The sequence below is a fragment of the Paraburkholderia sp. Ac-20336 genome (assembly GCF_017105025.1).
In the GTDB taxonomy this organism is placed as follows: Bacteria; Pseudomonadota; Gammaproteobacteria; order Burkholderiales; family Burkholderiaceae; genus Paraburkholderia.
On record NZ_JAAGPS010000027.1, the window covers coordinates 1 to 57,671 of the forward strand.

The following is a 57,671-nucleotide window of genomic DNA, read 5'->3' on the forward strand; positions in this document are numbered from 1 at the left end:
CGCGCCGCACGTGGTCGGCGCGCCGCTGCGGATCACGACGCGCGTGCTCGACGTCGCCGATCGCGCGGCGATGTTCGAGTGGGCCGCCGCCACCGCGCTCGAACACGAGCGCGTCAATCTCGTGTTCAACAACGCCGGCGTCGCGTTGTCGAGCACGATCGACGGCATGGAGTACGCCGATCTCGAATGGATCGTCGGCATCAACTTCTGGGGCGTCGTGCATGGCACGAAAGCGTTCCTGCCGTATCTGAAGAGTTCGGGCGAGGGGCATATCGTCAATACGTCGAGCGTGTTCGGGCTCTTTTCGCAGCCCGGCATGAGCGGCTACAACGCGACCAAGTTCGCGGTGCGCGGCTTCACCGAGTCGTTGCGTCAGGAGCTCGACCTCATGAAATGCGGCGTCTCGGCGACCTGCGTGCATCCGGGCGGCATTCGAACCAACATCGCGCAAGCGAGCCGGATTGCGCAGAACATGGTCGGCTTCATGGTCGAGAACGAACAGCAAGGTAAGGACGACTTCGAGAAATTTTTCATCACGAGCGCCGACGATGCCGCGCGCGTGATTCTCGACGGCGTGCGCAAAAACAGACGGCGCGTGCTGATCGGCCGCGACGCGCGCGCGGCCGACTGGCTCGCGCGCACGCTGCCCGCCGCCTATCAGGCGCTCGTCGTGATGCAGACGCGCCGGCTCAAGCGCGTCGCCGAAAAACGCGCGCGCCGCGCCGCGCAGCTCGACGGCAAGCGCGCGTGAGGTCCGCGATGTCATACGCTCAACGATACCGAGTTAGTCACGCCGCGCTCAATCGGCAAGACCGGGCACGTCATCGTGCCGGCGATCACAAGGGAGACAGGCCATGATGCCAGTTCGCCGCGACCTGCGTTTCAATCTGCCGCCGGAACGCGCGTGCGATTGGCACGCGCAAGGCTCGCACGTCACGCACTTTTTCAACGCGCTTTCGCTGCTGTTTCCGGCCGGCGAGCGCTTCTTCATGGATTCCGTGCGCAACTATCGCGACCGGATCGACGACCCCGAGCTGAAGAAGCAGGTGCTCGGCTTCATCGGCCAGGAAGCGATGCATACGCGCGAGCACATCGAGTACAACGACCTGCTGCAACAGGCGGGACTGCCCGCGCACAAGCTCGACAAGCGGCTGTGGTGGCTGCTCAATCTATTCCGCAAGGTACTGCCCGATTCGTATCAGCTTGCGATCACGGTCTGCCTCGAACACTACACGGCGATGCTGGCCGGTCTGCTGCTCGAAGACTCGACGCGCATCGCCGGCTCGGTCGAAGGCTATACGCAGATGTGGACCTGGCACGCGCTCGAGGAAACCGAGCACAAGTCCGTTTCGTACGACGTCTGGAATACGGTGCTCAAACCCGGCCTCGGGCGCTACCTGCTGCGCACCGGCACGATGCTCGCCACCACGCTGACGTTCTGGCTCATCGTGTTCGACTACAACGTGCGGCTCATCATCGCCGATCGCAAGCGCGGCGGACACCTGCGCGGCATGTGGCGTCTCACGAAGTACCTGTACGGTCCGCGCCATGGCGTGTTTGCACGCATCGCCGGCGAATGGCTGAGCTTTTTCCGGCCCGGCTTCCATCCGTGGGATCACGACAACCGCTCGCAACTCACGCGGATCGACGGGCTCGTCGCCGCCGTCGAAGCCGCCAACGCGCACTCGCCGGTCGCGCGCAATGTACTGCGCCGCGGCGTGCGGGCGGCCGCGTGATGCGCGAGACGCTGTCGGTCGATGCCGGCAACGTGCGGCTCGCGGTCTACGTCAGCGGACCGCGCGACGCCACGCCGATCGTGCTCGTGCACGGCTATCCCGATTCGGCCGCGGTGTGGGAACCGGTGCGCGCGCAACTCGAGGCGCGCTATCGGGTGATCGCCTACGACGTGCGCGGCGCGGGCGCGTCCGGCGCACCGGCCACGCGCGCCGCGTACCGGCTCGAACGTCTTGCCGCCGATCTCGCCGCGGTTGCCGATGCAACCTGCGGTGCTCAGCCGTTTCACCTCGTCGGTCACGACTGGGGCTCGATTCAAAGCTGGGAAGCGGTCACCGATCCGGCGTTCAAGGGCCGTATTGCATCGTATACATCGATCTCGGGACCGTGCCTCGATCACGCCTCGCTCGATTTGCGCGGCGGTGGCGCGGAGCGTACGGCACGCGCAACGCACGCAACGCACGCAACGCACGCAACGCACGCAACGGCAGAGCGCAAAACGCGGCGCCCGTTCGGCAGCGGCGTGCGGCAAGCGCTGAAATCCTGGTACATCTTCTTCTTTCATCTGCCGTGGCTGCCGGAACTCGTGTGGCGCATGGGCGGCGCATACGCGTGGCCGCTATGGCTGCGTGCGACCGAGCACGTACGCACGGCTCGCGATCCCGCGCAGAAGCGCAACGCGATCAACGGCCTCAATCTTTATCGCGCGAATTTCATCGACACACTGCTGCGGCCGCGCGCACGTCACGCGCATGCGCCGGTACAGTTCATCGTGCCGCTGCGCGACCGCTATGTCGGACCGGAGTTATCGCTGGGACTCGAAGGATGGCTAGGCGCCTACGAACGCACCGAGATCGACGCGAGCCACTGGGTCGTGCTGCGCGATCCCGCATTGATCGCGGCGCATGTCGCGCGGTTTGTCGACGCACGGCCAATACAGGCGGCGGATGAAAACGCCGCAAGCATAATCGCAACGGCAGCCGCAACGACAGCCGGCACAACGCTCAACGCGCGCGCGGCAAGCGCGTAAACAACGTCGGATAGTCGATCACGAGGCCATCGCGATCGACCCGCATATCCGCCGTGAAGTTGCGGAATAGGCCTTCATAGCGATACTCGCGATCCGGCTCGATGCACGTATAAGCCTGCTCGGCGCGCGTGACCTGCAACTCCGGCGTCGAGACATACGCGACCTCGATCGGCCGGCGCTCGCCTTTGGCCAGTTTGAGCCGGCGAATCGGCAGCGTGTTCGTCAACGGCGTCGCGGCAATATCGATGTCGATGCAGCCTTCGAGCGCGCCCAACGTCAGACCGTGTCCGTCGTGCCAGCGCCCCGCGCCGTCGCCGTGCAATTCCAGTTCGCCGCCGCCGACGATCTTCAGCCACGCATGGCGCGTGCGCCACTGCGTATCGCAGCGCACCCTGTAATGCAGCCCATACGTCTTGCCGTAGCGCTGCCCGACGACGACACTCTCGACCGCGAAGCCGTCGTCGCGCGCATCGAACATCAGATGTTCGATGCCGTCGCCCTCTTCCGAGGCCCACCGTAGTTCACGCATCGCCTGTCTCCTCGCGAAACGGCGCGGCGCGCGCCGGTTGTTTATCGTAGCGCGAAAGCGGATCGGGCACGACGTGGAAAGCCTCGCGCACAAATAGCCACTATCAACGCACAGCGATGCCTCATGCGGGGTCGCCGGACTATGCTCGCGGTTTGCCGTGATTCCTCAACCACGCCCGTCCCCGATGCATACCGTCGCGCCATCTCCTTCGTTCGGCGCCCCGCTGCGCACGCTGCTGCGCAGCTTCGGGCAGATCGTGCTGCAAGCGAATGCGTTCACCGGCGCCTGCCTGATCGCCGCGTGGCTGCTGGCAGACCCGCGCCTCGCATGCGCGGCGCTGCTAGGTGCAAGCGCGGCCAACGTGAGCGCCGTGCTCGCCGGCCATCCCGCACCCGACACGAGCGCCGGCCTGCATGGCTTCAATGGCGCGCTCGCGGGGCTCGCCGCTTTCAGTTTCATCGCCGATCCGGCAACTGCGGCGGCGGTTGCGATTCTTGCCGCGACCGGCACCGCGTGGCTTTCGCAACCGTGGTCGCGATGGCTGCGCGCGCGGGGGCTCGGCTGCTTGTCGAGCCCGTGCCTGATCGTCACATGGCTATGGCTGCCGTTTATCGCGGACGGCACGCGGCACGCGAGCCCGCCGCCCGTTCATCCCCTCGATGCGCTGCGTTTCTGCACCGGCGTGCTCGCCGGTTTCGCGCAAACCGGTTTTGCGTCGGGTGCATTGGCGGGTGTGTGCGTGCTGCTCGGCATCGCCGCCGCTTCACGCCGGCACGCGCTGTATGCGCTCATCGGTGCGGGCTTCGCGAGCGCCGCGCAGTTGCTGAGCGGCGCGAACGCCGCTTCATTCGACGCCGGCCTGTCGGGCTTCAACGGCATACTCACCGCACTCGCGCTGTGCGATGCCGGCTTCGCGCCGATGCTCGGCGGCGTCGCGATGTCGGTACTGTTGCAAGCGGCGGCCGCGCATGCCGGCTGGCCGGTCATGACGGCGCCGTTCGTGCTCGCGACGTGGAGCGTTCAGTGGCTCAAGCACGGTCTCGCCCGCACATCGCCGTGAGAACCGTTATCGGCGCAGGGGCGAGAACACGCGCCGCGCCCGCCCCGCGCATTGCCGCGCATCGCCACAAGCCGGCATTGTGCGGTAGCATCGCAAGCCGGTTCGCGCCTGCCGCGGCCGCGCATTTCAGCCCCCCTCCCGCGAGGGATCGGAGTCAGCCATGTCGTTCACCCACTCCCCCGCCGGCCGCATCGCCGAATCCGGCCCGCTCTCGCTGGCGGAACAGCAGACCCGCGTCGATCTTGCCGCCGCCTACCGGCTTGCCGCCCTCAACGGCTGGGACGATCTGATCTACACGCATATTTCCGCGAGCGTGCCCGGCGAGCCTGGCCACTTCCTGATCAATCCGTTCGGGCTCGCATTCGATGAGGTGTGCGCGTCGAATCTCGTGAAGATCGATATCGCGGGCAATATCGTCGGCGCAAGCGAGCATCCGGTGAATGCGACCGGCTTCGCGCTGCATGCTGCCGTACACGCGGCGCGCGCCGAGGCGTTCTGCGTCATGCATCTGCACAACACCGCGGGCGTCGCGGTATCGGCGCAACCGGCCGGCCTGCTGCCGGCGTCGCAACACGCGCTGCGTTTTTACGGGCAGCTCGCTTACCACGACTACGAAGGGCTCGCGTTCACGCCCGCCGAAGGCGAGCGTCTCGTCGCGCATCTCGCCGACAAACCCGCGATGCTGCTGCGCAATCACGGCACGCTGACGCTCGGCCGTACGGTCGCCGAAGCCTATGTGCTGATGGCGACGCTCATCAAGGCCTGCGAGATCCAGCTGCAGGCGCAAACAGGCGGCGCGCCGCTGGTGGTGCCGAACGAGGCGATCGCCGCGCGCACGGCGGAGCAGCTCTACGACGGCGGCGCGATCGAAGGCGCACTCGAATGGCCCGCGCTGCTGCGCAAGCTCGACCGGCTCGATCGCGGCTATCGCGACTAGCGGCGCGGCCGGATGCACGAGCGGATGCGCACCACCTGCTTCACTCCCTGCTTCATTTCACTCTCGACCACCTTTCCCAACGGAGTCATGCCATGCCCACGTTTCATATCGAACTCTTCGAAGGCCGCACGCTGGAACAGAAACGCCAGTTCGTCGAAGCGATCACCCAGGCGACCTGCGAATCGCTCGGCGTCGAGCCGAACTCGGTCGACATCATCCTCACCGACGTGAAGCGCGAAAACTGGGCAACGGGGGGACGTTTGTGGTCGGAGACCGAGGCCTGAGCAGCCTGGAAGCGATGGCGTCACGCCGAAGGCGCGACGTCGCCGAATTGAAGCGCGAAAGCGAAGCCAGCCAGGACCAGCTAGACCCGCGCGCGCACCAACAGGAAAAATCCGGGAAAAAAAGCGGCCGCGCAAAAAAAACTGCGCGCCAAAGGCGCGCAGCAACATGGTCTGGTAAGGCGTTAAAAAACACGCTTACCGTGGCGGCAAAACAACATCGCCGCCACATTTTCAGTAACTACTTAGAAACGGTGAACCATGCCGACGCCAACAGCAACCTGGCTGCGCGACGATGCCGGAGCACCGTTCTGAGCGTCGCCGATGCTTGCGGTTGCGTCGATGATCGTCTTGCCGTTGCCTGCCAGCGTCTGGCCGTTAGCACGCTGATAGGCTTCCAGCGCGTACAGACCCGTACGCTTCGACAGCGTGTAGTACTGCGACAGGTTGAACTGGTTGTAGCTGGCCGTGTTCGAGATGCCGTTCGACGACGTTGCACGGGTGTAGCTATAGCCAGCGCCCAGGTCCAGCACCGAGATCGGCTTCCAGTGCAGCACTGCGCCACCGGTGTTCCAGATCTGCGTGCCGTGGAACAGCGACGCCTGACCCGCAGCGTATTGAACGTTCGAGTAAGCGAACGACACGTCCCACTGCGAGTTGAATGCGTAGCCGCCCGTCACTGCAACGCGCTGCTGCTTCGCTGCCGACTGGAAGCCGTTGTTGATCGCCGACACGGCCGTTTGCGCGCCGTTGTTCGACATCGTGGAGTTCCACGCCGGGTTCGCGACGGTTGCCGCGTTGTCGATGCGCTGGATACCGGCTGCGATACCGAACGGGCCATGCAGGTACTGTGCCGCCACGCTCCAGGTCTGACCTGCGGCGAAGCTGCCCGGATTGCCGCCCAGCGAGTACGAACCGCTGACCGTCAGGCCCGAGAAGTTCGGCGACGTGTAGACGAGCGAGTTGTTCGCGCGGTACAGCGTATCCAGAGAGTCGATATCACCCGGGTGCGCGCCGTATGCGCCCGTCAGCCAGTTGGTCGGGCTGTACGTCGACAGCAGCGTGTAGTACGACGTGTACTGGCGACCAGCCGTCAGCGTACCGAACTGAGCGTTCGTCATACCGACCCATGCCTGGCGGCTGAACATCAGGCCCGACGTGCTTTCTGCGCCGGTTGCGCTGTTAAAGCCTTCTTCCAACTGGAAAATGGCCTTGGTGCCGCCGCCCAGATCTTCCGAACCCTTCAGGCCGAAACGGCTGCCGGCCCAGATGCCGTTGATCATCTTGACTTGCGAACGGCCACCCGGCGACGGCTTCGCGCCGGAACTCAGCGTCGTGGAACTGTTCTGCCAGCCCAACCCCGTATCGACGATACCGTACAACGTTACGCTGCTTTGAGCATGCGCACCCAGGGCGACCAACCCCAAGGCCGAAGTGACGAGTGTCTTCTTCATTTTTACTCCTCTGTTAGAAACTTTCTTGTGCGGCCTGGGCCAAGCGCCGCTGAGTGTGGAAAAGCGGATTGTTTTGATCAGAACACCGGGTGGCCATTGATCAGACTTGGCAACCAGGTCGAGAACCAGGGAACGTAGGTAACGATATTGATGGCCGAGAAGATAGCGAGGTAATACGGCCACGCCACCTTAGTAGTTTCACCAATCGACACATTGCCAATCGCGCATCCGATGAACTGCACCGAGCCGATCGGCGGATGCACGAGACCCAATGCGCAGTTCAACAGGATCATGATGCCGAACTGCACCGGACCCACGCCGTTGTGCATCGCCATCGGCAGGAACAGCGGCGTCGTGATCAGGATGTGCGCCGCCATGTCGACGAAGGTCCCGAGGAACACCTGGATCACGTTGATATACAGCAGCATCAGCCACGGCAGCGAGGTCGCGCCGTCGAGCATGCGCTCGATCGCATCCGGAATCTCCAGATAGGCCATCTGGAAGCGCAGCATGTTCGACACGCCGATCAGCAACAGCACCACGCCCGTCGTCTTCGCGGCCTTGCCGAGCGCGTGAGCGAGCTTGCTGAGCGTCATCGAGCGGTACACGACGATGGTCAGCACGAGCGAGTACCCGACGGCAATCGCGGCGGCTTCCGTCGCGGTGGCGATACCGCGCGCCACGCAGAACAGGATGATCGCGATCACCATCAGACCCGGCACCGCGCCGATGAAGGTGCGCAGCACCGCCATCCAGCCCGGGAAGCGCTGCAGTTCGGTCGAGCCGTCGGGGCGGCGCGGATAGCCGTACTTGACGGCCTGCCAGTACGCGGCGATCAGCACGAGGCCCATCACCCACAGCACCGGCAACAGCCCCGAGAACAGCAGATCGCCGATCGACACGCCGCTCATGCGCTGCCCGTGCAGCACGCCGCTCACGCCTTGCGCCGCGAACGCGTAGATGATCATGTTGGTCGAGGTCGGCATCAACGCGCCGGCCAGCGACGAGTGCGTCGTCACGTTGACCGCGTAAGCCGCGCTATAACCTTCGCGCTTCATCATCGGAATGACCACGCCGCCCATCGCGGAGGTGTCCGCGGTCGGCGAACCCGACACGCCGCCGAACAGCGTGCAGGCGACCACGTTGGCCATGCCGAGACCGCCGCGGAAATGACCGACGGTGGCTTGCGCGAAGCGCAGGATGCGGTCGGCGATACCGCCGTGCAGCATCAGCTCGCCCGAGAAGATGAAGAACGGCACGGCGAGGAACGAGAACGCGTTCATCCCCGAGATCATGCCCTGCATCGCGGTCGCCGCCGGCAAACCTTCATACAGGTACGTCAGCACGCACGACAGCCCCAGTGCAAACGAAACCGGAACCCCGAGAAAGAGGAAAACGAGAAAACTAACGGTAAGAAGGGTAAGTTCCATGATTGTTCTACTTTTGCTTCCTGGCGAAGAGCTCGAGCAGGTGCTCGGCCGAGAACATCGCGATGCAGACGCTCGCGACAACCGGAATGCAGTAACGCAGCCCTTCTGGCAAGCCGATAATCGGAATGCGGTCTTGCATCGTGGTTTCCGCCATTTCCAGACAACCGAAAAAAACAGCCACGGCGAAAGCGATCAGGCAAAGATGCTGGATGCCCGTCACGATCGCCTGGCCTTTCGGCGGCAAGCGCCGCACGAACGAGTCGAGTCCGATGTGGCCGCCGTCGCGCACCTTGAGCGCGGCGCCGAACATCGCAATCACGATGACGAGCAGCAGCGCGATCGGCTCGACGAAATCCGGCGCGTCGGCAAAGACGTAGCGCATTACCACGCCATAAATCACGAGCAGACACAGCGAGGCGAGCGCGAGCGACGCTACTGCCTGCAGCACGTGGAAAAGAAAATCATTTGGGCGTTTTAGAAAACTCATTGACCCTGTCCTTCTTACGACCAATCTGTCTTGAAAATGCAGCAGACGTCTGCGGCCGCAACCGCCGTGCACGGCACGCGCCAGACACAGCGCGGCGCAAAGCCCACGGGTTCTCCCGCGGGACGCTTCACGCCGCCCTGCCATAAACGTTGCCGATACGGGTTGCGTCCGGGACGCGAGACTTACTTGATGGCCTGGATTTCGTCGACGATCTGCTTCATTTGCGGGGTCTTCTCGTACTTCGCCCACACCGGCTGCATCGCCTTCACGAACGCCGCGCGGTCGATCTGCGAGGCCGGGATGATCGTCGCGCCGCCTTGCGTGACCGTCTTCTGTGCGTCGGCTTCACGCGCGGTCCACAGCTTCACGTAGTAAGGCACCGAGTCGACCGCCGCCTTCTTGATGATCTGCTGTTCCTGCGGGCTCAGCGTGTCCCACACCTTCTTCGAGAACACCACCACTTCCGGCGTCATCGAGTGCTCGGTCTCCGAGAAGACGTTCGCCACTTCGTAGTGCTTGGTTTCTTCGTACGACGGCAGGTTGTTTTCCGCGCCGTCGACGAGGCCGGTCTTCAGGCCCGTATAGACTTCGGCGAACGGCATCGGGGTCGGCGTGCCGCCCATTGCCTTGATTTCGTCGACCATCAGGTCCGACGGCTGCACGCGCACCTTCACGCCCTTCATGTCGGCCGGCGACTTGATCGGCTTCTTCGCGTACATCGAGCGTGCGCCGCTTTCATAGAACGTGAGCGCGATCATGCCCTTCGCCGCGAACGCGTCGAGAATCTTCTGGCCTTCCGGGCCGTACATCACCTTGCGGAAATGGTCGATGTCGCGGAACAGGAACGGCAGCGACGGAATCATCGATTCCGGCACGATTTCGTTGAACGCCGCGCCGTTGATACGCGCCATGTCGAGCGCGCCGATGCGGAGCTGGTCGACCGTGTCGTTTTCGGAACCGAGTGCGCTGTTGCCGAAGACCTTGATCGAGTCCTTGCCGTTGGTCGCCTTGCTGATCTCGTCGCCCATATACTTCACGGCCATGTTGGTCGGGAAGGTGTCGCCGTGCACGTCCGCCGAGCGGAACACGCGCGCTTCAGCCGACATCGTGCTGAACGCCAGCGCCGCGGCGGCGACGATCATCGGAACACGGGAAGAGGCAAACTTCTTGTTCATCGTGACATTCCTTAAAAATTGACCATCCCATCGAATGCGGATGTGACATGGTTTTAATGCGTCTCCGGCTATGCGCTCGCCCCTCGCAGATGCGGGCGCCTGCCGTACTGGCTGTGCAACGATCCCCGGCACAGGTGGCCCAGCACTCCATTGACAACTCGACTTCCTTGCTTCCATCGCGTCGGCACGCTTTCGAACTTGCGCGAACCAGGCTGCTGCTCACCCGAAAGCCGCCGTGTTGAGTACGACAGCCCGACTTTCACAGAAAGCCATTTGTTTGGGCTTATATGTTGTACGACGACATACGAAGTCTATAAAAGCGTTTTTGACTTGTACAGACGGTATTTACCCGCACAAATAAGCGATGCGGTAGCAATGACCGGTGCGGCACGGCACCAAGGCCGTGCCAGATGGCACGGCGCAGAGGCAGGATCGGCGGGGGTCTCGCGAAGCGCTGGTTTTTTTATGGACGAAGCACGGAGAGCTTCGTGGTCTCCACGCCACACGTTGTACGATGAGCGACAAATAAAAGGCAGGACAAACAACTCTTCAAATAAAAAGCGCCGGGAGAAGCACTTCGTCCCGGCGCTTTCTGCGTGCAAGCCTGATTACAGCCGGCCCGCGAATTCCGGCTCGGGCAGCCCGCTCACGCCGGGCCGCACCGCGAACACATGGCCGTCGTGCTCGGTCGCGCCGGTGCCGGGGCGAATCGACGTGACGAACAGCGTGTCGAGCTCGCGGCCGCCGAACGCGCACATGGCCGGCTTCACGGCCGGCACCGCGATCTGCCGGTCGAGCTTGCCTTGCGGCGTGAAACGCAGCAGCAGGCCGGCGTCGTTGGCGCAGATCCAGTAGCAGCCGTCGGCGTCCACCGCCGCGCCGTCGGGACGGCCTGCATGGTGGTTCAGATCGGCGAACACGCGCCGGTTGCGCGGCTCGCCCGTCTCGACGTCGTAGTCGAACGCCCAGATCAGCCGGCGCAGCGGATGCGAATCCGACAGATACATCGTCGTGCCGTCCGGCGACCATGCGAGGCCGTTCTGCGTAATCAGCGCGTCGACGACCGGCGCGGACAGCACGCCGTCCGCGTCGAAGCGGTACAGCGCGCCGTCCGGAATCGCCGCGGCCATGTCCATGACCATCGTGCCGGACCAGAAGCGCCCTTGCCGATCGCAGCGGCCGTCGTTGAAACGCATGCCGGCGCGCGGAAATACCGGCGCCGCGAGCTTGCGGAGCGTCGCCGTCAGCGGCTCGCCGCCCGGCGTGGCCGATACCGCCGGCGCATCGCCCAGCGTCACCGCGAACAGCCCCGTCTCGCAGCCGGCGAGCACCGTGCCGTCACGGTCGAACGCGATACAGGCGGCCTGCTCCGGCATCAGCCATTCGCTGCGCTCGCCGGTTTCGACGCGCGCCCGCACGATCTTCTTTGCCGGAATGTCGACCCAGTAGAGCGCCTGCTCCGCCGCGCGCCAGACCGGGCTTTCGCCCGTCGCCGCGGGCAGCGGCCCGGCGGCTTCGAGCCGCTCCACCTTCGGATTGGCCGTCGCGCTCATTATTGCGCCTCGCCCTTCGGCTCCATCGGTCCGGCCAGCACGAACGGACCGCCCTGGAACTGCTGGGTCGGATCGTCGAAGCGCGTGTCGGGCGCGCCGGCCGGGAACAGGTGCTCGAACTGCTGCGAGCTGTCCTGCGGACGGAAGCCGAGGAACGCGGCCTTGGTGTTGTCCACCCACGAGATGCGGTTGTTCGACACGCCATAGGCGATCGCATGGCCGACGCGGTTCGTGAACAGCGAGCAGCGCACGAGTTCGATGAAGTCGCGGTAGCTCAGGTAGGTGACGAGCATGCGCGCGTTCTTCGGCTGCTCGAACGACGAGCCGATGCGCAGGCAGACGGTTTCGAGGCCGAAGCGGTCGAAGTAGTAGCGCGACAGCGCTTCGCCGAAGCACTTGGTCACGCCGTACATGCCGTCCGGACGCAGCGGCGCGTCGAGGTCGACGACCGAGGTCACCGGATGGAAGCCCACCGCATGGTTCGAGCTGGCGTAGATGACGCGCTTCACGCCGTGCTTCTGCGCGGCCGAGTAGAGGTTGTACAGGCCGCGGATGTTCGCTTCAATCAGGTCCTCGAACGGCGCTTCGACGGAAATGCCGCCGAGATGCACGACCGCGTCCACGCCGTCGAGCAGCGCGTGAACCGCGGCTTTGTCGGCGAGGTCGACGACGGCGGCTTCCTCGTGGGCGGCGACTTCGCCGAGCGGCGCGATGTCGGACACGCGCACGATGTCGGCCCATTCGGCGAGCGCGGGACGCAGTTGCTTGCCGAGATTGCCCGCGGCGCCGGTGAGGAGCAGACGGCGGAAGGGTTTCTTTGCCGCGGAGCGGTCAACGTTCGAATCGGTCATGTCTTTTTGTTGGTGTGAGTGCGATCAGATCAGCCCGTGGGATGCGAGCGAATCGGTTGAACTGGAGACAGGGGAAGGCCGGCGCAACCGGCGTCCCCCCGACGAAACCAGCGGGTAAGCGGATTATCAGGTCACCGGCGCCGGGTTGAACAGCGTCAACGCATTGTGCAGCCCGAGCTTCTCCGCGCAGGTCTCCTTGCGCCCGCTCGCGACTTCGAGCATCAGACGGAACAGTTCCCAGCCCACCTCTTCGATGGTCGAGGCGCCGGTGGCGATCGTGCCGGCGTTGATGTCCATCAGGTCATGCCAGCGGCGCGCGAGGTCCGAGCGCGTCGCGACCTTGATGACCGGCACTTCGGCGAGGCTGTACGGCGTGCCGCGGCCGGTCGTGAAGACGTGCAGCGTGATGCCCGAGGCGACCTGCAGCGTGCCGCAGATGAAGTCGCTGGCCGGCGTCGCCGCGTAGATCAGGCCCTTCTGGCGCACCTTCTCGCCCGGCGACAGCACGCCGGAGATGGCCGAATTGCCCGACTTGATGATCGAGCCCATCGCCTTTTCGACGATGTTCGACAGGCCGCCCTTCTTGTTGCCGGGCGTGGTGTTCGCGCTGCGGTCGGCGCCGCCGCGCTTCAGGTAATCGTCGTACCACTGCATTTCGCGGATGATCGCCGCGGCGACGTCCGCGTTGGCCGCGCGCGCGGTCAGCTGATCGACGCCGTCGCGCACCTCGGTGACTTCGGAGAACATCACGGTCGCGCCGGCGCGCACCAGCAGGTCGGTCGCGAAACCGACGGCCGGGTTCGCGGTCAGGCCCGAGAACGCGTCGCTGCCGCCGCACTGCACGCCGATCACGAGATCGGAGGCCGGGCAGGTTTCGCGGCGGCGGTTGTTCAGGCGCTTCAGGTGGCCCTCGGCCATCCGCATGATCGACTCGATCATCGACTGGAAGCCGACGTGCGACTCGTCCTGCAGCACCACGACGTCGCCGTTCTGGTCGAGCGCGACGTGGCCGACGTCGGCCACGTCATCCACCACCGCGGCCGCCGCGATCGGAATCGTGCCCGGCGGCATCAGGCGCTCGGGCTGCAGCTTTTCGCAGCCGAGGCTCACCATCATCACTTCGCCGCCGAAGTTCGGGTTCAGCGCGATATTGCGCACGGTGCGGATCGGCACCATCGCGTCGGGCGCGTCGATCGCGACGCCGCAGCCGTAGGTGTGGCCGAGGCTCACCACGTCGTCGACGTTCGGGTATTTCGGCAGCAGCTCGGCCTTGATGCGCGTGACCGCGTGCTGCACCACGTCGGCCACGCACTGCACGGTGGTCGTGATCGCGAGGATGTTGCGCGTGCCGACCGAGCCGTCCGCGTTGCGGTAGCCCTCGAACGTGTAGCCGTCGAGCGGCGGCATGTCCGGCGCCCTGGTCGTGGCGATCGGCAGGTCTTCGAGCCCCGGCGGGCTCGGCATGCGGATCACGTGCTCGTTGATCCAGCTGCCCTTCGGCAGCGGCTTCAGCGCATAGCCGATCACCACGTTGTAGCGGACCACCTCGTCGCCCTCGGCCAGATCGGCCAGCGCGACCTTGTGGCCCTGCGGCACGCGCTCGAGCAGCTTGAGGCCATCGGAGAATACCGCGCCCTCGCCCAGGCCGCCGTCGTTGACGACGATCGCGACGTTGTCGTTGGGGTGAACGCGTATGTAGAGCGGAGTTTGTTCCATTGCATCGATCCTTTAGGCGTTATTCAGGCGCCGTCCAGGCGCCGTCGGCCTGCTGCGCCAGCCATTCATACGTCATCCTACAACATGAAACTTTGCCTGAATGTTCCGTATTTACCCTATGGCGTGCATTATGCCGTGAAAACCCCGTTGAGTTACCGGATTTGTTGTTGTACGATGACGTATAAGAAATCGACGTTCCAATGAATTTCTACAAGCACGGGTCCGGGTCCGCTGACCGACCCGACTACCGATCGACTCATCCCGACGCCTGGATACTCAAATGACGACACCGCAGGAACTCAAGCAGATCGTTTCGGAAGGCCTTCTCTCCTTCCCGGTCACCGACTTCGACGAACAGGGCGAATTCCGCGCCGACACTTACGCCGAGCGCCTCGAATGGCTCGCGCCGTACGGCGCGTCGGCGCTGTTCGTGGCCGGCGGCACCGGTGAATTCTTCTCGCTGACGCACGACGACTACTCGAAGGTCGTGCGCACCGCCACCGAAGTCTGCAAGGGCAAGGTGCCGATCCTCGCCGGTGCGGGCGGCCCGACCCGCGTGGCGATCGCCTACGCGCAGGAAGCCGAGCGCCACGGCGCGCACGGCATCCTGCTGATGCCGCACTACCTGACCGAAGCGAGTCAGGAAGGCATCGCGGCGCACGCCGAGGAAGTCTGCAAGGCCGTGCCGAACATGGGCGTGATCATCTACAACCGCGCGAATTCGAAGCTCAACGCCGACATGCTCGAGCGCCTCGCCGACAGCTGCCCGAACCTGATCGGTTTCAAGGACGGCGTGGGCGAGATCGAAAACATGGTGACGATCCGCCGCCGCCTCGGCGAGCGCTTCTCGTACCTCGGCGGCCTGCCGACCGCTGAAGTCTACGCTGCCGCCTACAAGGCGCTCGGCGTGCCGGTCTACTCGTCGGCCGTGTTCAACTTCATCCCGAAGACGGCAATGGAGTTCTACCGCGCGATCGCCGCCGACGACCACGCCACGGTCGGCAAGCTGATCGACGAATTCTTCCTGCCGTACCTGAAGATCCGCAACCGCCGCGCCGGCTACGCAGTCAGCATCGTCAAGGCGGGCGCGAAGCTGGTCGGCCACAGCGCGGGTCCGGTGCGCGCACCGCTGACCGATCTGACGCCGGAAGAAATGGAACAGCTCGACGCGCTGATCAAGAAGCTCGGACCGCAGTAAGGCACCGGCCTCACGGCTTGCGCAACGTTCGCGGCCGTACGACAGGGAGCGCTCGCCGCGCTCCCGTCACGAGCGCCCGGCACGGCAACGTCGCCGGGCGCTTCTGTTTCTGGCTACCGGTAAGCCAGCGCACCCGAAGGCCGCCCGCAGGCCGGAAACAATTCAGGAGACGACCATGAACACGAGCCGCGCGGCCAGTCCCGCCAACCCCGCCAGCACCGCGGCGCGCACGAAAGTCCGCTACGCGATCCTGCTGCTGATCTTTCTGATCACCACGCTCAATTACGCCGACCGCGCGACGCTGTCCATCACCGGCTCCGCGATGCGCGCCGCGTTCAGCCTCGACGCGATCCGCATGGGCTACATCTTCTCCGCGTTCAGCTGGGCCTATGTGCTGTCGCAACTGCCGGCCGGCTGGCTGCTCGACCGCTTCGGCGCGCGCCGCGTGTACGCGGCGAGCATTTTTTCGTGGTCGCTGTTCACGCTGCTGCAAAGCTCGATCGGCCTGCTTGGCAGCGCCGGCGCGGCAGTTTCCGCGCTGTTCGTGCTGCGCTTCGTGATGGGTGCGGCGGAATCGCCGGCGTTTCCGGCCAACGCCAAGGTCGTCGCAAGCTGGTTTCCGACCAACGAGCGCGGCACCGCCTCGGCCATTTTTAACGCTGCGCAATACTTTGCCGCGGTCGTGTTCACGCCGCTGATGGCCTGGCTCACCCACGTGTTCGGCTGGCAGGCGGTCTACGTCGTGATGGGCGTGATCGGGCTGCTGCTCGCGCTGACGTGGCTGAAGTTCATGAAGAATCCCGCCGACCATCCGCGCGTGTCGCGTGCCGAGCTCGAATACATCGAGCAAGGCGGCGGCCTCGTCAACGGCGCGCGCAAGGCAAGCCCCGCAGACGTCGCGCCGTCCGGCGGCCTCGCGCTCGTGCGCCAGCTGCTCGGCAACCGCATGCTGCTCGGCGTCTACCTCGCGCAGTACTGCATCAACGTGCTGACCTACTTCTTCCTGACCTGGTTTCCGATCTACCTCGTGCAGGCGCGCGGCATGACGATCCTGCACGCGGGGCTCGTCGCCTCGCTGCCGGCAATCTGCGGCTTTTCGGGCGGCGTGCTCGGCGGCGTCATCTCGGACGGGCTGATCCGGCGCGGCTGTTCGCTCACGGTCGCACGCAAGGTGCCGATCGTCGGCGGCATGCTGCTGTCGACCTGCATCATCGGCTGCAACTACGTTTCGACCGACTGGATCGTGGTCGCGCTGATGTCGCTCGCGTTCTTCGGCAAGGGCATCGGCGCGCTCGGCTGGGCCGTGGTCGCCGATACGTCGCCGAAGGAAGCGCTCGGCCTGTCGGGCGCGATCTTCAACATGTTCGGCAACGTCGCGGGCATCGTCACGCCGATCGTGATCGGCTACCTCGTCGCGCGCACGGGCTCGTTCAACGGCGCGCTGGTGTTCGTCGGCGCGAACGCGCTGCTGACGGTGTTCAGCTACCTCGTGATCGTGAAGGACATCCGGCGCGTCGAGCTGCACACGGCGGCCTGAACGGCACGCAAAAGCCGGCACCGCGCGCGGCGGTCGTCTTGCGGCTGGGGTTTTCGGGCCTCGGCGCAACGGCCGCCGCCGCGTTTACAGCAGTTATCGTACTTCCGCCCGCCCGGCGGGCGGCGCCCTGCCCCGTATCCGGGCGCGGCGTGCGCCGATCGATCGGCAGACGTCGCCGATATCGACGATAACTTCGCCGAAACCGATCCGGCGCTTATATAATCAGTCGTCAGACGACGGTATAATTAAATTGCAACTTTCCGATCAGGGGGCGTTTTCGATGGCTACACCACTGGCATCCGCGGCACCGCCACGACGCGCTCGCAATCTTGCCGAGTTCGTCGTCAATTATGTTACCGAGCAGATTGCGACCAACGCACTGAAGCCCGGCGACAAACTCCCGACCGAATCGCAGCTGATGAGCACGCTCAGCGTGAGCCGCACCGTGATTCGCGAGGCCATTTCACGCCTGCAGGCGGGCAAGATCATCGAGACGCGCCACGGCATCGGCAGCTTCGTGCTCGAGCCGCCGCGCGAAAAGCTCGGCATCGACATGGTGCCCGCCACGACGCTGCGCGACGTGCTCTCCATTCTCGAACTGCGCATCAGCCTCGAAACCGAATGCGCGGGTCTCGCGGCGCAACGCGCCAATCCGGACGACCTCGCGCGCATGCGCGCCGCGCTCGACGCGATCGAAGCGACGCGTCACAACGGGCTCGACAGCGTCGACGCCGATCTGCAATTCCATATCTCGGTGGCGCGCGCGACGGGCAACCGCTATTTCGTCGACATCCTCTCGCAGATGGGCAGCGCGCTGATTCCGCGCAACCGGCTCGACTCGGCCGGCATTGCGCGCGCCGATCCGGATTCGTACCTGTCGCTCGTCAATCTCGAACACGAGAGCATTCTCGAAGCGATCTCGCGGCACGACGCGGAAGGGGCGCGCGCGGCGATGCGCATGCATCTGTCGAATAGCCGCGAGCGGCTGCGTCGCGCGAACGAAGTGAGCGACGCGAATAGCTGACGTTGCGGGTTCTGACGCCGTAGGCGAAAAAAATGGCCGGGATTTTCCCGGCCATTTTTTTCGTCCTGCTTTTGCGTTCCGCCTGCTGCCGCGCTGTTTGCTGCCGCGACTCGCCCGGTTCTCGCCCGATTCTTTCCTCACTCTCGCCCCATTCGGCGCCCTGCCCAGGCGGAGTCCGCCCAGGCAGGCACATCAGAGGCCAGTCAGATCAGCAACTCAGGCCAACCTCACGCACTCAACCGCGCGTGAGCTCGCCATCGCGACGGCGCCACAGCTCCAGCGGATTGCCGTCGGCCAGCGTTTGCGGCAACAGTTCGGCCGGGAAGTCCTGGTAGCACACCGGGCGCAGGAAGCGGTCGATAGACGTCGTACCTACCGACGTCGCGCGGCTGTCCGAAGTTGCCGGGAACGGGCCGCCGTGCACCATCGCGTGACACACTTCGACACCGGTCGGGAAACCGTTAACCAGAATCCGGCCGGCCTTGCGTTCGAGGATCGGCACGAGCTTCTTTGCCGCCGCCACGTCGGCGCTGTCCATTTGCAGCGTCGCGGTCAGCTGACCCGCGAAGTGCTCAGCCACCTGCAGCAGTTCCTGCTCGTCCTTGCAGCGGATGATCGTCGACACCGGGCCGAACACTTCGTCTTCGAGCGCCGGGTTCGACAGGAACGTCTGCGCGTCGGTCACGAACAGCGCCGCGCAAGCCTGGGTCGGGCCGGCTGCCGCGACGCCGCGCGCCACGACTTCGACGCCTTTGGTTGCGGCCAGCTTGCTTTCGCCGTCTTCGTACGCGGCGTGGATGCCCGAGGTCAGCATGGTCTGCGCCGGCTTGGCGGCGAGCGCTTCCGACGCGGTGGCAACGAAGCTCTTCAGCGCGTCGCTGTCGATCGCGATCGCGAGGCCCGGGTTCGTGCAGAACTGGCCCGCGCCGAGCACGAGCGAGTCGACGAAACCGCGCGCGATGCTGTCGCCGCGTGCGGCCAGCGCGCTCGGCATCAGGAACACCGGGTTGATGCTGCTCATTTCGGCATAGACCGGGATCGGCTCCGGACGCGCCGCCGCGACGCGCATCAGCGAGGTGCCGCCCGCGCGCGAACCGGTGAAGCCGACCGCCTTGATGGCCGGATGCGCGACCAGCGCCTCGCCGACCGAGTTACCCGCGCCGACGATCATCGAGAACACGCCTTCCGGCAGGTCCATTTCCTGCGCGACGCGCTGGATCACGCGGCCGACCAGCTCCGATGTGCCGAGGTGCGCGCGGTGCGCCTTGACGACGACCGGGCAGCCGGCCGCGAGCGCCGCGGCGGTGTCGCCACCGGCCACCGAGAATGCGAGCGGGAAGTTGCTCGCGCCGAACACGGCGACCGGGCCGAGCGCGATCTTCTGCATGCGCAGATCCGAGCGCGGCAGCGGCTTGCGCTCCGGCAGCGGCGAGTCGAGCGTGGCGGTGAGCCACTGGCCCGCGCGCACGGTCTGCGCGAACAGCTTGAGCTGGCCCGTGGTGCGACCGCGTTCGCCTTCGAGACGCGCCTTCGGCAGGCCCGATTCAGCCATCGCGCGCTCGATCAGCTCGTCGCCAAGCGCGGTGATGCCATCGGCGATACGCTCGAGAAACTCGGCGCGTACCGTCAGCGGCAATTGACGGTAGGCGTCGAACGCCGCGCGCGCGAGTTCGCACGCTGCGTCGACGTTCGCCACGGTGCCGCTGCCGAACACCGGCTCGGCAATCTCGGAACCCGTGGCGGGATTGAATGCGCGCAGCGCTTTTTCGCTGCCGCGCACGGCTTGGCGACCGATCAGCATTTCACCGGTAATAGGCATTTGAGCTTTCCTTAAATGACGACCAAAGATATAGGTCATCCTACAACATTGCAGGGGCTACACGCAACCCGAATCGCCTGTTGGACGGGGTATTCGGGTTTACGTGGCCGTTACAAGAACAGATAGCGGTGCTAATCTTCTCGAAGATGTACGACGACTTATAACTTCGCGTTTCGCCGTCGTGGCCGTGTTTTCCGGTGCGCTTCCCGGCGCGCCGCCCGCATCGTCGCCGCTTTTTCCCGATCCATCGCAGTTCGAGGAGATACCGCATGTCCGCCGTCACGCCTTATCAGTCCCTGCCCAACCGCTTCCGACACGCGGTGCGCGGCGGAGAAACCCAGATCGGCTGCTGGGCGTCGCTCGCCAGCCCGATCGCCACCGAACTGCTGGGCACGGTCGGCTTCGACTGGATGCTGCTGGATGCCGAGCACGCCCCCAACGACGTGCTCACGCTGATTCCGCAGCTGATGGCGCTCAAGGACAGCGGCAGCGCGCCGGTCGTGCGGCCGCCGGCCAACGACAGCGTCGTCATCAAGCGCTTTCTCGACAGCGGCTTCTCGAACTTCCTCGTGCCGTTCGTCGACAGCGCCGACGACGCCGCGCGCGCCGTCGCCTCGACGCGCTACCCGCCGCAGGGCATCCGCGGCGTGTCGGTCGGCCACCGCGGCAACCGCTACGGCACGGTCGCCGATTATTTCGCCATCGCCAACGAGAACGTCTGCGTGATCCCGCAGATCGAAAGCCGCAAGTCGGTCGAGGCGATCGACCGCATTCTCGCCGTGGACGGCATCGACGCGGTCTTCGTCGGCCCGTCCGATCTCGCGGCCTCGTACGGCCATCTCGGCAACGCGAACCACCCCGACGTGCAGCAGGCCATCGCGCACGTATTCGAGCGCGCGCAGGCGGCCGGCAAATCGAGCGGCATCCTCGCGCCCGTGCAGGCGGATGCGGAACGCTATCTGTCGATGGGCGCGCGCATCATCGCGGTCTGCGCGGACCTCGGGCTGCTCAAGAGCGCCGCGCAGTCGGTTCAGAAGCACTTCATGCAGAAACCGGCGGGGCAGGCTTGAGCGCCGCCGCCACGACATCTCCGGAGCATTCCATGAAAAAAGCAGGCTTTATCGGACTCGGCATCATGGGCAAGCCCATGGCCGCCAACCTTCTGAAGAACGGCGTGCCGCTCGCCGCGTTCACGCGCAGCGGCGTGCCCGGCGAGCTGACCCAGGCCGGCGCCGTCGCGTGCGACAGCCCGGCCGCGGTGGCCGCGCAGGCCGACATGATCTTCGTGATGGTGCCGGACACGCCCGACGTCGAACGCGTGCTGTTCGGCGAACAGGGGCTCGCTAACGGGCTGCGTGCGGGCCAGATCGTGGTCGACATGAGCTCGATCTCGCCGATGGCGACGCGCGATTTCGCGGCACGCGTGCGCGAGCGCGGCGCCGACTACCTCGACGCGCCGGTCTCGGGCGGCGAAGTGGGCGCGAAGGCCGGTTCGCTGACGATCATGGTCGGCGGCGAGCAGAGCACGTTCGACACCGTCAAGCCGCTCTTCGACATGATGGGCAAGAACGTCACGCTGATCGGCGCGGTCGGCGCGGGCCAGGTGTGCAAGGTCGCGAACCAGGTGATCGTCGCGGTGACCATCGAGGCCGTGGGCGAGGCGCTGCTGCTCGCGTCGAAGGCCGGCGTCGATCCGGCGCGCGTGCGCGAGGCGCTGATGGGCGGCTTCGCGTCGTCGCGTATTCTCGAAGTGCATGGCGAGCGCATGACGAAGCGCACCTTCGATCCGGGCTTCCGCATCGAGCTGCACCAGAAGGACCTGAACCTCGCGCTGTCGACCGCGCAGGCGCTCGGCGTGTCGCTGCCGAACACGGCGACCTGCCAGGCGCTCTTCAACGCATGCGTTGCGCACGGCGGCAAGGCGTGGGACCACTCGGCGATGGTGCGTGCGCTCGAAGTGCTCGCGAATCACGAGATCGGGCAGACGCCGGCGTAATTTCGGACGGTGTGGTTTCGTTTGGTGTGATTTCGTTTTATGCGCGGTTGGGTGCGCGGTTGGCTGTTATGCCGCTGCGTTCGCTCCTGGTTGCAGATGGGGGTGGCGCGGCGGCTTTTGTTCGTTTGCGGCAGCGCCGTTTTGGGCCGAATCAGGCCCGCTTTGCCCAGTAATGCCGCCAGAGCCTGATAATGATGATATACGCGAAAATCGTAACGATTAATTCAATAATCACCATAACCGGGACATAGAGGTCCTCAGGGTCACGAATACCAAACCGCTCAGAAACGGAGAACCAGAAATCCAACTGGCTCTCAGTCATCGGCAATGGGTAGGTGTGAACATAGCGAACAGAGAGAAGAAACAATCCGATAAACAACACCACCTTAAAAAATCTACGGACAAGTGGCACCATTCGCTATTACCTCGATGGTTCCATATGCGCGAGTCCCTGAATTACGAGCAGGGATGGTGAACGTGTGCAGGAGTGCGCGCCTCAAAGGTTCGTTATAGATAATAAATTTTCCATGCAATGCCACTCCCTGCCCTCCTCGACCGGCAATTAATTGTTGAATTATTCATCTGAAATCTAGACGCTGATGATGCCATATATTTCCAGGAGCAGGGCATCCCAATAAAATCGGAATATTATTGAGACTATCGGCACTTCGAAATTATAAAAATAAGAAAATTTTTAAATCTTAAAATCCAAAAACCTGCAATTAAAGACACAAGCATGTCTATCTGCAATGAGGGAGTTTTTTTGAGCTCAGGCAGACCGAAAAATCGAACGCCCCTACCTCGACACGGATGACCACTGTTGAATGGCTATCAAAAAAAACATAAGTGGACCTCTGGTTTTCTATCAGTGTCCGAATCAAGTGCTCGTCTGCCAGAGGCCGCCGACGGGTGTCCAGTATGGAGCATTCCTCCGTTTAATCCTTTTCAATAAAATCGCCCCTCAGACAAAACCCCACAATCCCATTTTCCATGGACTATGGCTCTATACAGCATGGCCACCGTCATCAACTCTCTTTTCAGCGACAGAGGTTTTCGCAGGATAAATTTCTTAACGAAATAAAAAATAAATTCCTCCCCCTCCATGAAAAAATACCGACTGAATTCATAGTCTCCCCGATCCACTCTGAAAGTCAGGAAATATTTCTCCATGAATTCATTGGCATCATCTCCGCACTGGCCCAATGAATATACGACGCTCATGTCCTCGGTGATTAGCTTATCAGGCGGAAAACAGGCTTCCTCTACGATGAAATTTCTTAAATCTAGCCATGAGCGCTCACTCATCAAAACACCCTGTCTTCGGATCTGACGATCTGATTATATTTGATAATCGCATGATCCATAATTTCGTACACATCCTTTGCCATCATAATCCAACCCACACCAGGCAAGGTCCTTCCAACAAAGGTGCCCAGTTTGTGTGTTAAGACCCATCTGAGCGTCTTCATACTTTCCAGGGTAAATGTTGGCAGTATCTTTTTCTTTAATTGGTATCTAAATGACCGATGCCACGGATGTTCCTTGTGTAGCGCCTGCTGGCTTCGCTCTTGTCGGTAACACATTAAGTCCAGAAAGCATCAGTATCAGATATTCAATATCATCAATACCCAGGCGCTCACCGACTTCTTGCATGACAATAAAAATGAATAGCTCGGCAGGAGACAAATCCCAGTGCCCATCGTAATAGTACGCGTTGCTCATATCATATTGTTAGCAAGCCTGCCTCAGCATAAGGAAGGTCGCGATAATAGCCCTCTCTGCCGTATCGATCAATCTTTTTAGCTATCCAAATAAAATATTTCCGCCAAATTATTTATCTCGAAATTTTTTGTAGTGAAGGTCAAATTCCTCCCACTCCTTTACGTCGCCTGGCAACTCGGGTCGATAAGCTCTCTCATTAAAGACAATTCACTGAAAAATCAGTTATTTATAATTTATATTTTAAAAATTTTAGACTGACTTTCCAGCGGCCCCTTCTCTCACTCATCTCTTCTCAAAATTGCCACCGTAACAAACCAACGGCATTACAAGATGTCTCACTCCCGGCAGCCAACCTCTTCATCCCGAAAAAAAACGGCGCCCACCGGGCGCCGCCTATCGGCAATCAAACTCTTCCGAGCCGACTGCCATTCACTCTATTCCACCGTCACCGCGGCAACCGACCATGGCGCAAGCGCCACTCGAACCGCTAATCAATCCTTGCGCGAATAATCGATGCCGACAAACGCGCCGCCCTGGAAGCGCTGACCAAACGCGTCGAGCGGATTCGGGCGCGACAGGACGTCCGCGGCGTAGTCTTCGGAGTTCTGCTTCGGCCGGTAGCCGAGGCGCTCGGCACCGCTGTTGTCCCACCAGCTGCGCGTGTTCGCCGACACGCCCCAGACCGTCAGGAAGCCGATGTCTTCCACTTCGATGCAGCGGTCGAGGAAGTGCATGAGGTCTTCATGGCCGAACCACGTGCTGAGCTGACGCGGCTCGGTCGGCCGCTCGAGGCAGCTGCCGATGCGCACGCACACGCTCTCGATGCCGTGCTTGTCCCAGTACATGCGCGCGAGCGCTTCGCCCCACACCTTCGACAAGCCATAGAAGCCGTCCGGGCGTACTTCGCAGTCGAGGCTCAGATGCTCGGTGACCGGGTACATGCCGATCGCATGGTTCGAGCTCGCGAACACGATGCGCTTTACGCCGTTGCGGCGCGCGCCTTCGTAGACTTCGACAAGGCCGCGCAGATTGTTCTCGATGATCTCGGGCAGCGGACGCTCAACGCTCGTACCGGCGAAGTGGATCAGCACGTCCACGCCGTTGAGCAGCCGGTCGACGACCGCCGGATCGCGCAGGTCGCCGTTCATAACGTCTTCGCCTTCGACGAGCGGCGTCAGCACTTTCGAGCCCGCCGCCGAACGCAACGGAGTACCACGCGCGACGAACGCGGCACGAACGACGGAGCCGAGCTGGCCGCCGGCGCCACTCAGGGCAATCTTCTTCATAGGGGTTCCTTTACTGCGCCGCGCGCGAGATCGAACTGGAAAACAGAGGAAGCGAGTGAAGGACGCACTACGTCGCACCCTACACTCAAGTTGTACGATAACAGACTATCAACGATGGCCGGGTTGATTTCAACCAGGCATTTACCCTTATTTTAACGATCTCAGGCTCGCCAATCCCTTTTAAAACAAAGAGATACCAGTCTTATATTTATAAGACATCATATAACTAAGTGAGTATTTCCCTACTCCATGACGGGCGTTTCCGGCCCGTCGATAAAGTCGGCAAACCGCGAGGACGATCGCGAGGACAGCCAACATGACACGCCCTCCATCCTCCCCGCGCCGTCATGCCTGCCGTCACACCATTACGCGCTCACGAGCCGATGAATTCGAGCAGGTCGGCATTGACCTTGTCCGCCTCGGTCGTGCACATGCCGTGCTGGCCGCCCGGATAGACCTTCAGCGTCGCGTCCTTGACGATCTTGGCGGTCTGCCGCCCGGCGGCGTCGATCGGCACGATCTGGTCGTCGTCGCCATGCAGCACGAGCGTCGGCACGTCGATCTTCTTCAGGTCCCCGGTATAGTCGACTTCGGAGAACTGCCTGATGCACTCGTACAGCCCCTTGATCGAGCCGGCCATGCCCTGACGCCAGAACGAATCGATCACGCCCTGCGACACCTTCGCGCCCGCGCGGTTGTAGCCGTAGAAAGGCACCGCAAGGTCCTTGAAGAACTGCGAGCGATCGTCTTCGACGCCCTTGCGAATGCCGTCGAATACGTCGATCGGCAGGCCGAGCGGATTGTCGGCGGTCTTCAGCATCAGCGGCGGCACCGCGCCGATCAGCACGGCCCTGGCGACACGCGCCGTGCCATGCCGGCCGATGTAGTGCGCGACTTCGCCGCCGCCCGTCGAATGGCCGACCAGCGTCGCGTCCCGCAGGTCGAGATGCTCGATCAGCGCCGCGAGATCGTCGGCGTAGGTGTCCATCTCGTTGCCGTCCCACGGCTGCTCCGAGCGGCCATGGCCGCGGCGGTCATGCGCGATCACGCGAAAGCCCTTGTTGCCGAGAAACAGCATCTGCGCATCCCACGCATCGGCGGTGAGCGGCCAGCCATGCGAAAACACGACCGGGCGCCCCTTGCCCCAATCCTTGTAGAAAATCGCGGTACCGTCTTTCGTCTTGATCGTGCTCATCGACTGACTCCTCAGGTTGAAGTCTGCCGTCGTCGGCAGGTGGGGATGAAACGGCTTCGGCAACGTGCATCGTAGAAGTAAAAGAATCCTCCCGCCAGCTCGCCGGCCCGCGATGTCGGGCCGGACGGATCGATCCTCGGTTGAAAACGGACCACAACCGAACCCGGGCCTTGCCCAAACGTTGCCCAATCACCCTGCTGCAGCGCGGTCGATTGCCGCAGCGCGCGTCGAGGCGCGCAAAACAGCGCACGTGCATCGATCAGTAAAACTTGATACCCATCAATAGCTTGCGCGCCCCATCGGCGTATCGCGCATAAAACAAGGCGGTTTTTTGACGCACGCCGCAGCGCAGCACGATTTGCTTCGATCACCTACGCTTGCGTCATCTGCCCAGCGCAGTGCGCACCGACAACAGTCGACGCGCGTAGTCCGCTCACGCGGCCATCACGCACCTCACGCTCATGAACTCCGCAATATCGGCATTCGATCTCGCCCGCATTCAATTTGCGTTCACCGTTTCATTCCACATCGTTTTTCCGGCGCTCAGTATCGGTCTCGCCAGTTTCATCGCCGTGCTCGAATGGCGCTGGCTACAAACAGGTAAGGCGTACTACCAAGATCTTTGCCTGTTCTGGTCGAAGATCTTCGCAGTGGCCTTCGGCATGGGCGTCGTCTCCGGCGTCGTCATGAGCTATCAGTTCGGCACCAACTGGTCGGGATTTTCGAGTTTCGCGGGGCCCGTCACCGGTCCGCTGCTGATGTACGAAGTGATGACCGCGTTCTTTCTCGAAGCGGGCTTCCTCGGCATCATGCTGTTCGGCTGGCAGCGCGTGAGCCCGCGCGCGCACTTCGGCGCAACGCTGATGGTCGCGCTCGGCACGCTGATCTCGACCTTCTGGATTCTCGCCTCGAATAGCTGGATGCAAACGCCGCAAGGCTTCGAGGTCGTCAACGGCCAAGTCGTGCCGCTCGACTGGTTCAAGATCATCTTCAATCCGTCGTTCCCGTACCGGCTCGCGCATATGGCGCTCGCCGCGTTCATCGTCGCGGGGCTCGTGGTCGCGGCGGTCGGTGCATGGCATCTGCTGCGCGGCCGGCGCGATCCGGCCGTGAAGAAGATGTTTTCGATGGCGCTGTGGTTGCTGCTGATCCTCACGCCGATCCAGGCATTCGTCGGCGATCAGCACGGTCTGAACACGCGCCAGTATCAGCCGGCCAAGATCGCCGCGATCGAAGGTCTGTGGGACACCGAAAAAGGCGGCACCGCGCTGAACCTGTTCGGTATCCCCGACATGAAGGCGGAAACCACGCGCTATGCGGTCGCAATCCCGCATCTTGGCAGCCTGATCCTCACGCATAGTTGGGATGGCGAAATTCGCGGCCTCAAGTCATTCCCGCCGCAGGACCGGCCGAACTCGACCGTCGTGTTCTGGAGCTTCCGCGTCATGGCCGGGCTCGGCGTGCTGATGATCGCGATGTCGCTCGCGGCCTGGGTGCTGCGTCGCCGCGGGCGCCTGTTCGACGCGAAGTGGTTCCAGCGCCTGTGCGTCGCGATGGGGCCGAGCGGCTTCGTCTCCTTGCTGGCCGGTTGGGTTACGACCGAAGCGGGCCGCCAGCCGTGGGTCGTGTACGGCGTGATGCGCACTTCGCAGGCAGTCTCGCCGCTGACCACGCAGCAGGTCGGCCTCTCGCTGATGACCTTCGTGGTGGTCTACTTCCTCGTGTTCGGCACCGGCATCTACTACATGCTGAAGCTGATGCGCTCGGGTCCGGCGCGGCCCGGCAGCGGCTCGCACGACGCGCCCGACAGCCTCGCCCGGCCGACGCCCGCCCAAACCGCGCGCCGTCCGCTGTCCGCCGCCGATCAGATGATCGACGCTGTCTAACCTTAGCTTCGAGAGCAAGAAAATGGACGTCACCGTCGTATGGGCCGCGATCATCGCGCTCGGACTTTTCATGTATGTCGTGCTGGACGGCTTCGATCTCGGCATCGGCATCGTCTTCCCGTTCTTCCCCGACGAAAAGGAACGCGACCTGATGATGAACACGGTCGCGCCGGTCTGGGACGGCAACGAAACCTGGCTCGTGCTCGGCGGCGCCGCGCTGTTCGCGGTGTTTCCGGTCGTCTATTCGACCGTGCTGTCGGCACTGTATCTGCCGCTCGTCTTCATGCTCGTGTGCCTGATCTTTCGCGGCGTATCGTTCGAGATCCGCGCGAAGGCTCGCCGCACGAAGCACCTGTGGGACCTCGCCTTCATCGGCGGCTCGGCCGGCGCGACATTCTTCCAGGGCATCGTGCTCGGCGCGTTCCTGCAAGGCATCCCCGTGATCGACGGTGCCTATGCCGGCAACGCGTTCGGCTGGCTCACACCGTTCAGCCTGCTGACGGGCCTCGGGCTCGTCGCGACCTATGCGCTGCTCGGCTGCTGCTGGCTCGTCGCGAAGACCGAGGGCGATCTGCAGCGCCGGCTGCATCGCGTGGTATGGCCGCTCACGCTCGTGCTGCTCGGCTTCATCGCGCTCGTGAGCCTCTGGACGCCACTGATGGACGCCGGCATCGCGCAGCGCTGGTTCCACGACGGCATCTTCCACCGTCTGCTGCCGGTGCCGTTCCTCGTCGCAATCTGCACGTTCTTCATGCATCGCGCGGTGCGCGCGCGCCATCACAACACGCCGTTCGTGCTCGCGCTGACGCTCGTGCTGCTCGGCTACCTCGGGCTACTCGTGAGCCTGTGGCCGTATGCGATTCCGTCGAGCCTGACGCTATGGCAAGCGGCCGCGCCGCGCACGAGTCAGACGTTCACGCTGGCCGGCGCGGCGGTGATTCTGCCGGTCATCGTCGCGTACACGACGATGGGTTACTGGATCTTCCGAGGCAAGGTGCGCCATGACGACCCCCATCACTATCACTGACCCCGCCGGCACCCGCGCCGCCGCGCCACGCGCACGCAGACTGCCGGGCTGGCTCTGGTTCATCGCCCTATGGTGCGGCGGCGTGGCCGGGGCGATGTCGCTCGGTTTCGCCTTCAAGCTTCTGATGAATGCGACGTTATTCGCAGTCGGATAGCCGCCTGCGAACGCGCGTCGATCCGGCCTGCATAACCTGCCGGGGCACGCGCGAAAGCGCTTAAAAAAAGGCCCGCGCGGCTCGTCTACCTAGCAAGCCGGAACCTATGCGCGAGAGCCCTGCCTTACACATCAGGTAGCGCATCGAACGATGCCGGCGAGGGAGAGGAACGAGACGGACAACGGTAAGCGACGCAGAAGCGCGGCCCGGGTATCGGGACGAAAGCACGCCGCGCAAGCCTGATGCACGAGCGCGGAATACCGGCCATGATGCGTTTCACGAGAACAGAAGCACACTATCCTGCAACGGCGGTAGCCCTCAACGGACAGGCCCGACTCGCGGAGACATCATGAAGTTTCTTGTGGCCGACGACCATGAACTGATCCGGCAAGGCGTCAAAGGCATGCTGCGCGGCTTCGATCCCGAAGCCCAGTTCGACGAAGCCGATAGCTGGGAAACACTCGCCAGCGCCGCGCGTCCCGATGCCAATCACGATCTCGCGATCGTCGATCTGCATATGCCGGGCATGAGCGGCGCAAGCTCGCTCGAAGCGCTGCTCAAGGCGAACCCGGCGCTGCCGCTCGTGGTGCTGTCGGCGGAAGAATCGCCCGACGAAATGCGCGCGGTGCTCGCGGCCGGTGCGCTCGGCTTCGTGCCGAAGCGGCAGCCCGCCAGCGTGATGCTGAAGGCGATCGAGCTGGTGCTCTCCGGCGGCGCCTATGTGCCGATGGAAGCGCTGAGCCTGCTCGGCGCACGCGATACGCCAGCGGCCGATGCCTGCGCCGGCGCGGCTTCGGGCACGGCTTCCGGCACGGGAGCTGAAACGGCCGCCGCGCTCGCCGGCATCGCCAGCCACGGCGGCGCCGCTCAGGCCACCGCACAATCCGCCGCTCAGACGCCGAGCCCGAGCCCCGCCGCGCGGATGCCGGCGCTCCAGCCGCATCAGCAGCATCTGCTGGAAAACCTCTCGCCGCGTCAGCAGGACATCATGCGGCTCGTGCATCGCGGCTGGACCAACAAGATGATCGCGCGCGATCTCGGCGTCGCCGAAGGCACCGTCAAGGTGCATCTGTCGGTGATCTTCCGCGCGCTCGGCGTGCATAACCGCGCGACAGCGATTGCGGTAATCAACGGCTGGCTCGAGGCGGGGAAGAGTTTGTAGCGACGGGGTTCGCGGCGACGGCGCTCACCGTGGCCGCGCCGGTTGCTGTCTCGTTCTGTACACCGCTGCTTGCACCACCCTTGCCGCCCTCGCCACCGTCTATGCCCGCCCCTGCACCGTCACGCAACATGGGTGCCGCCGCCGGCCGTCCCTTGTCCAGTTCCGCCTGCTGCCACAGCATTTCGAGCGTGCGCCGCAGGCGCGCCGGCGTCACCGGCTTGTGCAGCACCGGTATGCCCTGCAACACGAGCGCCGAGAGTTCCGTCGACGCCATATCGCCGGTAATCAGCAAGGTCGCGACATTGCCATGACCCGCGCGCGCGAGCGCGCCGCGCACTGCCGCCAACGCCTGCGCGCCGGTGCGGTGATTCGCGAGCTGGTAATCGCAGAGCACCGCATCGGGCACGAAGCCGTCCGCGAGCGCGGCCAGCGCCTCGGCTTCATCGCGCGCGCCGAACGCGCTGCACCCCCAACGCCGTAGCAGGCTTTCGATTCCTTCGAGAATCGAGGGGTCGTCGTCGATACACAGCACGCGCCGCTCCTGCGCCGCCGGCCCGCCCGTCACCGAGTCGTTGAGACTCCCGACGATGCCGGCCGCGTCACCCGCCTGCACCGCAAAGCGGAACACGGAGCCGCGCCCCGGCGCCGAGCGCAACTGCAGTTCGCCGCCGAGCAGATCGACGAGCCGCTTGACGGTCGGCAGCCCGAGGCCGTGCCCCTGACGCGCGTCGCGCTGCGGATTCGCGACCTGATAGAACTCCTCGAAAATATGCGCGTGCTCCTCGGGCGCAATGCCGATGCCCGAATCGCGCACCTCGATAAAACCGCCCGTCTGCCGTCCCGCGCGCCGCAAGCCAAGCCAGATCGCGCCCTCTTCGGTGTAACGCACCGAGTTCGACAGCAGGTTGCTCAGCACGCGTTCGAGCAGTACGGGGTCGTCGTAGACGACCATCGCGGTCGGCGCGATGCGCAGCGCGAGCCCCTTCGCCGCGGCCTGCGGACGATACTGGCTGCCGACCCGCTCGAACAGTTCGGCAAGCCTGAAATGCAGGCGGATCACCTGGGTCACGCCGCTTTCGAGCCGCGCGAGATCGAGCACCTGGTTGAACAGCTGGTTCAGCGCCTCGACGTTGTAGACGATGTGCCCGGCCGTCTTCGCGTGCTGCACCGGCGTCGCGGCCGGATCGTTCAGCGATGCCGCGAGCAGTCCGATCGCATGCAGCGGCTGCCGCAAATCGTGGCTCGCGGCCGCGAAAAAGCGCGTCTTCGCGAGGCTAGCTTCTTCGGCCACGCGTTTTTGCGTCGCCAGCGATTCCGCGAGGTACTGCTGATCGACGCGCGCCTGCACGACCTGGCGAAACAGCTTGCGGTAGCTCATCGCATAGACGTTGATCGCGCAGAAGAAAAACGCGAGGACGATCGCGAGAATCGTGCGGTCGAACGTATGCGAGCCGAAATGCAGCACGATCGACGGCAGTAGCAGGAACGGGATCGAGGTCGAAAAGTTCAGGAGGTCGAAACCATTCGACATGAAGACGCCGGCGGCGAGCGTCACGAGCATCACGGTATGCAGCAAGGGCAGATCGGCCTGCGAACTCTGGAACGCGAACCACACCGCGAAGCCGGGGCCGCTGTAGAGCAACACGCCGCGCAACGCATGCAGACGAATCCACTCGCGCGGCGCAACGAGTTGCGGATAGCGCCGGTTGCAGATCCATAGCGCGAGGCCCGCGCAATTGGCTAGCGCATAGAAGCCGAAACACGCGATAAAAAGCGCTGGCGACGGTATCTGCGGCCAGTAGATCGCAATGAGCACGGCCATCGAAAACCAGTGAGAAAAGAAGGCGATCGGATCTTGCGCATAGAGCACGCGCACGAGGTCTTCGTCGATGGCACGCTGGATCGGGTCGGCCCGCATCGCGCGGTCTCCTTTGTCGAACGGCGCGGCCCCGACATGGCCCAGGCGCCGATTATCCCCACCATGCGCCCGCTTCGCGAGCGCGACATTTCCCCGAACGTACGTCTACTCTTCAGACGAAAAGAAAGGAATCCGTCAGAAGGTTTACCCGGCAGTTTACCCATCAGCTAACACTTAATCCATATAGGCGCGAGCCTTGCCGCGAACCATACTGCATTCACGTTTCAGCGCGGCATTTCAGGCTTCATCCAACGCTTCGCGGCCCACCGCCGAAGCTCACCGCGCTCCTTGTCCCCACGCTGACGGAGGTTTCCATGGGCGCAGTCCCAAGCTACGAGTTCGCCCGCCAACTCGACGACGCGATCCTGCCCGACCTGTGGCGCAGACGCACCCGGCTGTCCGCGGACGAAATGGTGTCGATCGTCGAACTGGTCCGGCGCGCGTTGCGGACCTATCACCCGCTCGAATTGCAGGCGCTCGGCGAAGACAAGGAAGAACTGGTCGCTCAGTTCATCTACGCAAAGGTGCTGCGCCTCGCGCCCGGCCACACCGAAACGAGCGCCTGCGCGGACAGCGCGCCGTCGAACAGCTACGCGGTATGCGCCTATTTCCGCCGCTATCTGATCGACTGCCTGCGCAGCGCCGGCCATCAACGCAACGTCTCGATGGAAAACGAGGGCATCGAGCAGGAAATCGATCTGCATGCCCAGGCACTCGAAGATCCGGTGCAAAGCGTGCTGCTGCAATACGGCCTCGACGAAGCGCGCGTGAGGTTCGCGGCACGCGAATTTATCGAAGGGCTCGACGAGCCCGAACGGATCGTGCTGGCGGGCAGCCTCGGCTGGTGCTCGGAAAGCAAGGGCGGGCTCGCGGCGGTGGCAGCTCGGCATCGGGTCCCCTCTTATCACTATCGCGCCGTCAAACTCGGCGTCACGATGAAAAAGACGGCCGGCGCCGAGGAATTTTCCAACACGAAGATCGGCCGCTGGCTCACCGACGTGCTCGGCATCGCCATCGACATCGAAAATCGCGAAGCTATCCTGCTCGCGCTGAACCTGCTCGCCGCGGAATCGAGCGACAGCGAAATGAATGAAGTGGCCGCCTAACGGACGACATAACAGGCCACATAAAAAGCGATGGACCCGCGCATGAGCGCACGGCCGGCCAAACCACAAGAAAACCGCCCGCTCATGCCGCCCGACACGTCGCACGCTACGGTTGCGCGCCTTGCACGGCGCGCTTTTTTTGTGCGCCCATTCCACCTACGATAAAAAATCTGCTGCCGCGCGCCGTCTTTATTCCGAAGCACAGCTTCCGTTCCCCGCATCCGACTCCAGACGAGGTGGTCCTGATGAACCGCTTATCGAGCGCGCCGACGGCGCTGCAACGGCATTACGAAGTGGTCGTGGTCGGTTCCGGCTATGGCGGCGCGATCGCCGCGAGCCGCATGGCGCGCGCGGGCCGCAGCGTCTGCGTGCTCGAGCGCGGCCGCGAATTCATGGCCGGCGAATACCCGCGCACGCCCGTGCAGGGCGGCGAGCAGCTCCAGTACAACACGGCCGAGGCACAGCTCGGCTCGCCGCTCGCGCTGCTCGAAGTACACGTGAACGAGGACGTCAATGCGGTGGTCGGCTGCGGGCTCGGCGGCACCTCGCTGATCAATGCGAACGTCGCGCTCGAAGCCGATCCGCGTCTCTGGGACGACCCGCGCTGGCCGGCCGCGCTGCGCGCCGACAGCGACGGACGCGACGCAGGTTATGCGCTCGCGCGGAAGATGCTGTCGCCGTCGCCGGTGCCTGCCGATTTTGGGCCGCTGCCGAAGCTCGACGCGCTCGAAAAATCGGCGCAGGCGCTCGGCATGGCGAACCGCTTCAGCCGCCCGCCGATCACGGTCACGTTCACGAAGGGCCCGAATGCGGCCGGCGTCGAACAGCAGCGCTGCGTCGGCTGCGGCGATTGCAACTCGGGCTGCAACTACGACGCGAAGAATTCGACGCACATGAACTATCTGCCCGATGCGGTCGCGCACCGCGCACAGATTTTCACGGGCGCGGCCGTGCATTCGGTGCTGCGCGATCCGGACACGCAGCAATGGAAGGTCAACTTCCAGCTCGTCGAACTCGGCCGGGAGAGCTACGGCGCGCCCGATCTGTTCGTGCTGGCCGATATCGTCATCGTGGCGGCGGGAACGATTGGTTCGAGCGCGCTGCTGCTGCGTTCGCGCAAGGAAGGCCTGAGCACCTCGGACATGCTCGGCCGGCGCTTCACCGGCAACGGCGACGTGCTGGCCTTCGCGTACAACACCCGCGACACGATCAACGGCGTCGGCTGGGGCGAGCATGCGCCGGGCGAAATTCCCGTGGTCGGGCCGACCATCACCGGGCTCATCGACGTTCGCCAGAACGGGCCGGATGCGAAGGACGGCTACGTGATCGAGGAAGGTTCGCTGGCCGGGCCGGTCGGCGAAGCGCTGGTCGGTATGCTCGGCGCGGTCGCGCCGCTCGAAGGCGTGGACCCGGGCGGACCGCCGACGCTGCGCGAGCGGCTCTCCTACGACGCGCGCGCCATCGAGAGCCTGATACGCGGCCCGTATCACGGCGCGCTGAACCACACGCAAAGCTATCTCGTGATGGCGCATGACGACGAGGATGGCCGCATCACGATCGACGAGCGGGGACGCGCGCGCATCGAGTGGAAAAACGCTGGACGCCAGCCGCTCTTCAAGGCGATCGAGAACGTGCTGATCCAAGCCACCGCGCCGCTCGGCGGCAAATATCTGCGCAATCCGATTTCGACAAAGATTCTCGGCAGGCGCACGGTCACCGTGCATCCGCTCGGCGGCTGCGGAATGGGCGAGGACGCGGAACGTGGCGTAGTCGATCATATGGGCCGCGTATTCAGCGGCACGGCTGGCAATGCGGTACACGACGGCCTCTATGTGATGGACGGCGCGGTGATGCCGATGTCGCTCGGCGTGAATCCGCTGCTGACCATCTCCGCACTCGCCGAGCGCAATTGCGCGCTGCTCGCGAAGACGCACGGCTGGTCGATCGATTACGCGAAAGCGGGCGAGGCCGCCGCGCCGCCCGCGCAAAAAATCGGCCTGCGCTTCACCGAGACGATGGTCGGCACCTACACGCCGAAGGTGGCCGGCGAGGCGGCGACGAGCCCGATCGAATTCACGCTCACGGTCGAGTCCGACGATCTCGCCGATATGCTTGGCAATCCACAGCATCTCGCGCACACCGCGGGCACGCTGACCTGCCCCGCCCTGTCCGCGCAACCGCTGACGATCACGGACGGCACGTTCAACCTGTTCGTCGTCGACGCATCGGATGTCGACGAACGCAACATGACGTATCGCATGACGCTCAACGCGGCCGAGGGCAACACCTACTATCTGAGCGGCAGGAAGATCATCACGCGCACTTCGCCGATCAATCTCTGGGAGCAGACCAATACGCTTTACGCGGACATCCGCGCGACGGCCGACGACACCGCGCCGCCGCTCGGCACCGCGAGGTTGATCATCACGCCGGAAAACTTCCTCAAGCAGCAGCGCACGCTCGAAGTCACGCACGCGCCCGATCTGAAAACGCGCCTCGAATGGACGCTGAAGTTCGGCCGGTTCTTCGCGGGCGTGCTGTTCACCGAATACGGCGGCGTGGCCGCGCCGTTGCAGTTCTACGATCCGGCGCTGCCGCCGCGCGCGAAGCGCACGCTGCGCGCGCCGGCGCCGCAAATCAGCTGGTTCGATACGCCCGACGGCACGAGGCTCAGGCTCACGCGCTACGTCGATCCGGCCGCGGGCAAAGCCGGCAAACCGGTCCTGCTGATTCACGGCTCGGGCGTGTCGAGCCGCATCTTCTCGACCGATCTGACGCCGACCAATCTCGTCGAGTATCTGTGCGCCTCGGGCTTCGACGTCTGGCTCGTCGATCTGCGCGTGAGCATCGAACTGCCGAGCGTGCTCGTGCCGACCAATGTCGACAAGGTCGCGCGCGAGGACATTCCCGCCGCGGTCGCGAAGATTCTCGCGCTGACCGGCGCACCGAACCTGCAGGTGCTCGGTCATTGCATGGGCGGGCTCGCGCTGAGCATGTCGCTGATGCATGGGCTCGAAGGCGTACGCTCGGCGGTAATTTCGCAGGTGTCCGCGCATCCGGTGCCCGGCACGCTGCAACGGATCAAGGCCGGGCTTCATATTCCCGACCTCATGCAGCATCTGCGGATACGCGATCTGACCGCCTATACGCAGCAGGATTCGTGGCCCGCGAACCTGCTCGACGAAGCACTGCGGCTCTATCCGCTCGATCACGACGAGGGCTGCGGCAATCCGGTCTGCCATCGCGCGACGTTCCTGTATGGACTGCTCTACGAACACCAGAAGCTCAACGAAACGCTGCATGCGAACCTGCAGGAGCTGTTCGGCATTCACGACGTCGCCGTATTCATGCATCTGGCGGCGATGGTGCGGGCCGGCAAGCTCGTCGATGCGCATGGCGACGACGTGTACTTCACCGGCGCGAACGGCATGAAAGGGCTCGCGGGTATGCGCCTGCCGATCGGCTTCATTCACGGCGAGAAGAACGAGACCTATCTGCCGAAGAGCACTGAACTCACCTACGACATGCTGCGCGGCGCGTTCCCCGAGCAGCCGTATGAACGGCATCTGATTCCGGACTATGGGCATATCGACTGCATCTTCGGCAAGAACGCGGCGGTCGATGTTTATCCGGTGATCGTGCAGTATCTCAACGCGCATTGACGGCACGCATTGGCGTGCCGTCAATGCGTGCCGTGCATCGGACGATGCGCGGCGCGGCGCGCGTTTCAATTCGCCGCTGTTGCGTCGCTTCGCTTGGTCGTGCCGCTGTGTCGTGCTGCTGCGTCGTGCCTCTGCGTTATGCCGCCGTGTTGCCCCGCCTCGTCGATGCGTAACGCGTCATCCGCATGACATGGGTTCTCCTCGCGCCATCATTCCGGTATGGTTCATGTTGCGCGACGCGCGGCCCTCCCCGCTTTTTCCGCGCCACGCTTTCGTTGCGCCTTCATTCCACGCACACTCATCCACCCGCACTCTCACTCATCGCGATGAAAAAATTCTTTCTGGCCTTGTTCACCGCCGGCTTGCTCGGCAACACCGTCGCCGCGACGAACGTGCAGGCGGCCGAACTGCGCGTCATGACCTCGGGCGGCTTCACCGCCGCTTACAAGGAACTCGGGCCGACGTTCGCGGCCTCGAGCGGCAACACGCTCGACACGATCCTCGGACCGTCGATGGGTCAATCGCCCGAAGCGATTCCGAACCGGCTCGCGCGCGGCGAATCCGCCGACGTCGTCATCATGGTCGGCTATGCACTCGACGATCTGATCAAGCAGGGCAAGGTCATTCCCGGCTCGCGCGTGGAACTCGCGGATTCGCGCATCGGCATGGTCGTGCGCGACGGCGCGCCGAAGCCCGACATCAGCACGATCGAAGGGCTGAAAAACACGCTGCTGCACGCGAAATCGATCGCCTACTCGGACAGCGCGAGCGGCGTCTATATTCAACGCGAGATGTTCAAGCGGCTCGGTATCGAAGATCAGGTGAGCGCAAAAGCGAAGATGGTGCCGAAGATTCCGGTTGCCTCGGTCGTCGCGAACGGCGACTACGAAGTCGGCTTCCAGCAGGTCAGCGAATTGCTGCCGGTCAAGGGCGCGACCTTCGTCGGCAAGATTCCCGAATCGGTGCAATCGGTCACGCGCTATGCAGCAGGTATTCCGGTGAATGCGCCGCATCCGCGCGAAGCGAAAGCGCTACTCGACTATCTCGCGTCGCCCGCGGCGCAGGAGACGGTCCGCTCGACCGGGCTCGATTCGGTCTCCGCGCCCTGAGTCGAATGGCTGAATGCGCAGCGAAGCGCGGCTGAAACAACGCCGTGCTATACGGTCCCGGCCAGATGAAAACGCGAGGCCGGATGCCATAGCCGCACCGAGGTCGCGACGTTCTCGCCGACCCACGTGCGCCGCCATAGCAGCAGACACGGCTCGCCGATATCCATCATCAGATGCCGCCGCACATGGGCGTCGGGCTTTTGCGCGTAGATGCGAAACTCGGCGCGCTGCACCGGCGCGACCCGCACCATGTAGTGATTCGGCGTTTCGACCGAGAAATCCTGTTGCAGGTATTCGGGGAACACCTTCGGATTGACGTAGCGGTCCTCGTACTGGATCGGCACGCCTTCCTCGCTGTGCACGATGCACGAGTGATACGCGGGGCCGTTTGCGAGACCGAGCGCGTCGAGCGCTTCGGCGTCGTCGCCCGGTTCGAGCGTCAGCACGCGCGCCGTATGGCGATGACCGCGCGCGGCGATTTCATCGGCGATATTGCGGATTTCCAGCACCGTCGATTCATAACGCTGCGCCGCGACGAACGTGCCCGAGCCTTGCACACGCGTAAGCACGCGCTCAGCGGTCAGTTCGCGCAGCGCGCGCGACACCGTCATGCGCGCGACGCCGAATTCCTTGACCAGTTCCGTTTCGGACGGAATCAGCCCGCCCGGTTTCCAGACGCCCTCGCCGATGCGATCGAGCACATAGCGCTTGATCTGCTCATAGGCGGGCACCGCCTTGAGCGGCGCATCGCGGCCGCGGCCGACGCGGTTCCGCTCCCGCTCGTGGTCCTGCCCGTGGTGCGGGTCGTCCGGTACGGCGGACACGCCGCGCGCCTGTGTCGTTGTTTTCACTGCAAGCCTCATGGGTCGTGCGCCGGCAATACACGTCGTACACCGTGGCCGGTTCTCCGGTGGCCGGGCCCAATCTTACCCGGTTCGGCGGCGAGGCCGGACGCTCGACGCTGCGCGCCTACCAGATGAACGGCACGAAGCGGAACCGCACGCGCTTCATATAGGCCGCGTAACCGTCGAGCTGTTCGGCAAGCAGACGCTCCTCGCGCACCGCGCGCCAACCGAAGCCGAACGCCGCCACCGGCAACGCCGCGAGCCCCCACCACGAGCCGAGCAACAGCGGCGTGCCGACGAAGAACAGCAGCGCGTCCGCATACATCGGATGACGCACATACGCATAAGGCCCCGTGTCGGCAACCTTATGACCGCGGCTCGCCTGAATCTTCACGACCGGCGCCGCATAGCTATTGGCGCGAAACACGAAGCGACACAGGAAGATGCAGAGGAACACGCATAGCGCGCCGAAGCTCGCGAGCCAGAGCGGCAGCGGCGCGGACCAGCGAAAGCGCACCGCATCGAAGCCCATCAGGATCAGCCAGCCGAGCCACGCGGGCGCGACCGCGGCCATGAACAGACGATCCCAGCGGCTCTGCTGCGTCTGCACGAATGGCGCGAGCCGCTCGGCCAGCAACGCGGGATCGTGACGCGCGAGCCACACGCCGAGCCATAGGCTCAACACGGCCAGTTCGATCAGATACCACCATGCGGCCGGCCACGCGAGCGTGCCCGCCGCGCCGAACAGCAGCACGCCCATGCTCGCGAGCCACGCGAGCGATTGCAGGATCAGACGCGCGATCATGGCGATATCTCCCTTGGATCGGCTCCTTATGCAGGCGTCTTGGGCCGTCGCCGTCAGGCGGCCTCGCCGCGCGTGCGCACGCGCTCGAACACCGCGCCGATGTCGAGGTCTTCGAGATTCAGCCCGAAGCGCTCGCGCAGACAATCGGCAAGCTCGCCGGCACTGGCCAGTTGCCGCTCGGCCACGAGCCGCCCTTGTGCATCGCGTTCGTTCAACTGATCGTTAAAGAGCGTGACGCGCAGCCCCGGCAACACGCGGCACACGATCAGGTTGTGCGCGAAGATGGATTCCGGCGAGGTCGACGTGTACCAGTTCGACGTTTCGTAATCGATCCATTCGACCGGATGCAGATCGAAACGATAGACGCGCACCCAGCTTTCGTCGGGCTCCTGCATTTCGAGCGTCAGCATGTCGCGGCCGGCGTCGGCGAGACGGAACGTGCCGAGCGGCGTCGGTTGCGCGATGCCCGCGCTCAGACGCAGCGGCTCGGTCAGCGTCACGCTGCCGAAGCCGACGTCGGCGATCCATGTGTCGTTGCCGAGGTCGATGCGCAGCACCATGTGCGTGCGCGGCGGAATCGTATCGGATGCGCGGCCCCACAGCACGCGCCCGAGCATCGGCGTGATCCTGAAGCCGAGTTGCATCAGCACGTTGGCGAACAGCGAGTTCTGCTCGAAGCAGTAGCCGCCGCGCCTGCTGGCGACGAGCTTGTGCTCGATCGCTTCGAGGTCCAGCCTGACGGGGCGGCCCGTCAGCGTGTTGAGGTTTTCGAACGGAATCGCTGCCGGGTGCAGCCCGTGAAGCACCTGCAGAACTTCCAGCGTGGCCGCGCGCGGGCCCGTGTAGCCGATGCGCGCGAAGTAGCGTTCGAGATTGATGGCGTGGGGCATCGGCGTGGTTCCGGTAGAGAGGGGCGAGTTCGGCACGCGCGGGCCGCGCCTGTCTGCACGTTGCGATGCATGCTCATAGGCACACAGCACACGACACGCGGCCCGCCTCATGAAACGATCATAGCGGCTTTTTGCGTCTCTCCGGCATGGCACGGCCGAGCGGAAAGCAACGATGTCCGCGCCGCGCCCGCTACCCGCTTCCTCCCGCCGCGGCTACATGCCCTTCAACGCCGCCGTCGCGACCGACGGCACGCTGATGCCATGGCTCGACGCGAACTGCACGGCCGCACTGAGCGTCGACGTCAACGACTTCAACTGCCCCGGCGCCGATTGCGCGATATACGACGCGCTTTGCGCGGTCTGCGGATTGAGCCCCGACTGCAGCAACGAGGACGGACTCATCTGGCCGACGCTGCCGAGCCCCGACTGCAAGCTCGAATACTGGCTCACGCCCTTGCCGAGCGACGACAGCCCATCGGTAAACGCCTGCTTGTCGACCGGCGCCGCCGACGCGCCGCCGCTCGCCTGACTCGCGAACGCACCGGTGAGCTTCTGCGACAACGACTGCTGCGTGCTGCCCATCTGCGTCAACTGGCTGACCGACGGCGTGCCGCCGCTCAGCAGCCCCGCGGCCTGCTGCGCCTGGCCGGCCGCGCTCGTCATGCCCATCGCCGAGGCGAGGCTCGATTGACCGCTCAGCACCTGCTGGTTCGCGCCCACATAGCCTTGCAGCAATTGCGACACGCCGCTCGACGAAGTACTGCCGGCATTACCGCCCAGTGCATTGCCCACCGCGGCGCCGAGCCCACCGCCGGCCGAACCGCCGGTCGAACTGTCGCCGCCGCCGAGGCCGAACTGCTTCAGGCTCATCTGCGCATGCGCCGCGCCGCCCGCGAGCAGCACACCGCTCGTCAGCAATGAAACCAGAAGAATGCGTCGATTCATTTCCCTCTCCTTACGTTGGCTGTCAAATTACCCGTGCGCTTCGACATCGCGCGCTCGCGCACGTTTCGTATGACCACATAAATACGATTAAATTACATATTAATTCCTCATTCATTACGCCGTCATGCCTTTTGGGCGCAGTCCGTAAAGAGCGGCATTACACCGCAGTAATATTGATGAGAATCGTTCTCATTTATATTGACTCCTGAAATCCGAGTACGTACGATCACGCCATCTACTGCGCCGGCATCCCGGGACATCGCGCGAATTCGCACGCGGGGCAGTCGCAACGTTGATTCGATCAGTAGAAACAACATCAATAAGGATCTCGATGAAGTTTGCCCAACTCAACGGACGCCGCGCCTACGCGCGTCCTCCTTGCGACTCCTCGACACGTCCCGGTGCAACCCATCGTACGCGCCTGCCTTCGATGCGGCACGTCGCGCTCTGCACGGCCTTCGCATGGGCCTCGCTGAACGCCGGCACGGCGATGGCCGAAACCAGTCCCGACGCCACCCCGGAAGCGCCCGAAGCCGACCTGAAAATCCAGGCGGCCCAGACCGACCAGTGGACCGGCGTCTGGAACCGTCAGCAGATGCTCGGCGACATCGGCGGCCTGCGTCCGTGGCTCGGCAAATACGGCGTGACCCTCACCGTGACCGAAACCAGCGAAGTGCTCGCGAACCTGCGCGGCGGTCTCGCGCGCGGCGCCGACTACGACGGCCTCACGACCGCCACCCTGCAGATGGACACCTCGAAGGCGTTCGGCCTGCCCGGCGGCCTCTTCAACGTGAGCGCGCTGCAGATCCACGGCGCGAACCTCAGCGCCAACAAGCTCGGCACGCTCAATACGGCGAGCGGCATCGAGGCCGACGACGCGACGCGTCTGTGGGAACTCTGGTATCAGCAGTCGTTTCTCGACAAGCGCGTCGACGTGAAGATCGGCCAGCAAAGTCTGGACCAGGAATTCATCGTGAGTTCGTACGCGGCGCTGTTCCTCAACACGATGTTCGGCTGGCCCGCGCTGCCCTCGTACGACCTGCCCTCGGGCGGCCCCGCGTATCCGCTCTCGGCGCTCGGCGTGCGCGTGCGCGGCCAGATCACGCCGTCGTTGACCGCGCTGGCCGGCCTGTACTCGGGCGACCCTCTCGGCAACGACCCCAGCAACATGAGCGGCACGAACTTCAACCTGCATAACGGCGCGTTGTGGATCGGCGAATTGCAGTACGCGATCAACCAGCCGTCCGACGGTCAGATGGTCGGCGCGGGCGGCGGCGGCCTGCCCGGCACCTACAAGATCGGCGTCTGGTACAACACGAACAGTTTCGCAGATCAGCGTTACGACAACCTCGGCCTGTCGCTCGCGAACCCGGCGTCCACCGGCGTGGCCGCGAACCATCACGGCAATTACAGCATCTACGCGGTCGCCGACCAGATGGTGTGGCGTCCGGACCCCGACGAGCCGCGCAGCCTCGGCGTGTTCGCGCGCGTGATGGGCGCCCCCGGCGACCGCAACCTCGTGAGCCTCGCGGCGAACCTCGGCATCGTGCTGAAAGCGCCGTTCAAGGGCCGCGACAACGACAGCGCCGGTCTCGCGCTGACCTACATCAAGATCGGCAATCACGTCAACGGACTCGATCAGGATACCCTGGCATTCAACGGCGGCCCGTACGGTGTGCGCACGAGCGAAACCGCGCTCGAAGCGACCTACCAGTACCAGGTCAATCCGTGGTGGCAACTGCAGGCCGACGCGCAGTACACGTTCAACGCGGGCGCCGGCCAGAACCCGAACGATCCGACGCAGCCGCTGCGCAATACGTTCGTCGTCGGCGTACGGACCCTCATCAATTTCTGATGCCGCTCGTGCCCTCTCTCCACGCAGGCATTCAGACACGCCTGCACTCACACGCAATCGGACCCGCACTTTCCATGCTTTCGCTCCTCACCGCTACCCACGCTTTGTGCTCATGCACGGAGGCCCAATCGTGAACCATCCCACGCGCCAGTTTTCGCCGCGCGCCGCGCGGGCCCGGCTCGCCGCAACCGCTGCTGCAACCACCATGGCAGCCGCTGCTGCTCTCGTGACGACCAGCGCCGCCCATGCCGAGCCGCAAGGTTTCCTCGAAACCATCAAGCACCACACGACGCTCATCAACACCGTGCCCGATAACGGCGACCAGAATCCGTACGCGGTCGTGGTCGCGCCCGTCAGCGCCGGCACCGTGAAGAAGGGCGACGTGCTGGTCGGCAACTTCAACAACTCGACGAACCTGCAAGGCACCGGCAGCACGATCGTCGACTATCACCCAGACACCCAACAGATGACGGTGTTCGCGACCGTGCCGCGCGACCTCAAGGAATGCCCGGGCGGCATCGGCCTCTCGACCGCGATGACGATGCTGAAGTCGGGCTACGTGATCGTCGGCAGCACGCCGAGCAACGACGGCACCACCGGCACCAAGGGCGCGGGCTGCCTGATCGTGATCGATCCGCAAGGCAAGATCGCCTCGACGATCTCGAGCCCGAACATCAACGACCCGTGGGGCAACATGGCCGTGGTCGATAACGGCACGAGCGCGACGCTGTTCGTCAGCAACGCGGGCTTCGGCGTCGGCGGCGCGGACGGCGAACCGCCCGTGTTCAAGCAGGCCACCGTGCTGCGCCTCGACCTCGACGTGCCGCAGGACAAGCCGCCCGTCGTGAAGAAGGAAACCGTGATCGGCAGCGGCTTCGGCGCGCAGGCCGACAAGGGCGTGTTCCTCGTCGGCCCGACCGGGCTGTCGCTGTCGGCCAATCAGAAGCTGCTGTACGTGTCCGATGCGATCGGCAACCGCATCACCGAGATCGACGATCCGCTCACGCGCGACACGAGCGCGGGCGTCGGCCGCCAGTTGACCGCCGACGGCCTGCTGCACCGTCCGCTCGCGATGACCACCGCGCCCAACGGCCATCTGCTCGTGACCAACGCGCTGAACGGCCAGGTCGTCGAAATCGATCCGGCGAGCGGCAAGCAGCTCTACGCGCGCTGGATCGACACCGACAAGGCGCAATCGCCACCGGGCAACGGCGACCTGTTCGGCATCGCGATGACGCCGGAAGGCGACGGCTTCTACTACGTCGAAGACGACGTGAATACGCTGGTGCTCGCGAAGTAAGCCACGCGCGTCGGCCCCCTTGAAAACGAAGTGACCATGACAAACGATCAACCCCCAAAGCCGCAGCGTCCGCAACGTCCGTCGCGGCGCGGCTTTCTGAAGGCGGGCGGTGCGGCGGTCGCGGCCGGCGCGTCGCTCGGCGCCGGCCTCGCAAGCTCGCAGGCCGCGTTCGCCAAAGCGCCCGCGCCTAGCACCGCGAACGCGCAGAGCACCGATCCGCAGCTCGCGGTCGAGCCGTTCTACGGCGCGCATCAAGGCGGCATCACCACGCCGCAGCAGAGCCACACCTATGTCGCCGCACTCGATCTGACCACCGGCAAGCGCGACGACGTGATCGCCTTGCTGCGCGCGTGGACCGAAGCGGCCGCGCGCCTCACGCAGGGCAATACGGCCGCCGCGCTGCCCACGGGCGACGCCGGCGACAACCAGGCCGCGCCCGATTCCGGCGACGTGCTCGGCCTCGGCCCGAACGGCCTCACGATCACGTTCGGCTTCGGCCCCGGCCTCTTCACGAAGGACGGCCAGGACCGTTACGGGCTCGCCTCGCGCCGCCCCGCCGCGCTCGTCGATCTGCCGCGCTTCAACGGCGATCAGCTAGTCAACGAGAAGACCGGCGGCGACCTGTTCATCCAGGCCTGCGCGAACGACGCGCAAGTCGCGTTTCACGCGGTGCGCCAGCTGTCGCGCCACGCCTACGGCGTCGCGACGATGCGCTGGGGCCAGGCCGGCTTCCTGTCGGGTCCGCGCGGGCAGACGCCGCGCAACCTGATGGGCTTCAAGGACGGCACCAACAACCCGTCGACCGCGAAGCCGGAACTGATGAACCAGTTCGTGTGGGCCCGCGCCACCGACGACGCGCCGTGGATGGAAGGCGGCACCTACACGGTCGTGCGGCGCATCCGCATCACGCTCGAACACTGGGACAACACCGAGCTCGGCTTCCAGGAGCAGGTGTTCGGCCGCCACAAATACAGCGGCGCGCCGATCGGCAGCAAGCACGAGTTCGACCCGGTGGACCTGAAGGCCGAGGACAAGGACGGCAATCCGGTGATTCCGGAGAACTCGCACGTGCGTCTGTCGAATCAGGCGAGCAACAACGGCGCGCAGATTCTGCGCCGCTCGTATTCGTACAACGAAGGCACGAACTTCTATATCGAGCGCTGGCCGCCATGGCGCCAGGAAACCGAGTACGACGCGGGGCTGATTTTCATCGCGCACCAGAGCGACCCGCGTAGCGGCTTCATCCCGATCAACGAACGGCTCGCGAAGTTCGACATGATGAACCAGTTCACGACCCACGTCGGCAGCGCGATCTTCGTCGTGCCGCCGGGGGCGAAGCCGGGTTCGTATGTCGGCGCGGGGCTGTTCGAGACGTGATGCGCGCACGGACTCCCGCGCAATATCCATCAGACATCCGAAGCAAACGAAGCACGCCGGTCGCCTGGCGACCGGCCCACTCAACATAATCAGAACGGAATTCCGCAACATGGCTCATTCCTGGTTTGCCACCCGCCTGCGCGCGCTCGGCAGCGTGGCCGCGCTCTCGCTCACCGCTTTCGCGACGCTGCCGTCGGCGGCACACGCGGCATCGATCACGCTCTATAACGCGCAGCACGAGCAGGTCGTCAATCTGCTCGCCAAGGACTTCGAGAAGCAGTCCGGCATCTCGGTGAAAATCCGCAACGGCGAAGGCCCGGCGCTCGCCGCGCAGATCGTCGCGGAAGGCACGGCCTCGCCCGCCGACGTGTACTTCACCGAGAACTCGCCGGAGCTGATGCTGCTCGAGGAAAAGGGCCTGCTCGCCAAAACCGACGCAACGACGCTCGCGACCGTGCCCGCGCGCTTCAATTCGCCAAGCGGCGCATGGGTTGCCGTGACCGCGCGCGAAAGCGTGCTCGCCTACAACACGGCGAAGCTGCAACCGGCGCAACTGCCGCAGTCGGCGCTCGATCTCGCGAAGCCGGAATGGAAAGGCAAGGTCGGCATCGCGCCGAGCGACGCCGACTTCCTGCCGCTCGTGAGCGCCGTGCTCGCGCTGAAGGGCGAAGAGCAGACGCTTGCCTGGCTCAAGGGCCTGAAAACCAACTCGCAGATTTTCGACGACGACGAAGGCGTGGTCGCCGCGGTCAATCGCGGCGCGGTCGCGACCGGGCTCATCAACAACTACTACTGGTCGCGTCTGCATGCGGAGATCGGCGACGCGAAAACACGCAGCGCGATCTATCACTTCGGCCACGGCGACGTGGGCGCGCTCGTCAACGTATCGGGCGCGGGCGTGCTGAAGTCGGCGCACAACGCGGACGGCGCGCAGAAGTTTCTCGCCTATCTGGTCGGCGAGCGCGCGCAGCAGTTGATGGCCAATAGCCACGTGATGTTCGAGTATCCGCTGCACGCGGGCGTTGCGCCGGACCCGGCGCTCAAGCCGTTCGCGGAACTGACGCCGCCCGCGCTGACGATCCAGCAACTCGGCGACGATAGCCAGGCCGGCAAGCTGCTGCGTCAGGCGGGCCTGCTGTAAATGAGCGAAGCACTGTCAGCCGGTCCGCCGGCTGTCTCCCCGCCTCCGGCGCGCATGCGTTCGCGCGCGCCGCGCGGTCTGTTCGCGGCGGCGGCACTCAGCGCTTTGCTGGTGCTGCTGCCGATTGCGTTTACGTTCTGGCGTGCCGCGAGCTTCGGCATCGGCGAAGCGCTCGATCTGATCTGGCGGCCGCTCGTCGGCGAACTGCTCGTCAACACGTTGCTGATTGCCGTTGCGACCACGCTCGTCTGCGCGGTGCTCGGCACCGCGGCCGCGTGGTTCGTCGAACGCACGTATCTGCCGGGACGCCGCGCGTGGGCCGTGCTGTGCGCCGCGCCGCTCGCGATGCCAGCCTTCATTTCGAGCTATGCCTGGGTGTCGCTGAGCGAGAACCTGCAGGACTTCAACGGCGCGCTCCTCGTGCTGACCTGCGCGTATTTTCCGCTCGTCTATCTGCCGGTTGCTGCCGCGCTGCGCGGCATGGACCCGGCGCTCGAAGAAAGCGCGCGCTCGCTCGGCTGCAACCGCTGGACCAGCTTCATGCGCGTCGTGTTGCCGCAACTGCGCCCCGCGCTGCTCGGCGGCATGCTGCTCGTCGCGCTTGGGGTGCTCTCCGAATTCGGCGCGTTTACGCTGCTGCGCTTTCGTACCTTCACGACGCAGATCTACGCCGAATTCCGCACCGGTTTCGACGGCGGCGGCGCCTCGCTGCTCGCGTGTCTGCTCATCGTCATCTGTCTCGCCGTGCTCGCGTTCGAGTTTCGCGTGCGCGGCGCGGCGCGCTACGAGCGCGTCGATCGCGGCACGCGCCGCGCGGTGCTGCGCTATGAACTCGGCGCATGGCGCTGGATCGTCGTCGTGGGCTTCGCGCTGCTCACGCTCGCGACGCTCGGCGTGCCGCTCGGCATGATCGGCTTCTGGCTCACGCAGCCGGGCGCGGCTGCCGTCACGCCCGCCGACGTATCGCCGGAACTGCTGTGGAACGCGACGCTGTCGTCGCTCGGCTTCGGCCTCGCCGCCGCCGCGCTAACCACGCTGCTCGTGGTGCCGCTCGCGTTTCTGCTGGTGCGCTATCCGACGCGTTGCGCGACGCTGTTCGAGCGCAGCGTGTTTCTCGCGCAAGGCGTGCCGGGACTCGTGATCGCGCTCGCGATCGTCTCGCTCGCGGTGCATGCGCTGCAGCCGCTCTATCAGAGCGCGACGCTGCTGGTCGTCGCGTATGCGATCCTGTTCATGCCGGTCGCGCTCGTCAGCGTGCGCGCCGCGTTCATGCAGGCGCAGCCGCGTCTCGAGGAAACCGCGCGCGCACTCGGCCTGAACTGGCCGCAAACGCTCCTGCGCGTGATCCTGCCGCTCGCCGGTCCGGGCCTCGGTGCGTCGGCGGCGATGGTGTTCATCTCGGTCGTCACCGAACTGAACGCGACGCTGCTGCTCTCGCCGCTCGATACGCAAACGCTCGCGACCCAGGTCTGGGCCGACACCTCGACGATGGCATTCGCCGCGGCCGCGCCGTACGCGGCGCTGCTCACGGGCATTTCGCTGCTCGCCTCGGGACTGCTGTTCGCGCTGTTCGGCCGCTCGGCCCTGCTCGGCGAGCGCGCTTGAACCATGTGAGCCATCGCCGGCCTTTATCTTCGGACTCCATCGGATTTTCATGAGCGAACTTCGTATCCGCGGACTGCGCAAATCGTTCGACGGCCACCCGGTGCTGCACGGCATCGATCTGTCGGTCGAGCGCGGCACCCTGCTCGCGCTGCTCGGTCCGTCGGGCAGCGGCAAGACGACGCTGCTGCGTCTGCTGTGCGGCTTCGAGCGCGCGGACGGCGGCAGCGTCGAGATCGACGGACGGCGCGTGGCCGGCGACGGTCTACACGTGCCGTCGGAACAGCGCCGCATCGGCTACGTGCCGCAGGAAGGCGCGCTGTTTCCGCATCTGTCGGTCGCGGACAACATCGTGTTCGGCCTGCCGCGCACGCAGCGCCACGCGCGCCATCGCGTCGCCGAACTGCTCGAACTCGTGGGCCTGCCGGCGCATTTCGGCGAGCGCGCGCCGCAGCAATTGTCGGGCGGTCAGCAGCAGCGCGTCGCGCTGGCCCGTGCGCTCGCGCCGGCACCGACGCTGGTGATGCTCGACGAGCCGTTCTCGTCGCTCGACGCGGCGCTGCGCGTCGAGACGCGCCAGGCGGTCGCGAGCGCGCTCGCCGCAGCGGGAGCGACGGCGGTGCTGGTTACGCACGATCAGTCCGAGGCGCTGTCGCTCGGGCATGAAGTTGCGGTGCTATGGAACGGCCGGCTGATCCAGACCGCGACGCCCGAAGCGCTGTACCGGCGGCCCGTGACGCGCGAGCTTGCGTCGTTCGTCGGCGAGGCGGTGTTGTTGCCGGGCGTGGCGCAGCAGGACCGCGCGAGTTGCGAGCTTGGCGATCTCACGCTGGCCGCGCCGCTCGCGTCCAGCGGCCATGGCGCGGTCGACGTGATGCTGCGGCCCGAGCAGATCCGCCTGCTGCGTGCCGGCGAAGCCGCGCGTGACGGTGCCGCGCATGATGCGCTCGTCACCGAGGTGATCTTTCAAGGGCAGGACGCGAGCGTCGCGCTGCAATTGCAGTCCGCCACGCGGACGATGGTGCGCGCACGCGTGCCCGGTTATCTGTGTCCGCAGCCGGGGGAACGGGTACGGCTAACGGTCGAGGGCGAGGTGACGGCTTATCCGCGTGATTAGGTAAGGCTGCGTATAAAGCGCCACCTGCAAGAGCTACCTTAAGGGCTACATATAAGGCACGGCGTAAAAGGTCCGCGCGGAACCGCGCCCTAGCGCAACGACAGATCCTGCACCATCTGCTGCGCCAGATAATCGCAGGTCGGCCGGTCCGATTTCGCGCTACGCGCGACCACGATTTCGAGCGGTGCGATCTTCGGCAGCCCTTGCGCCTCGCCGAGCATCGCGAGCCGCGGCGGCACGCTGCAACGCGTCAGCGCGATCACCGACAAACCCGCGTCGACGGTCGCGACGAGCCCCATCAGGCTCGCGCTGCTGAACGCCGCGCGATAGCGGATACGCGCGCCGTCGAGCGCGGCCAGCGTGTGCTGACGCGCGACGCAGCCCGGCTCGTAGAGTCCCACCGGCAACGGCGACGCCTTCAGCACCGCCGTATCGGCCGACGCGCCCACCCACACCATCGGCTCGCTGCGCACGAATTCGCCGCGCAGCTTGCGGTCGCGCGTGACGAATGCGAGGTCGATCTTGTTGTCGGCGAGCATCGGCGCAAGCGCGGTACTTTGCGCGCAGACGATCTCGATCTCGACGCGCGGGTACAGCGTCGCGAAACGCCGCAACACCGGCGAGAGCAAGGACGACACGTAATCGTCCGGCGCGCCGAGCACGACGCGCCCGGTCACCTCGGGCCGCACGATCGCCGCCCACGCCTCTTCCTGCAACGCGAGCGCGCGCCGCGCGTATTCGAGCAGCGTATTGCCGGGCCGCGTCAGCGACAGGTTGCGCGTGTTGCGCGCGAACAGCGTCGTGCCGAGCATCGCTTCGAGCCGCTTGATCTGCATGCTGACGGCCGCCTGCGAGCGATGCACGCTCGCCGCCGCCTTCGTGAAGCTGCCCGCTTCCACGACCGCGACGAAGCTGCGCAACAGATCGACGTCGAATTCAGGGTTCACGATTTATCAATCCAGCTTATGGGATTGCTCAATTTAATTCGTTTGCGATGAGGCCGCAAGCGGCGCAATACTCGGGCTCATCACCCTGGTTCACGACCCTATGGAGCCGCTTCGCATGTCCCTCAGCCAACGTCAACAAGGCGCGCTCGCGCTCGCGAGCGGCGGATTGCTGATGGGCACGCTCGGCGTGTTCGTCGAGGAAGCGCGGCTCGATGCGCTCACGCTCGTGTTCTTTCGCTGCCTGTTCGGCTTTCTGTCGCTGGCCGCGTATTGCGCATGGCAGGGCTTTTTCACGCGCGCGCAGTTTACACGCCGCACGGTCGCGCTTGCGCTGATTTCAGGCGTACTGATGGTTACGCAGTGGGTCGGTTTCTTCGATGCGATTCATCGCACGAGCATCGCGGTCGCGACAGTCGTGTTTCATGTGCAGCCGTTCTGGGTCGTGCTGATCGGCGCGGCGCTTTTCAACGAGCGGCTCGGCGCGGACCGGCTCGGCTGGATCGCCACCGCGTTCGTCGGACTCGTGCTCGCCTCGGGCGTCGCGGCCAGCGGCAACCTGCAAGGCCACACGAGCTATCTGATCGGTCTCGGCGAGGCGCTGTTCGGTTCGCTGCTGTACGCGAGCGTCACGCTGATCGCGAAGAGCCTTGGTGAGTTGCGCCCGCATCTGCTGACGCTCGCGCAGTGCGCGGTCGGCGTGGTGTGCCTGCCGCTTATTGCACCGCTCATCGCGCCATTGACGCTCGCGCATATCGGCCCGTTGCAATGGTTCTGGCTGATCGGCATGGGCGTGCTGCATACGGGGCTGTCGTACGTGCTGATCTACGGCGCGCTGCCGAAACTGAGCACGCCTGTGATCGCGGTGCTGCTGTTCGTGTATCCGCTCACCGCGATCGTCGTCGATGCGCTCGTGTATCACCGCGCGCTGTCGCTGCCGCAACTCGCGGGCATGGTGCTGATCGTCGCGGCGAGTCTCGGCGTCAATCTCGGCTGGCCGTTGCTGTCGCTCTTGCATTCGGGCGGGCGGCGGCCTCACGCAGAGTGAGGCGCGCCAGCCTCGCCGTCGCCAGCCGCCGCGCTCGTGCCACCCCGCCGCCGCATCGGCTTCGCATGCCGCTCGATCAGGCGCGGCAACAGGCAGAACGCGCACAGCAGCGCGCCGATCACGATCCGCGTCCACCACGAACTGAGCGTGCCGTGCGTGCGTGTGGTACGTGCCATTCATGCCGCGGTCCGGCTGCCCCGCTTCAAATGCGGATGGGATCATGGACCTCGCTCGCCTGGCAAGGCGCGGGTCGGCAGGCTCAGGGGCTCGCCGACGAAAAGAGACCGCCCGCTGCCGAAGCAGCCCGGGCGGTCAGGTAGCACCACTGGAGAAACCGGTTCGCTCTGTCCGTACTGCGCGCCTCCCGTGCGCCGGCCGTGGCATCGTCCGGCGCCGGTCGGTGAGCGGGGAACGCCGTCGCGCTCCCGCCCATGTCGCGTCAGTATTTACGCTTCGGCAGCGTCTCCGCGGCCACGCTCATCGGGAACACGGTCTCTTCCGTGACGATGCGCTTGGGCAACTGCTTGCCGGCCACGATGTCCTTCACGGCCGTCATCAGCTGCGGCCCGAGCAGCGGGCTGCATTCGACGTCGACGTTCATCTTGCCCCCGGCCATCGCCTGGAAGCCGCCCTTGGTTGCGTCGAACGACACGACGGCGATGTCCTTGCCCGGATGCATGCCGGCTTCTTCCATCGCCTGGATCGCGCCGAGCGCCATGTCGTCGTTATGCGCATAGACGACGTTGATCTTGTTGCCGTAGGTCTTGGCGAACGCTTCCATCACCTGCTTGCCGCCGGCGAGCGTGAAGTCGCCGCTTTGCGACGCGATGATCTTGAACTTCGGATCGTTCTTGATGACTTCCATCAGACCCGCATGGCGATCGTTGGCCGGCGCCGAGCCGACCGTGCCCTGCAGTTCGGCGATATTGATCGGCCCCTTGTCGTTCTTGTAGTGCTCCTCGAGCCAGCGGCCGCCGCGCCGTCCTTCTTCGAGGAAGTCCGAACCGATCATCGTCACGTAGAGCGACGGGTCTTTCACGTCGACGTTGCGGTCGGTCAGGATCACCGGAATGTTCGCGGCCTTCGCTTCGCGCAGCACCGGTTCCCAGCCCGATTCGACGACCGGCGAGAACGCGATCACGTCGACTTTCTGCGCAATATACGAGCGGATCGCCTTGATCTGGTTTTCCTGTTTCTGCTGTGCGTCGGAGAATTTGAGCTTGATGCCGGCATCCGCCGCCGCTGATTTCACCGATTCGGTATTGGCCGTACGCCATGCGCTTTCCGCGCCGACCTGTGCGAAACCGAGCGTAATCTGCTTGCCTTCGGCATGAGCGCCGGACGTCGCCAACGTCAGCGCACCGAGACTCGCGGAAAGTGCAAGCGCGCCCAGAGCGCGACACGCGGCACGTCGTCTATTCGCCATGACTGTCTCCTGATTGTTGTGTAGACGACCCGGCGACCTGTCCAGCCCTCGCGGCCCTCACGGTGCGCGGATCGTGATGTAGCGTACTGTGCGACGCGTTAACCGTCCAATCATATGATTCGCGTCGTCGATATCAATTTTGGTATAGCGCGCGGGTCGGTGTATCGAGTCGGCGCACGGTCATTCGCGGAATTACCGTGGCGCGACTCCCGGCACGATCCAGCGAAACGTCAGATTGATGCGCTCGCCGCTCACGCCCGGCTCCTTCGGCACCCGGTGGCGCCACTCGGCCTGCGTGTCGCCCTTCATCACGAGCAGGCTGCCGCCCTTCAGCGAGAACGACTGCATGCGGCCGCTGCGGTTGTGCCGCAGATCGAACGTGCGCGCGACGCCGAGACTGACCGACGCGATCACCGGCCGGCTGCCGAGTTCGCGCTCGCGGTCGGCGTGCCAGCCCATGCTGTCGGTGCCGCTGCGGTAGCGGTTCAGCAGCACGCTGTTAAAGCGCACGCCGCTCGTCGCCTCGGCGGCGGCCTTCAGTTCGGCGACCGCGGGCGTCCACGCTTGCGGCACGTTGCGGATGCCCGAGTAGACGTACACGGCATCCGGCTCGCCTTGCCACGCGGTCAGACGCGGCAACGCGACACGGCCGGCCGCCGTGCCCATCATGTCCTGGCGCCACTCCACCTCGCCGATCAGCCGCGCGAACCGTTGCGCGGCATCGGCCGGCGCGAGCCAGTCGGGATACCAGTCGACGTCGGGCGTCGGCAGGTCGTCGAAAAGATCCGTCATTGGTCGGTTCGGCTTCGAGTTGAATGCGGGCGGGTGCATGAAAACCCCGGCTATTATGGCGGCAAGCATGACGACAACGCGTGCCCGCCGACGCCCGCGCCTTGCTCTGTCATTCGACGCGGTATGCCGCGCCCTTCCCCGGCTCGTTTTCCTTCGCACGGAGCAGGCTCATGATTCTTTCCGACCAGGCGCTCGATCAGCTCTTTCGCGAAGCGCGCACGCACAACGGCTGGCAAAACAAACCGATCGACGATGCCGTGCTGCACCAACTCATCGAACTCGTGCTGCTCGGCCCGACCTCGGCCAATTCGAGCCCGGGCCGCTTCGTGTTCGTGAAGACGCCCGAAGGCAAGGAAAAGCTGCGCCCGGCGTTATCGGCGGGCAATCTCGAGAAGACGATGGCCGCGCCGGTCACGGTGATCGTCGGCACGGATATGGCGTTTTACGAGTATCTGCCGAAACTCTTTCCACATGCGGATGCGCGCAGCTGGTTCGTCGGCAACGAGCGCGCGATTGCCGATACCGCGTTTCGCAACTCGACGCTGCAAGGCGGCTATCTGATTCTCGCGGCCCGGGCGCTCGGCCTCGATACGGGTCCGATGTCGGGCTTCGATGCGGCCAAAGTCGACGCGGTGTTCTTCGCGGGCACGACCGTGAAGGCGAACTTCCTGATCAATCTCGGTTACGGGGATGCGTCGAAGCTGTTCCCGCGCAGCCCGCGTTTTTCATTCGACGAAGCGGCGCGGATTGTTTGAGGCGCGAGGCGCGTTGAAGCATTTGTTGTGAGCGTGTGCGCTGTGAGCACGTGTGTTGTGGCGCGCTGCGGTATGTCGCTGTTGCATGGCCGTTTGTCGCTGTGAGCGGACGACGTGTCTCGCGCATGGTGCGGCGCGCAAAGCGACGACACAGCGGACGGCGGGGCGAGTAGCGCTTCGTGCACCGTTGATTGGCCTCGCTCAGGTCATCATCGCGATATAAAACACCACCGTGCCGATCAGCGCGCCGACGAAGCAGAAGCCTTCGTCGGCTTCGTCGCCGCTCGAGCGCAGCCATGCGCCGACCGCACCGAACAACCCCGCGATACCGAGCGCGACGCTCACCATCACCACATAGAACAGCGCGTCCTTGCCCAGCTGCGAGAAGTCGATGTCGCGCACGCCGAGGTAGAGTGCGATTGCCATCAGCGAGATGCCGACCAGCGGCAGCATCACGTGACTGCCCTCGTGCCCGACGCGATGTACATGATGAGGATGCGCGTGGTGCACATGGTGGAACAGGTGGCCCGATTTGAGCAGCTTCATGGTGCGTCCCCCCCGACCGATCTCTTTCCCGGCGACAGAACCAGTCGTGACCGCCCCGCGCGACCCACGCGGCAAGCTCTGCCGTGACCTTGCAATGCCGCTGCCGTGACCGGAGACAGACTGGTTTGTTTCAAGAATAGTCCACGCGCGAATACAATTCAAAGCCCATTTAATTAGCTTGCCTGGACATTAAAATGCGGCGCGGGTGGGCATACGAATGGCCGGTCGTCGGGTATTTAGCGAGCCCGTGTCTGTAGATGTGCCGTGGAGATAGATGCCCTGAACATATCGCGAAGCGGTGCCGGGCATATGTGCCGCGTGCCGCAAGGGCACATGCTTCGCTCATGATCGGCCGAGGATCCGCCCATGATTTGCACGGCTTTCGCGACTTCGGCAAAGGCTCGAACATGCCGGTAGAATGATTCGCCGCGTTCGCGAAGCCTATGCGTGTGCCGCCCGCCAACCGATTGCCGCCGCGCCTTCGTCCCCTTCCCGCCTCGATCTTCTCTATGCGTCTTTCATCGTTTCTAGTTCGCCTGATCCTGATTGGCATCCTGATGCATCTCTACGTCGGCGTGCGCCTGATTCCCGCTCTGCCGATCGACACCGCCGACCGCTGGCTGTGCGTGCTGTGGCTCGTCGCTTCGGTCTTCCTGATCCCTCTCGGCATGATGGCGCGCCGCATCAAGCGCCAGCCGCTCGGCGACCGGCTCGCGTGGATCGGCTTGCCCGCAATGGGCTTCTTCTCGTCGCTGCTCGTGCTGACGTTTGCGCGCGACCTCGTGCTCGCTTCGCTGCTTGCGGTCGATGCGATCTGGCCGAACACATTGGCGCTCGCGCATTGGCGCGCCGGCTCGGCGGCGGCCGTGCCGGTACTTGCGTTGATCTCGACGCTGATCGGCTTCTTCAACGCGCGCCGTCGCGCGCGCGTGGTAACGATCGACGTGCCGATCAACGATCTGCCGCCCGCGCTCGAGGGCTTCACGATCGTGCAGATCAGCGACATCCACGTCGGCCCGACGATCAAGGTGCGTTACGTCGACGCCATCGTCGATGCGGTGAACCGCTTGAAACCCGATCTGATTGCCGTGACCGGCGACATAGTCGACGGCAGCGTGCCGCGACTGAGCCGACATACGCAGCCGTTGTCGCGACTCACTGCACGGCATGGCGCGTTTCTCGTCACGGGCAATCACGAGTACTACTCCGGTGCGAACTCGTGGATCGACGAATTCCGTCGCCTCGGCCTGAACGTGCTGCTCAACGAACACGTCGTGGTCGATCACGAAGGCGCACGCGCCGTGATTGCCGGCGTCACCGATTACTCGGCGGGCCATCATGATCCCGCGCATCGCAGCGACCCGGTTGCGGCGCTCGCCGGCGCGCCTCGCGACGTGCCGCTCAAGGTATTGCTCGCACACCAGCCGCGTTCCGCCGAAGCCGCCGCGGCGGCCGGCTTCACGCTGCAGCTATCGGGCCACACGCACGGCGGCCAGTTCTTCCCGTGGAATTTCTTCGTGCGATTCCAGCAGCCGTTCACGGCGGGCCTCGCGCGCCTGAACGGACTGTGGGTCTACACGAGCCGCGGCACCGGCTATTGGGGACCGCCGAAGCGGCTTGGCGCGCCTTCTGAAATCACACGTTTGCGGCTCGTGCCGGGTGGGCCGGGTTGAGTTCCGGGTAAGGCTCGTCGAATCGTGCCGCATCGGAGCGCATGAGCACATGCCAGCGGATGAAATAGCAAGCTAAAAAAAGCAAAACGTAATGCACGGGGTGAGCGTTATTCTCGAATACCCGGACGGTATTGTTCAATGAACAGCGTCAATATTCGGAGTCGCAACTAATATCGCCGCCTCTTCACAACGCCACCGCCAATACCTGGTTGAAAGCCGTTGCGCAGAACCTGTACCGTGCGTTCGAGGCTTGACCAGGCGTTGTGCAACCGCCTAAAATTCGCCCACTTCAATTAACCGGAACCACGATCTTGGACAGTAGCAGTAGTACTTGCCGAGCTTCGCTTCGCCCGATCGCCTGATCGGCAGGATTTCCGCGTCAGTCTTTCTGTCGCCGTCCTGCTTCCTGGCTCGACGGCGCACGTCGCTTTTTTTCGCTCACTTTTTGTGTTGCCCGTGCAGCGCGCTTGCGTTCGCGTGCTTTGCCATGCATGACTACGGTCGTCCTTCAAACCGGCGACGGTAGACGACGCGCGGCTGTCACGCGTAGGCTTCACACTGCGCCAACCGCG

Annotated in this window: 49 protein-coding genes and 2 pseudogenes; 27 read left to right on the forward strand and 24 right to left on the reverse strand. The window is 64.5% G+C overall.

All coding sequences use genetic code 11. The features are described 5' to 3' along the window. From GXB81_RS11240 to GXB81_RS11250, 3 genes are all read left to right on the forward strand, one after another. The coding region (locus GXB81_RS11240) for an SDR family NAD(P)-dependent oxidoreductase (RefSeq protein WP_205989145.1) at positions 1–751 on the forward strand (751 nt) is incomplete at its 5' end. 103 nt (positions 752–854) lie between these two features. Further along, on the forward strand, positions 855–1,736 hold the full coding sequence (locus GXB81_RS11245; protein WP_205989146.1) for a metal-dependent hydrolase: 882 nt from the start codon (positions 855–857) through the stop codon (positions 1,734–1,736). Then, positions 1,733–2,764: an alpha/beta fold hydrolase gene (locus tag GXB81_RS11250; protein WP_205989147.1), complete on the forward strand. Its 1,032-nt coding sequence runs from the start codon at positions 1,733–1,735 to the stop codon at positions 2,762–2,764. Before GXB81_RS11245 ends, GXB81_RS11250 begins: the two co-directional genes overlap by 4 nt. Here the strand turns inward: GXB81_RS11250 and GXB81_RS11255 are convergent. After that, positions 2,739–3,293: a putative glycolipid-binding domain-containing protein gene (locus GXB81_RS11255; protein WP_205989148.1), complete on the reverse strand. Its 555-nt coding sequence runs from the start codon at positions 3,291–3,293 to the stop codon at positions 2,739–2,741. The genes GXB81_RS11250 and GXB81_RS11255 overlap by 26 nt on opposite strands. Positions 3,294–3,477: 184 nt before the next feature. Between GXB81_RS11255 and GXB81_RS11260 the strand changes: the two genes are divergently transcribed. From GXB81_RS11260 to GXB81_RS11270, 3 genes are all read left to right on the forward strand, one after another. After that, positions 3,478–4,353, forward strand: a complete 876-nt coding sequence (locus tag GXB81_RS11260) for an urea transporter (RefSeq protein WP_205989149.1) — start codon at positions 3,478–3,480, stop codon at positions 4,351–4,353. A 160-nt stretch (positions 4,354–4,513) separates the two neighbouring features. Further along, positions 4,514–5,290, forward strand: a complete 777-nt coding sequence (locus tag GXB81_RS11265; protein WP_167049797.1) for a class II aldolase/adducin family protein — start codon at positions 4,514–4,516, stop codon at positions 5,288–5,290. 92 nt (positions 5,291–5,382) lie between these two features. Continuing rightward, the gene (locus GXB81_RS11270; protein ID WP_167283923.1) at positions 5,383–5,574 is read left to right on the forward strand and encodes a 4-oxalocrotonate tautomerase; all 192 of its coding nucleotides are present in this window, start codon (positions 5,383–5,385) and stop codon (positions 5,572–5,574) included. 242 nt (positions 5,575–5,816) lie between these two features. On the opposite strand, the gene GXB81_RS11275 is transcribed toward GXB81_RS11270, so the two are convergent. The 7 genes from GXB81_RS11275 to garD all read right to left on the reverse strand — a co-directional run bounded on the left by GXB81_RS11275 (position 5,817) and on the right by garD (position 14,237). Further along, entirely contained in the window at positions 5,817–7,025 is a 1,209-nt protein-coding gene (locus GXB81_RS11275; protein ID WP_205989150.1) for a porin, read from the reverse strand. 77 nt (positions 7,026–7,102) lie between these two features. Further along, complete coding sequence (locus tag GXB81_RS11280; protein ID WP_167049791.1) at positions 7,103–8,455, reverse strand: TRAP transporter large permease; 1,353 nt, start codon at positions 8,453–8,455, stop codon at positions 7,103–7,105. Positions 8,456–8,462: 7 nt separating this feature from the next. Next, on the reverse strand, positions 8,463–8,942 hold the full coding sequence (locus tag GXB81_RS11285) for a TRAP transporter small permease (protein WP_167049857.1): 480 nt from the start codon (positions 8,940–8,942) through the stop codon (positions 8,463–8,465). Positions 8,943–9,124: 182 nt separating this feature from the next. Further along, the gene (locus GXB81_RS11290) at positions 9,125–10,117 is read right to left on the reverse strand and encodes a TRAP transporter substrate-binding protein (protein ID WP_167049789.1); all 993 of its coding nucleotides are present in this window, start codon (positions 10,115–10,117) and stop codon (positions 9,125–9,127) included. 608 nt (positions 10,118–10,725) lie between these two features. Next, positions 10,726–11,670, reverse strand: coding sequence for an SMP-30/gluconolactonase/LRE family protein (locus GXB81_RS11295; RefSeq protein ID WP_205989151.1), 945 nt, complete (start codon positions 11,668–11,670; stop codon positions 10,726–10,728). Then, positions 11,670–12,521: an NAD(P)-dependent oxidoreductase gene (locus GXB81_RS11300; protein ID WP_167283921.1), complete on the reverse strand. Its 852-nt coding sequence runs from the start codon at positions 12,519–12,521 to the stop codon at positions 11,670–11,672. Before GXB81_RS11300 ends, GXB81_RS11295 begins: the two co-directional genes overlap by 1 nt. Positions 12,522–12,647: 126 nt before the next feature. Next, positions 12,648–14,237 carry a galactarate dehydratase gene (garD, locus tag GXB81_RS11305; protein WP_205989152.1) on the reverse strand — a complete coding sequence of 530 codons (1,590 nt, stop codon included), beginning with the start codon at positions 14,235–14,237 and terminating at the stop codon, positions 12,648–12,650. A gap of 280 nt (positions 14,238–14,517) precedes the next feature. Between garD and kdgD the strand changes: the two genes are divergently transcribed. The 3 genes from kdgD to GXB81_RS11320 all read left to right on the forward strand — a co-directional run bounded on the left by kdgD (position 14,518) and on the right by GXB81_RS11320 (position 17,996). Continuing rightward, a complete protein-coding gene (gene kdgD, locus GXB81_RS11310) occupies positions 14,518–15,435 on the forward strand; it encodes a 5-dehydro-4-deoxyglucarate dehydratase (RefSeq protein ID WP_167049781.1) in 918 nt (305 codons plus the stop codon). 175 nt (positions 15,436–15,610) lie between these two features. Continuing rightward, positions 15,611–16,972: an MFS transporter gene (locus tag GXB81_RS11315; RefSeq protein WP_167049779.1), complete on the forward strand. Its 1,362-nt coding sequence runs from the start codon at positions 15,611–15,613 to the stop codon at positions 16,970–16,972. Between the two features lie 280 nt (positions 16,973–17,252). Beyond that, positions 17,253–17,996: a FadR/GntR family transcriptional regulator gene (locus GXB81_RS11320; RefSeq protein WP_167049777.1), complete on the forward strand. Its 744-nt coding sequence runs from the start codon at positions 17,253–17,255 to the stop codon at positions 17,994–17,996. A gap of 235 nt (positions 17,997–18,231) precedes the next feature. Here GXB81_RS11320 and GXB81_RS11325 read toward each other — a convergent pair whose 3' ends face one another. Next, on the reverse strand, positions 18,232–19,815 hold the full coding sequence (locus tag GXB81_RS11325) for an aldehyde dehydrogenase (NADP(+)) (protein WP_205989153.1): 1,584 nt from the start codon (positions 19,813–19,815) through the stop codon (positions 18,232–18,234). A 269-nt stretch (positions 19,816–20,084) separates the two neighbouring features. On the opposite strand from GXB81_RS11325, the gene garL reads away from it, so the two are divergent. Together garL and GXB81_RS11335 are read left to right on the forward strand one after the other, a co-directional pair. Further along, positions 20,085–20,885 (forward strand): 2-dehydro-3-deoxyglucarate aldolase, encoded by an 801-nt coding sequence (gene garL / locus GXB81_RS11330; RefSeq protein ID WP_205989154.1) that lies wholly within the window; start codon positions 20,085–20,087, stop codon positions 20,883–20,885. Beyond that, positions 20,882–21,811, forward strand: coding sequence for a 2-hydroxy-3-oxopropionate reductase (locus GXB81_RS11335; protein WP_277396783.1), 930 nt, complete (start codon positions 20,882–20,884; stop codon positions 21,809–21,811). Before garL ends, GXB81_RS11335 begins: the two co-directional genes overlap by 4 nt. A 151-nt stretch (positions 21,812–21,962) precedes the next feature. On the opposite strand, the gene GXB81_RS11340 is transcribed toward GXB81_RS11335, so the two are convergent. From GXB81_RS11340 to GXB81_RS11360, 5 genes and pseudogenes are all read right to left on the reverse strand, one after another. Continuing rightward, positions 21,963–22,226: a hypothetical protein gene (locus tag GXB81_RS11340; protein ID WP_167049769.1), complete on the reverse strand. Its 264-nt coding sequence runs from the start codon at positions 22,224–22,226 to the stop codon at positions 21,963–21,965. Between the two features lie 530 nt (positions 22,227–22,756). Further along, entirely contained in the window at positions 22,757–23,116 is a 360-nt protein-coding gene (locus GXB81_RS11345) for a DUF1493 family protein (protein WP_205989156.1), read from the reverse strand. Continuing rightward, positions 23,116–23,533, reverse strand: a pseudogene (locus GXB81_RS31885) (STM2901 family protein). Before GXB81_RS31885 ends, GXB81_RS11345 begins: the two are co-directional and overlap by 1 nt. Before the next feature lie 491 nt (positions 23,534–24,024). Continuing rightward, entirely contained in the window at positions 24,025–24,819 is a 795-nt protein-coding gene (locus tag GXB81_RS11355; RefSeq protein WP_167050167.1) for an NAD(P)-dependent oxidoreductase, read from the reverse strand. 373 nt (positions 24,820–25,192) lie between these two features. Next, the gene (locus tag GXB81_RS11360; RefSeq protein ID WP_167050169.1) at positions 25,193–26,014 is read right to left on the reverse strand and encodes an alpha/beta hydrolase; all 822 of its coding nucleotides are present in this window, start codon (positions 26,012–26,014) and stop codon (positions 25,193–25,195) included. A 461-nt stretch (positions 26,015–26,475) separates the two neighbouring features. Here GXB81_RS11360 and GXB81_RS11365 point away from each other — a divergent pair, with 461 nt between their 5' ends. The 4 genes from GXB81_RS11365 (at position 26,476) to GXB81_RS11375 (ending at position 30,243) form a co-directional block, all read left to right on the forward strand. After that, positions 26,476–27,900 (forward strand): cytochrome ubiquinol oxidase subunit I, encoded by a 1,425-nt coding sequence (locus GXB81_RS11365; protein WP_167283915.1) that lies wholly within the window; start codon positions 26,476–26,478, stop codon positions 27,898–27,900. A 22-nt stretch (positions 27,901–27,922) separates the two neighbouring features. Beyond that, complete coding sequence (cydB, locus tag GXB81_RS11370; protein ID WP_205989157.1) at positions 27,923–28,927, forward strand: cytochrome d ubiquinol oxidase subunit II; 1,005 nt, start codon at positions 27,923–27,925, stop codon at positions 28,925–28,927. After that, positions 28,902–29,081 (forward strand): hypothetical protein, encoded by a 180-nt coding sequence (locus tag GXB81_RS31405; protein WP_167050177.1) that lies wholly within the window; start codon positions 28,902–28,904, stop codon positions 29,079–29,081. The genes cydB and GXB81_RS31405 overlap by 26 nt, the downstream gene beginning before the upstream one ends. Positions 29,082–29,430: 349 nt before the next feature. Continuing rightward, a complete protein-coding gene (locus GXB81_RS11375; RefSeq protein ID WP_205989158.1) occupies positions 29,431–30,243 on the forward strand; it encodes a response regulator transcription factor in 813 nt (270 codons plus the stop codon). On the opposite strand, the gene GXB81_RS11380 is transcribed toward GXB81_RS11375, so the two are convergent. Further along, the gene (locus GXB81_RS11380; RefSeq protein ID WP_167283912.1) at positions 30,209–32,161 is read right to left on the reverse strand and encodes a hybrid sensor histidine kinase/response regulator; all 1,953 of its coding nucleotides are present in this window, start codon (positions 32,159–32,161) and stop codon (positions 30,209–30,211) included. The genes GXB81_RS11375 and GXB81_RS11380 overlap by 35 nt on opposite strands. Before the next feature lie 314 nt (positions 32,162–32,475). Between GXB81_RS11380 and GXB81_RS11385 the strand changes: the two genes are divergently transcribed. The 3 genes from GXB81_RS11385 (at position 32,476) to GXB81_RS11395 (ending at position 38,038) form a co-directional block, all read left to right on the forward strand. Next, positions 32,476–33,267 (forward strand): hypothetical protein, encoded by a 792-nt coding sequence (locus tag GXB81_RS11385; RefSeq protein ID WP_205989159.1) that lies wholly within the window; start codon positions 32,476–32,478, stop codon positions 33,265–33,267. A gap of 245 nt (positions 33,268–33,512) precedes the next feature. Then, positions 33,513–36,929, forward strand: coding sequence for an alpha/beta fold hydrolase (locus tag GXB81_RS11390; RefSeq protein WP_205989160.1), 3,417 nt, complete (start codon positions 33,513–33,515; stop codon positions 36,927–36,929). A 326-nt stretch (positions 36,930–37,255) separates the two neighbouring features. After that, positions 37,256–38,038: a substrate-binding domain-containing protein gene (locus GXB81_RS11395; protein ID WP_205989161.1), complete on the forward strand. Its 783-nt coding sequence runs from the start codon at positions 37,256–37,258 to the stop codon at positions 38,036–38,038. A gap of 47 nt (positions 38,039–38,085) precedes the next feature. Here GXB81_RS11395 and hutC read toward each other — a convergent pair whose 3' ends face one another. The 4 genes from hutC to GXB81_RS11415 form a co-directional block, all read right to left on the reverse strand. Then, positions 38,086–38,769, reverse strand: coding sequence for a histidine utilization repressor (gene hutC / locus GXB81_RS11400; RefSeq protein WP_205989171.1), 684 nt, complete (start codon positions 38,767–38,769; stop codon positions 38,086–38,088). Positions 38,770–39,007: 238 nt separating this feature from the next. Beyond that, positions 39,008–39,688 carry an isoprenylcysteine carboxylmethyltransferase family protein gene (locus GXB81_RS11405; RefSeq protein ID WP_167050189.1) on the reverse strand — a complete coding sequence of 227 codons (681 nt, stop codon included), beginning with the start codon at positions 39,686–39,688 and terminating at the stop codon, positions 39,008–39,010. 53 nt (positions 39,689–39,741) lie between these two features. Continuing rightward, positions 39,742–40,578 (reverse strand): arylamine N-acetyltransferase, encoded by an 837-nt coding sequence (locus GXB81_RS11410; protein WP_205989162.1) that lies wholly within the window; start codon positions 40,576–40,578, stop codon positions 39,742–39,744. 213 nt (positions 40,579–40,791) lie between these two features. Continuing rightward, complete coding sequence (locus tag GXB81_RS11415; RefSeq protein WP_167283906.1) at positions 40,792–41,523, reverse strand: hypothetical protein; 732 nt, start codon at positions 41,521–41,523, stop codon at positions 40,792–40,794. A gap of 331 nt (positions 41,524–41,854) precedes the next feature. Between GXB81_RS11415 and GXB81_RS11420 the strand changes: the two genes are divergently transcribed. The 6 genes from GXB81_RS11420 (at position 41,855) to GXB81_RS11445 (ending at position 49,915) form a co-directional block, all read left to right on the forward strand. Continuing rightward, entirely contained in the window at positions 41,855–43,378 is a 1,524-nt protein-coding gene (locus GXB81_RS11420) for a carbohydrate porin (protein WP_205989163.1), read from the forward strand. Between the two features lie 205 nt (positions 43,379–43,583). Further along, entirely contained in the window at positions 43,584–44,678 is a 1,095-nt protein-coding gene (locus tag GXB81_RS11425; RefSeq protein WP_241016315.1) for a hypothetical protein, read from the forward strand. 36 nt (positions 44,679–44,714) lie between these two features. Then, positions 44,715–46,055: an iron uptake transporter deferrochelatase/peroxidase subunit gene (gene efeB / locus GXB81_RS11430; RefSeq protein WP_205989165.1), complete on the forward strand. Its 1,341-nt coding sequence runs from the start codon at positions 44,715–44,717 to the stop codon at positions 46,053–46,055. Positions 46,056–46,164: 109 nt separating this feature from the next. After that, a complete protein-coding gene (locus GXB81_RS11435; protein ID WP_167050200.1) occupies positions 46,165–47,196 on the forward strand; it encodes an iron ABC transporter substrate-binding protein in 1,032 nt (343 codons plus the stop codon). Further along, positions 47,197–48,801 (forward strand): iron ABC transporter permease, encoded by a 1,605-nt coding sequence (locus GXB81_RS11440; RefSeq protein ID WP_167283902.1) that lies wholly within the window; start codon positions 47,197–47,199, stop codon positions 48,799–48,801. It abuts the gene before it with no gap. A gap of 49 nt (positions 48,802–48,850) precedes the next feature. Next, on the forward strand, positions 48,851–49,915 hold the full coding sequence (locus GXB81_RS11445; RefSeq protein WP_205989166.1) for an ABC transporter ATP-binding protein: 1,065 nt from the start codon (positions 48,851–48,853) through the stop codon (positions 49,913–49,915). An 89-nt stretch (positions 49,916–50,004) separates the two neighbouring features. Here the strand turns inward: GXB81_RS11445 and GXB81_RS11450 are convergent, their stop codons facing one another. Next, positions 50,005–50,862, reverse strand: a complete 858-nt coding sequence (locus tag GXB81_RS11450; protein ID WP_167050206.1) for a LysR family transcriptional regulator — start codon at positions 50,860–50,862, stop codon at positions 50,005–50,007. Between the two features lie 115 nt (positions 50,863–50,977). Here GXB81_RS11450 and GXB81_RS11455 point away from each other — a divergent pair, with 115 nt between their 5' ends. Next, a complete protein-coding gene (locus GXB81_RS11455; protein WP_205989167.1) occupies positions 50,978–51,907 on the forward strand; it encodes a DMT family transporter in 930 nt (309 codons plus the stop codon). 35 nt (positions 51,908–51,942) lie between these two features. Here GXB81_RS11455 and GXB81_RS11460 read toward each other — a convergent pair. The 3 genes and pseudogenes from GXB81_RS11460 to GXB81_RS11470 all read right to left on the reverse strand — a co-directional run. After that, positions 51,943–52,059: pseudogene (locus GXB81_RS11460) on the reverse strand (sugar ABC transporter permease YjfF); the annotation flags it as partial. A 287-nt stretch (positions 52,060–52,346) separates the two neighbouring features. After that, entirely contained in the window at positions 52,347–53,333 is a 987-nt protein-coding gene (locus GXB81_RS11465) for an ABC transporter substrate-binding protein (protein ID WP_240159379.1), read from the reverse strand. A 192-nt stretch (positions 53,334–53,525) separates the two neighbouring features. Continuing rightward, a complete protein-coding gene (locus GXB81_RS11470) occupies positions 53,526–54,125 on the reverse strand; it encodes an alpha-ketoglutarate-dependent dioxygenase AlkB (protein ID WP_205989168.1) in 600 nt (199 codons plus the stop codon). A gap of 170 nt (positions 54,126–54,295) precedes the next feature. On the opposite strand from GXB81_RS11470, the gene GXB81_RS11475 reads away from it, so the two are divergent. Next, positions 54,296–54,880 carry a malonic semialdehyde reductase gene (locus GXB81_RS11475; protein WP_205989169.1) on the forward strand — a complete coding sequence of 195 codons (585 nt, stop codon included), beginning with the start codon at positions 54,296–54,298 and terminating at the stop codon, positions 54,878–54,880. Positions 54,881–55,081: 201 nt separating this feature from the next. Here the strand turns inward: GXB81_RS11475 and GXB81_RS11480 are convergent, their stop codons facing one another. After that, positions 55,082–55,426, reverse strand: a complete 345-nt coding sequence (locus GXB81_RS11480) for a hypothetical protein (RefSeq protein ID WP_167050214.1) — start codon at positions 55,424–55,426, stop codon at positions 55,082–55,084. Between the two features lie 509 nt (positions 55,427–55,935). Here GXB81_RS11480 and GXB81_RS11485 point away from each other — a divergent pair. Beyond that, positions 55,936–57,099 (forward strand): metallophosphoesterase, encoded by a 1,164-nt coding sequence (locus GXB81_RS11485; protein WP_205989170.1) that lies wholly within the window; start codon positions 55,936–55,938, stop codon positions 57,097–57,099. Positions 57,100–57,671: the final 572 nt, after the last annotated feature.

Coding starts and splice junctions, on each gene's coding strand:
- GXB81_RS11375 (WP_205989158.1), top strand. CDS start 29,431: ATGAAGTTTCTTGTGGCCGACGACCATGAACTGATCCGGCAAGGCGTC.
- GXB81_RS11420 (WP_205989163.1), top strand. CDS start 41,855: ATGAAGTTTGCCCAACTCAACGGACGCCGCGCCTACGCGCGTCCTCCT.
- GXB81_RS11455 (WP_205989167.1), top strand. CDS start 50,978: ATGTCCCTCAGCCAACGTCAACAAGGCGCGCTCGCGCTCGCGAGCGGC.
- GXB81_RS11340 (WP_167049769.1), bottom strand. CDS start 22,226: ATGGTGCCACTTGTCCGTAGATTTTTTAAGGTGGTGTTGTTTATCGGA.
- GXB81_RS11410 (WP_205989162.1), bottom strand. CDS start 40,578: ATGCCCCACGCCATCAATCTCGAACGCTACTTCGCGCGCATCGGCTAC.
- GXB81_RS11325 (WP_205989153.1), bottom strand. CDS start 19,815: ATGCCTATTACCGGTGAAATGCTGATCGGTCGCCAAGCCGTGCGCGGC.
- GXB81_RS11440 (WP_167283902.1), top strand. CDS start 47,197: ATGAGCGAAGCACTGTCAGCCGGTCCGCCGGCTGTCTCCCCGCCTCCG.
- GXB81_RS11280 (WP_167049791.1), bottom strand. CDS start 8,455: ATGGAACTTACCCTTCTTACCGTTAGTTTTCTCGTTTTCCTCTTTCTC.
- garL (WP_205989154.1), top strand. CDS start 20,085: ATGTCCGCCGTCACGCCTTATCAGTCCCTGCCCAACCGCTTCCGACAC.
- GXB81_RS11385 (WP_205989159.1), top strand. CDS start 32,476: ATGGGCGCAGTCCCAAGCTACGAGTTCGCCCGCCAACTCGACGACGCG.
- GXB81_RS11465 (WP_240159379.1), bottom strand. CDS start 53,333: ATGGCGAATAGACGACGTGCCGCGTGTCGCGCTCTGGGCGCGCTTGCA.
- GXB81_RS11360 (WP_167050169.1), bottom strand. CDS start 26,014: ATGAGCACGATCAAGACGAAAGACGGTACCGCGATTTTCTACAAGGAT.
- GXB81_RS11320 (WP_167049777.1), top strand. CDS start 17,253: ATGGCTACACCACTGGCATCCGCGGCACCGCCACGACGCGCTCGCAAT.
- GXB81_RS11435 (WP_167050200.1), top strand. CDS start 46,165: ATGGCTCATTCCTGGTTTGCCACCCGCCTGCGCGCGCTCGGCAGCGTG.
- GXB81_RS11380 (WP_167283912.1), bottom strand. CDS start 32,161: ATGCGGGCCGACCCGATCCAGCGTGCCATCGACGAAGACCTCGTGCGC.
- GXB81_RS11260 (WP_205989149.1), top strand. CDS start 3,478: ATGCATACCGTCGCGCCATCTCCTTCGTTCGGCGCCCCGCTGCGCACG.
- GXB81_RS11255 (WP_205989148.1), bottom strand. CDS start 3,293: ATGCGTGAACTACGGTGGGCCTCGGAAGAGGGCGACGGCATCGAACAT.
- GXB81_RS11355 (WP_167050167.1), bottom strand. CDS start 24,819: ATGAAGAAGATTGCCCTGAGTGGCGCCGGCGGCCAGCTCGGCTCCGTC.
- GXB81_RS11245 (WP_205989146.1), top strand. CDS start 855: ATGATGCCAGTTCGCCGCGACCTGCGTTTCAATCTGCCGCCGGAACGC.
- GXB81_RS11275 (WP_205989150.1), bottom strand. CDS start 7,025: ATGAAGAAGACACTCGTCACTTCGGCCTTGGGGTTGGTCGCCCTGGGT.
- efeB (WP_205989165.1), top strand. CDS start 44,715: ATGACAAACGATCAACCCCCAAAGCCGCAGCGTCCGCAACGTCCGTCG.
- GXB81_RS11475 (WP_205989169.1), top strand. CDS start 54,296: ATGATTCTTTCCGACCAGGCGCTCGATCAGCTCTTTCGCGAAGCGCGC.
- GXB81_RS11345 (WP_205989156.1), bottom strand. CDS start 23,116: ATGAGTGAGCGCTCATGGCTAGATTTAAGAAATTTCATCGTAGAGGAA.
- GXB81_RS11480 (WP_167050214.1), bottom strand. CDS start 55,426: ATGAAGCTGCTCAAATCGGGCCACCTGTTCCACCATGTGCACCACGCG.
- GXB81_RS11265 (WP_167049797.1), top strand. CDS start 4,514: ATGTCGTTCACCCACTCCCCCGCCGGCCGCATCGCCGAATCCGGCCCG.
- GXB81_RS11270 (WP_167283923.1), top strand. CDS start 5,383: ATGCCCACGTTTCATATCGAACTCTTCGAAGGCCGCACGCTGGAACAG.
- GXB81_RS11425 (WP_241016315.1), top strand. CDS start 43,584: ATGGCAGCCGCTGCTGCTCTCGTGACGACCAGCGCCGCCCATGCCGAG.
- GXB81_RS11295 (WP_205989151.1), bottom strand. CDS start 11,670: ATGAGCGCGACGGCCAATCCGAAGGTGGAGCGGCTCGAAGCCGCCGGG.
- GXB81_RS11395 (WP_205989161.1), top strand. CDS start 37,256: ATGAAAAAATTCTTTCTGGCCTTGTTCACCGCCGGCTTGCTCGGCAAC.
- GXB81_RS11485 (WP_205989170.1), top strand. CDS start 55,936: ATGCGTCTTTCATCGTTTCTAGTTCGCCTGATCCTGATTGGCATCCTG.
- GXB81_RS11415 (WP_167283906.1), bottom strand. CDS start 41,523: ATGAATCGACGCATTCTTCTGGTTTCATTGCTGACGAGCGGTGTGCTG.
- GXB81_RS11315 (WP_167049779.1), top strand. CDS start 15,611: ATGAACACGAGCCGCGCGGCCAGTCCCGCCAACCCCGCCAGCACCGCG.
- garD (WP_205989152.1), bottom strand. CDS start 14,237: ATGGAACAAACTCCGCTCTACATACGCGTTCACCCCAACGACAACGTC.
- GXB81_RS11365 (WP_167283915.1), top strand. CDS start 26,476: ATGAACTCCGCAATATCGGCATTCGATCTCGCCCGCATTCAATTTGCG.
- GXB81_RS11285 (WP_167049857.1), bottom strand. CDS start 8,942: ATGAGTTTTCTAAAACGCCCAAATGATTTTCTTTTCCACGTGCTGCAG.
- cydB (WP_205989157.1), top strand. CDS start 27,923: ATGGACGTCACCGTCGTATGGGCCGCGATCATCGCGCTCGGACTTTTC.
- GXB81_RS11390 (WP_205989160.1), top strand. CDS start 33,513: ATGAACCGCTTATCGAGCGCGCCGACGGCGCTGCAACGGCATTACGAA.
- GXB81_RS11445 (WP_205989166.1), top strand. CDS start 48,851: ATGAGCGAACTTCGTATCCGCGGACTGCGCAAATCGTTCGACGGCCAC.
- GXB81_RS11470 (WP_205989168.1), bottom strand. CDS start 54,125: ATGACGGATCTTTTCGACGACCTGCCGACGCCCGACGTCGACTGGTAT.
- GXB81_RS11405 (WP_167050189.1), bottom strand. CDS start 39,688: ATGATCGCGCGTCTGATCCTGCAATCGCTCGCGTGGCTCGCGAGCATG.
- GXB81_RS11300 (WP_167283921.1), bottom strand. CDS start 12,521: ATGACCGATTCGAACGTTGACCGCTCCGCGGCAAAGAAACCCTTCCGC.
- GXB81_RS31405 (WP_167050177.1), top strand. CDS start 28,902: ATGACGACCCCCATCACTATCACTGACCCCGCCGGCACCCGCGCCGCC.
- kdgD (WP_167049781.1), top strand. CDS start 14,518: ATGACGACACCGCAGGAACTCAAGCAGATCGTTTCGGAAGGCCTTCTC.
- GXB81_RS11290 (WP_167049789.1), bottom strand. CDS start 10,117: ATGAACAAGAAGTTTGCCTCTTCCCGTGTTCCGATGATCGTCGCCGCC.